Annotated in this window: 45 protein-coding genes and 1 pseudogene; 27 read left to right on the forward strand and 19 right to left on the reverse strand. The window is 56.1% G+C overall.

Going from position 1 to position 44,758, the window contains the following annotated elements; genetic code table 11:
- Positions 1-350: 350 nt before the first annotated feature.
- The 8 genes from ACW14G_RS12170 (at position 351) to ACW14G_RS12205 (ending at position 7,694) form a co-directional block, all read left to right on the forward strand.
- Complete coding sequence (locus ACW14G_RS12170) at positions 351-926, forward strand: fimbrial protein (RefSeq protein ID WP_167575628.1); 576 nt, start codon at positions 351-353, stop codon at positions 924-926.
- Positions 927-942: 16 nt separating this feature from the next.
- Positions 943-1,527 carry a fimbrial protein gene (locus tag ACW14G_RS12175; protein ID WP_223802785.1) on the forward strand — a complete coding sequence of 195 codons (585 nt, stop codon included), beginning with the start codon at positions 943-945 and terminating at the stop codon, positions 1,525-1,527.
- Positions 1,528-1,564: 37 nt separating this feature from the next.
- On the forward strand, positions 1,565-2,272 hold the full coding sequence (locus ACW14G_RS12180; RefSeq protein WP_223802784.1) for a fimbria/pilus periplasmic chaperone: 708 nt from the start codon (positions 1,565-1,567) through the stop codon (positions 2,270-2,272).
- Positions 2,273-2,296: 24 nt separating this feature from the next.
- The gene (locus tag ACW14G_RS12185) at positions 2,297-4,912 is read left to right on the forward strand and encodes a fimbrial biogenesis usher protein (protein ID WP_167575630.1); all 2,616 of its coding nucleotides are present in this window, start codon (positions 2,297-2,299) and stop codon (positions 4,910-4,912) included.
- Positions 4,913-4,976: 64 nt separating this feature from the next.
- Complete coding sequence (locus tag ACW14G_RS12190) at positions 4,977-5,942, forward strand: fimbrial protein (RefSeq protein ID WP_249023136.1); 966 nt, start codon at positions 4,977-4,979, stop codon at positions 5,940-5,942.
- 10 nt (positions 5,943-5,952) lie between these two features.
- Positions 5,953-6,486: a fimbrial protein gene (locus ACW14G_RS12195; RefSeq protein WP_455648605.1), complete on the forward strand. Its 534-nt coding sequence runs from the start codon at positions 5,953-5,955 to the stop codon at positions 6,484-6,486.
- Positions 6,486-7,004, forward strand: a complete 519-nt coding sequence (locus ACW14G_RS12200; protein WP_249023138.1) for a fimbrial protein — start codon at positions 6,486-6,488, stop codon at positions 7,002-7,004. The genes ACW14G_RS12195 and ACW14G_RS12200 overlap by 1 nt, the downstream gene beginning before the upstream one ends.
- A 12-nt stretch (positions 7,005-7,016) precedes the next feature.
- On the forward strand, positions 7,017-7,694 hold the full coding sequence (locus tag ACW14G_RS12205) for a fimbrial biogenesis chaperone (protein WP_249023139.1): 678 nt from the start codon (positions 7,017-7,019) through the stop codon (positions 7,692-7,694).
- A gap of 170 nt (positions 7,695-7,864) precedes the next feature.
- Here ACW14G_RS12205 and ACW14G_RS12210 read toward each other — a convergent pair whose 3' ends face one another.
- The gene (locus ACW14G_RS12210) at positions 7,865-8,551 is read right to left on the reverse strand and encodes a helix-turn-helix domain-containing protein (protein WP_167575634.1); all 687 of its coding nucleotides are present in this window, start codon (positions 8,549-8,551) and stop codon (positions 7,865-7,867) included.
- A 242-nt stretch (positions 8,552-8,793) separates the two neighbouring features.
- Here ACW14G_RS12210 and ACW14G_RS12215 point away from each other — a divergent pair, with 242 nt between their 5' ends.
- Positions 8,794-9,417 (forward strand): hypothetical protein, encoded by a 624-nt coding sequence (locus ACW14G_RS12215; protein WP_167575635.1) that lies wholly within the window; start codon positions 8,794-8,796, stop codon positions 9,415-9,417.
- Between the two features lie 16 nt (positions 9,418-9,433).
- Here the strand turns inward: ACW14G_RS12215 and ACW14G_RS12220 are convergent, their stop codons facing one another.
- Positions 9,434-10,390: an AraC family transcriptional regulator gene (locus ACW14G_RS12220; protein ID WP_167575636.1), complete on the reverse strand. Its 957-nt coding sequence runs from the start codon at positions 10,388-10,390 to the stop codon at positions 9,434-9,436.
- Between the two features lie 115 nt (positions 10,391-10,505).
- On the opposite strand from ACW14G_RS12220, the gene ACW14G_RS12225 reads away from it, so the two are divergent.
- Positions 10,506-11,702 carry an MFS transporter gene (locus ACW14G_RS12225; RefSeq protein ID WP_249023140.1) on the forward strand — a complete coding sequence of 399 codons (1,197 nt, stop codon included), beginning with the start codon at positions 10,506-10,508 and terminating at the stop codon, positions 11,700-11,702.
- Positions 11,703-11,748: 46 nt separating this feature from the next.
- On the opposite strand, the gene ACW14G_RS12230 is transcribed toward ACW14G_RS12225, so the two are convergent.
- The 4 genes from ACW14G_RS12230 to ACW14G_RS12245 all read right to left on the reverse strand — a co-directional run bounded on the left by ACW14G_RS12230 (position 11,749) and on the right by ACW14G_RS12245 (position 17,238).
- Complete coding sequence (locus ACW14G_RS12230) at positions 11,749-12,069, reverse strand: AzlD domain-containing protein (protein WP_249023141.1); 321 nt, start codon at positions 12,067-12,069, stop codon at positions 11,749-11,751.
- A 1-nt stretch (position 12,070) separates the two neighbouring features.
- The gene (locus ACW14G_RS12235) at positions 12,071-12,811 is read right to left on the reverse strand and encodes an AzlC family ABC transporter permease (protein WP_249023142.1); all 741 of its coding nucleotides are present in this window, start codon (positions 12,809-12,811) and stop codon (positions 12,071-12,073) included.
- Positions 12,812-12,940: 129 nt separating this feature from the next.
- Complete coding sequence (locus tag ACW14G_RS12240) at positions 12,941-16,018, reverse strand: beta-galactosidase (protein ID WP_419058296.1); 3,078 nt, start codon at positions 16,016-16,018, stop codon at positions 12,941-12,943.
- Positions 16,019-16,161: 143 nt separating this feature from the next.
- Positions 16,162-17,238 carry a LacI family DNA-binding transcriptional regulator gene (locus ACW14G_RS12245; protein WP_249023144.1) on the reverse strand — a complete coding sequence of 359 codons (1,077 nt, stop codon included), beginning with the start codon at positions 17,236-17,238 and terminating at the stop codon, positions 16,162-16,164.
- Positions 17,239-17,427: 189 nt separating this feature from the next.
- On the opposite strand from ACW14G_RS12245, the gene ACW14G_RS12250 reads away from it, so the two are divergent.
- Positions 17,428-17,865: a hypothetical protein gene (locus ACW14G_RS12250; protein WP_249023145.1), complete on the forward strand. Its 438-nt coding sequence runs from the start codon at positions 17,428-17,430 to the stop codon at positions 17,863-17,865.
- Between the two features lie 122 nt (positions 17,866-17,987).
- Positions 17,988-18,620: an ECs1377 family protein gene (locus ACW14G_RS12255; protein WP_167575643.1), complete on the forward strand. Its 633-nt coding sequence runs from the start codon at positions 17,988-17,990 to the stop codon at positions 18,618-18,620.
- On the opposite strand, the gene ACW14G_RS12260 is transcribed toward ACW14G_RS12255, so the two are convergent.
- The gene (locus ACW14G_RS12260) at positions 18,607-19,839 is read right to left on the reverse strand and encodes an MFS transporter (protein WP_249023146.1); all 1,233 of its coding nucleotides are present in this window, start codon (positions 19,837-19,839) and stop codon (positions 18,607-18,609) included. The genes ACW14G_RS12255 and ACW14G_RS12260 overlap by 14 nt on opposite strands.
- 503 nt (positions 19,840-20,342) lie before the next feature.
- Between ACW14G_RS12260 and ACW14G_RS12265 the strand changes: the two genes are divergently transcribed.
- Entirely contained in the window at positions 20,343-20,753 is a 411-nt protein-coding gene (locus tag ACW14G_RS12265; protein WP_249023147.1) for a hypothetical protein, read from the forward strand.
- Positions 20,754-20,781: 28 nt separating this feature from the next.
- Positions 20,782-21,009, forward strand: coding sequence for a hypothetical protein (locus tag ACW14G_RS12270; RefSeq protein WP_167575646.1), 228 nt, complete (start codon positions 20,782-20,784; stop codon positions 21,007-21,009).
- A 76-nt stretch (positions 21,010-21,085) separates the two neighbouring features.
- On the opposite strand, the gene ACW14G_RS12275 is transcribed toward ACW14G_RS12270, so the two are convergent.
- The 6 genes from ACW14G_RS12275 to hpxD all read right to left on the reverse strand — a co-directional run bounded on the left by ACW14G_RS12275 (position 21,086) and on the right by hpxD (position 27,434).
- Entirely contained in the window at positions 21,086-21,478 is a 393-nt protein-coding gene (locus ACW14G_RS12275) for a hypothetical protein (protein ID WP_167574670.1), read from the reverse strand.
- A 176-nt stretch (positions 21,479-21,654) separates the two neighbouring features.
- Positions 21,655-22,656 (reverse strand): porin, encoded by a 1,002-nt coding sequence (locus tag ACW14G_RS12280; RefSeq protein ID WP_249023148.1) that lies wholly within the window; start codon positions 22,654-22,656, stop codon positions 21,655-21,657.
- Between the two features lie 216 nt (positions 22,657-22,872).
- Positions 22,873-24,132, reverse strand: coding sequence for a YadA C-terminal domain-containing protein (locus ACW14G_RS12285; RefSeq protein ID WP_419058301.1), 1,260 nt, complete (start codon positions 24,130-24,132; stop codon positions 22,873-22,875).
- A 271-nt stretch (positions 24,133-24,403) separates the two neighbouring features.
- A complete protein-coding gene (locus tag ACW14G_RS12290) occupies positions 24,404-24,610 on the reverse strand; it encodes a hypothetical protein (RefSeq protein WP_249023150.1) in 207 nt (68 codons plus the stop codon).
- A gap of 801 nt (positions 24,611-25,411) precedes the next feature.
- A complete protein-coding gene (locus ACW14G_RS12295) occupies positions 25,412-26,383 on the reverse strand; it encodes a PDR/VanB family oxidoreductase (protein WP_249023151.1) in 972 nt (323 codons plus the stop codon).
- Positions 26,384-26,396: 13 nt separating this feature from the next.
- Positions 26,397-27,434 carry a molybdenum cofactor-independent xanthine hydroxylase subunit HpxD gene (gene hpxD / locus ACW14G_RS12300; protein WP_167575650.1) on the reverse strand — a complete coding sequence of 346 codons (1,038 nt, stop codon included), beginning with the start codon at positions 27,432-27,434 and terminating at the stop codon, positions 26,397-26,399.
- Positions 27,435-27,557: 123 nt separating this feature from the next.
- Here hpxD and hpxR point away from each other — a divergent pair, with 123 nt between their 5' ends.
- Entirely contained in the window at positions 27,558-28,466 is a 909-nt protein-coding gene (gene hpxR, locus ACW14G_RS12305; RefSeq protein WP_249023152.1) for a LysR family hpxDE operon transcriptional regulator HpxR, read from the forward strand.
- 17 nt (positions 28,467-28,483) lie between these two features.
- Here the strand turns inward: hpxR and hpxO are convergent, their stop codons facing one another.
- A complete protein-coding gene (hpxO, locus tag ACW14G_RS12310; protein WP_249023153.1) occupies positions 28,484-29,638 on the reverse strand; it encodes an FAD-dependent urate hydroxylase HpxO in 1,155 nt (384 codons plus the stop codon).
- A 345-nt stretch (positions 29,639-29,983) separates the two neighbouring features.
- Between hpxO and ACW14G_RS12315 the strand changes: the two genes are divergently transcribed.
- From ACW14G_RS12315 to uraH, 3 genes are read left to right on the forward strand one after another with little or no spacing between them, the layout of a single operon-like run.
- Positions 29,984-31,366, forward strand: coding sequence for a nucleobase:cation symporter-2 family protein (locus tag ACW14G_RS12315; RefSeq protein ID WP_419058023.1), 1,383 nt, complete (start codon positions 29,984-29,986; stop codon positions 31,364-31,366).
- On the forward strand, positions 31,344-31,844 hold the full coding sequence (gene uraD, locus ACW14G_RS12320; protein ID WP_249023155.1) for a 2-oxo-4-hydroxy-4-carboxy-5-ureidoimidazoline decarboxylase: 501 nt from the start codon (positions 31,344-31,346) through the stop codon (positions 31,842-31,844). Before ACW14G_RS12315 ends, uraD begins: the two co-directional genes overlap by 23 nt.
- Positions 31,841-32,167 carry a hydroxyisourate hydrolase gene (uraH, locus tag ACW14G_RS12325; RefSeq protein ID WP_249023156.1) on the forward strand — a complete coding sequence of 109 codons (327 nt, stop codon included), beginning with the start codon at positions 31,841-31,843 and terminating at the stop codon, positions 32,165-32,167. The genes uraD and uraH overlap by 4 nt, the downstream gene beginning before the upstream one ends.
- A gap of 45 nt (positions 32,168-32,212) precedes the next feature.
- On the opposite strand, the gene guaD is transcribed toward uraH, so the two are convergent.
- The gene (gene guaD / locus ACW14G_RS12330) at positions 32,213-33,532 is read right to left on the reverse strand and encodes a guanine deaminase (RefSeq protein ID WP_249023309.1); all 1,320 of its coding nucleotides are present in this window, start codon (positions 33,530-33,532) and stop codon (positions 32,213-32,215) included.
- 104 nt (positions 33,533-33,636) lie between these two features.
- Positions 33,637-35,124, reverse strand: coding sequence for an NCS1 family nucleobase:cation symporter-1 (locus tag ACW14G_RS12335; protein WP_167575656.1), 1,488 nt, complete (start codon positions 35,122-35,124; stop codon positions 33,637-33,639).
- A 144-nt stretch (positions 35,125-35,268) separates the two neighbouring features.
- On the opposite strand from ACW14G_RS12335, the gene ACW14G_RS12340 reads away from it, so the two are divergent.
- The 3 genes and pseudogenes from ACW14G_RS12340 (at position 35,269) to puuE (ending at position 37,674) form a co-directional block, all read left to right on the forward strand.
- Positions 35,269-35,985, forward strand: a complete 717-nt coding sequence (locus ACW14G_RS12340) for a GntR family transcriptional regulator (protein ID WP_167575657.1) — start codon at positions 35,269-35,271, stop codon at positions 35,983-35,985.
- Positions 35,985-36,857: pseudogene (gene hpxA / locus ACW14G_RS12345) on the forward strand (allantoin racemase). The gene ACW14G_RS12340 and the pseudogene hpxA overlap by 1 nt, the downstream one beginning before the upstream one ends.
- Positions 36,742-37,674: an allantoinase PuuE gene (gene puuE, locus ACW14G_RS12350; protein WP_223802757.1), complete on the forward strand. Its 933-nt coding sequence runs from the start codon at positions 36,742-36,744 to the stop codon at positions 37,672-37,674. The pseudogene hpxA and the gene puuE overlap by 116 nt, the downstream one beginning before the upstream one ends.
- A 40-nt stretch (positions 37,675-37,714) precedes the next feature.
- On the opposite strand, the gene hpxZ is transcribed toward puuE, so the two are convergent.
- Genes hpxZ through hpxX form a run of 3 tightly spaced genes read right to left on the reverse strand, consistent with a single transcriptional unit; the run spans position 37,715 to position 39,680 of the window.
- Positions 37,715-38,101, reverse strand: coding sequence for an oxalurate catabolism protein HpxZ (hpxZ, locus tag ACW14G_RS12355; RefSeq protein ID WP_065356721.1), 387 nt, complete (start codon positions 38,099-38,101; stop codon positions 37,715-37,717).
- On the reverse strand, positions 38,098-39,495 hold the full coding sequence (locus tag ACW14G_RS12360) for an AtzE family amidohydrolase (protein WP_249023157.1): 1,398 nt from the start codon (positions 39,493-39,495) through the stop codon (positions 38,098-38,100). Before ACW14G_RS12360 ends, hpxZ begins: the two co-directional genes overlap by 4 nt.
- Positions 39,492-39,680: an oxalurate catabolism protein HpxX gene (gene hpxX, locus ACW14G_RS12365; protein WP_223802755.1), complete on the reverse strand. Its 189-nt coding sequence runs from the start codon at positions 39,678-39,680 to the stop codon at positions 39,492-39,494. Before hpxX ends, ACW14G_RS12360 begins: the two co-directional genes overlap by 4 nt.
- Before the next feature lie 198 nt (positions 39,681-39,878).
- On the opposite strand from hpxX, the gene hpxU reads away from it, so the two are divergent.
- The 6 genes from hpxU to ACW14G_RS12395 all read left to right on the forward strand — a co-directional run.
- A complete protein-coding gene (gene hpxU / locus ACW14G_RS12370; RefSeq protein WP_167575661.1) occupies positions 39,879-40,718 on the forward strand; it encodes a MurR/RpiR family transcriptional regulator HpxU in 840 nt (279 codons plus the stop codon).
- 213 nt (positions 40,719-40,931) lie between these two features.
- Complete coding sequence (locus ACW14G_RS12375) at positions 40,932-41,717, forward strand: transporter substrate-binding domain-containing protein (protein WP_249023158.1); 786 nt, start codon at positions 40,932-40,934, stop codon at positions 41,715-41,717.
- Positions 41,718-41,726: 9 nt separating this feature from the next.
- The gene (locus tag ACW14G_RS12380; RefSeq protein ID WP_249023159.1) at positions 41,727-42,392 is read left to right on the forward strand and encodes an amino acid ABC transporter permease; all 666 of its coding nucleotides are present in this window, start codon (positions 41,727-41,729) and stop codon (positions 42,390-42,392) included.
- Entirely contained in the window at positions 42,392-43,048 is a 657-nt protein-coding gene (locus ACW14G_RS12385) for an amino acid ABC transporter permease (RefSeq protein ID WP_249023310.1), read from the forward strand. Before ACW14G_RS12380 ends, ACW14G_RS12385 begins: the two co-directional genes overlap by 1 nt.
- Positions 43,029-43,766 carry an amino acid ABC transporter ATP-binding protein gene (locus tag ACW14G_RS12390; RefSeq protein ID WP_167575664.1) on the forward strand — a complete coding sequence of 246 codons (738 nt, stop codon included), beginning with the start codon at positions 43,029-43,031 and terminating at the stop codon, positions 43,764-43,766. Before ACW14G_RS12385 ends, ACW14G_RS12390 begins: the two co-directional genes overlap by 20 nt.
- A gap of 15 nt (positions 43,767-43,781) precedes the next feature.
- Positions 43,782-44,758: pyridoxal-phosphate-dependent aminotransferase family protein (locus tag ACW14G_RS12395; RefSeq protein ID WP_455648606.1), on the forward strand; the 977-nt coding region annotated here is incomplete at its 3' end.

Below are 44,758 nucleotides of genomic sequence, written 5' to 3' on the forward strand. Positions count from 1 at the left end.
CCCTTATGGGTATAAAAACAAAAAATTAACATTTTTTAAAGAATTAATTTCCTTTAATAACAGCGTGATATAGCAATTGTTTCGTATGAAAGCTGTTGCGCGCAAAAAATAACTGTCCACTATCGGAAAAAAACGACGTTGTAAAACATTAATCGCATTGTGGATAATCGGCGGCGTCGGATCGGGATGGTCTGAAGACAAAATATTATTTTTAGCGATGGTATTGGTAAAAATAACCTCATTTTAAATAACGCAGCGAACCGTTTAATTAATATTTAATGGGAACGTTCCCTGTTTTTGTCTTAATTATCATGGAAATATTCGTTTGGACTGTTCAAGGACAATAAGCAATGAAAAATTTTACGGTTAAAGCACTGGCGCTGGCATTAACGATGGTTGGGGGCTCCGCAATGGCGGCATCAACGGATGTCAGCGAGCTCCTGGGCCCAACCACGGTGACCGGTGGCTCGGTACACTTTACCGGGTCGGTTGTGAATGCGGCCTGTGCGGTAGCGGAAGACTCGATCAATAAAACCGTGGATATGGGGCAGGTTCGCCTTGCCGCGTTTGGCGAAACCCCGGCTGCCGGTAACGTTGCCAACCAAAAAACCCCCTTCACCATCAAGCTGACGGATTGCGATACCAATGTGTCAACACAGGCGTCTGTGACCTTTAACGGCACGGCGGCGGCAGGGTATTCCAGTGTGCTGGATAACACCGCGGGCGCGGGTGGTGCGCAGGGCGTGGGTATCCAGATTTACGACACCGATGGTACCGCGCTGGATCTCGGCAAAGCCTCCAAAGCGGCGACACTCATCGACGGTGATAACACCATGAGCTTCTCCGCTGACTATATCGCGACGAACAGCACGCTGGCAGCAGGTAACGTGGACGCAACGGCGACCTTTAACGTTACCTACCAGTAATCGCGACAGGAATTAGATGCCATGGACGGCAGTGTCGATTGGGGAGGTTGCCATGAAAGTGATGTCGTCAGGCCTTGCGCTGGCGTTTCTCGCCTGTTTGCCGTCGCTGGCGCAGGCAGGCCATCACCACGTTGTCACCGTCCCCGGTGGCGATGTTCATTTTATCGGGGCGGTAGTGAAAGCGGCCTGTGTTGTGGATACCAACAGCGATGCGCAGACCGTGGAAATGGGGCAGGTGCGGTCCAGCATTTTTAACGGTGCGGGTAGCTGGGGTCATCCACAGCCGTTCAGCATTGTGCTTAAAGATTGCGATACCAACATCAGCAAGCAGGTTGGCGTCGCGTTCAACGGCGTGACGGATGCAAGGGATCCTGCGGTTCTGGCGGTGACCAGCGGTGCGGGCAGCGCCGGCAATGTCGGTATTGGCATTTTTGATAGCGCCGGGAATCTGATGATCCCTAACACTCAGCCCCAGCGATTTTCCACGTTGAAAGATGACACTAACGTGTTGAGTTTTATCGCCAAATATAGGGCCACGGCGGCCAATGTTACGCCCGGCGAGGCGGACGCGCAAACCTGGTTCACGCTGACCTACATGTAATTTCCCGCTGCGGCGGCCGTATTTTTATAGGTAAATCATGTTCATTATTTCTCGTACCCGTGCGCTGTTGACGGCGTTAACGCTTATCTCTCTGTCACCGCTCGCGCATGCGGCGGATTATGGCGGTATTGCTCTGGGCTCCACTCGCGTTATTTATCCGCAGGGCAGCGAGCAGATATCGTTGTCGGTCAATAATACCGACAGCAAGGGCGTGTTTTTAATTCAGTCGTGGGTTGAGAATGCCGATAGCCATAAAAGCAGCGACTTTGTCGTCACGCCGCCGTTATTTGTGATTAAACCGAAGAAAGAAAATACGCTCCGGGTGATGTTTATCGGCCAGGATAACGCGCTGCCTAAAGACAGAGAAAGCCTTTACTGGATGAACGTGAAGGCGATTCCGGCGGCGAGCAAAGATTCACAGAATAAAAATACCCTGCAAATTGCGGTTCTGAATCGCATTAAGCTGTTTATTCGTCCGGCGGGGCTGGCAATGAAGTCGGCGGACGCTCCGAACCACCTGCGTTTTCATCAGTCGGGCGCGCAACTGGTCGTCAAAAACCCGACGCCTTATTACATCACGCTGGTGCAGCTGATGGACGGAGCCGCCGAGCTGCCGGCCACCATGGTGCCGCCAATGGGGCAAAGCACGGTGTCTGTCCCTCATAACGCTCACGGTCAGATTACCTTCCAGACGGTGAATGACTATGGGGCAAATACACCAAAACAAAACGCAGTGATGGAATAATTACCGGGACAGGTCGGCAAAATAATGGCATTCCGTATTCGTATTACCCTACAAGCGTGGCTGGAATATAAACAACGCTACCTCGTTATTTTGCCGGTCGCGTTGGGCGTCATGCCGTCTATGGGCTACGCGGACAATTATTTCAACCCGGCTTTCCTTTCCGGTGACAGTTCGGCGGTGGCAGACCTGTCACGCTTTGAAAATAGCAACGGGCAGGCACCGGGTAAATATCGCGTCGATATCTCGGTGAACCAACAATTTGTCGCGAGCGAGGATGTCACTTTTCAAGCTGATAAAAAAAGCCAGGATGATACCGGGCTGACGCCCTGTTTCACCCTTACCCGGCTGGAAGCGATGGGATTGAATAAAAATGCGTTTCCGGCGTTGAAAGCGCTGCCGAAAGACAGCTGCGTACCGTTTGCCGATATTCCGGATGCCAGCACCCACTTTGATTTTGAGCACCAGAAACTTGATATCAGTATTCCGCAGGCCGGTATGAAGCAAAGCGCGCGCGGCTATATTCCGCCGGAGCAGTGGGATCAGGGGATTAACGCCCTGACGCTGAACTATGATTTCTCCGGTAGCAGCAGCGGCGGCACCAGCCATCAGGACAGCGACTATCTTAATCTGCAAAGCGGCCTGAATCTGGGCGCCTGGCGTCTGCGCGATTATTCGACGTGGAACTATAGCCATGGCGAGGGCAGCTCACAGAATTCATGGGAGCACATCAGCACCTATGTTGAACGGACGATTATCCCGCTAAAAGCCGAAATGACGCTGGGCGAGAGCTATACCCCTTCCGATGTGTTTGATTCACTGAGCTTTCGCGGCGCGCAGCTGGTCTCGGACGATAATATGCTACCCGACAGTCTGAAGGGCTTTGCACCGACGGTACGCGGCATCGCGCGCAGCAACGCCAAAGTCACCATCAAGCAGAACGGCTACGTCATTTATCAAACCTACGTCTCGCCCGGCGCCTTTGCGATTACCGATCTCTATCCCACCTCATCCAGCGGCGATCTGCTGGTGACCGTACAGGAAACCGACGGCAGCGAAAACAGCTATAGCGTGCCTTATTCGGCAGTGCCGCTGCTGCAGCGCGAAGGACGGATCAAATATGCCCTCACTGCGGGTAAATATCGCAGCAGCAACGATCAGCAGGAAGAGGTGAATTTTGCCCAGGGAACGTTAATTTGGGGGCTGCCAAAGGGCTTCACCGCCTACGGCGGCAGCCAGGCTAGCGATGATTATCGGGCATTTGCGCTGGGACTGGGGCTGAATATGGGCGATGTCGGGGCGCTATCGGTTGATGTGACCCAGGCGAACAGTACGCTGGTCGACGGCAGCCAGCATGAAGGGCAGTCCGTCCGTTTCCTGTATGCCAAGGCGCTAAACGGCCTGGGGACTAATTTCCAGCTGCTGGGCTATCGCTATTCGACGCAGGGTTTTTATACCCTCGATGAAACCACCTATCGGCATATGGAAGGCTATACCGGCGACGATAGCTGGCAGGATGACGATCATGATGGCCAGCAGGACAAGCCGGAGTGGACCGATTTTTACAATCTCTACTACACCAAAAAGGGCAAGGTTCAGCTCAACATCTCGCAGACGGTGGGGGAGCACGGCTCGTTGTTTGTCACCGGCTCTGAGCAAAGCTACTGGCATACCGACGAAACCGACAGGTTAATTCAGGTGGGCTACAACGGCACCTGGAACGATATTTCTTACGGTTTAACCTGGAACTATGACCGTTCGCCAGGCGAGAGCGAAGCCGACCAGGTCTACGCTTTTACGCTTTCATTACCGCTGGGCGAATGGTTATCCGGCGGCAATGCCGATATGTATCACGCCGCCAACACGCTGAATGCCTCCTATAACATGAGCACCGATCGTCACGGTAAAACGTCACAAACCGCCGGCGTCAACGGTACGCTGCTGGCTGAAAACAACCTCAGTTATAACGTCCAGGAAAGCTACGCGAACCACGGTACCGGCGACAGCGGTAACGCCAGCCTGAACTACCAGGGCACCTACGGCAACCTGAAAGCGGGATACAACTACAGCGACGGCTATCACCAGCGCAACTACGGGATGAGCGGCGGCGTGGTGGTTCATCGTGACGGTGTCACGTTAAGTCAACCGTTGGGAGACACCAATATTCTGGTGAAAGCGCCAGGCGCGGCGGGCGTTGAGCTGGAAAATACCACCGGGATTAAAACTGACTGGCGCGGCTACGCGGTGGTGCCCTACGCCACGACCTATCGGCAGAATCGCGTTGCGCTCGATACCAACTCAATGGGGAGCAACGTGGATATCGATGATGCGGTGGTCAACGTGGTGCCGACGCAGGGCGCGTTAGTGCGCGCTGATTTTAACGCTCACGTTGGGGCCCGCGCGCTGATTACGGTACTGAAAAATCAAAAACCGGTGCCGTTTGGCTCAACGGTCACGCTTGACGATAGCCAGCTCAGTAGCCTGGTGGGGGATGACGGGCAGGTCTATCTCTCCGGCTTGCCGTCGTCCGGGATGTTGACGGTGCAGTGGGGGGAAGATGCCGACAAACGTTGCTCCGCGCATTACCAGCTTTCTTCAGACCAGATGTCGGAATTTAACCGCCTGACGGCAACCTGCCGCTAGTTTTTGGGAAACCACCATGAAATACGTTTTAAAAATAGCGTTTTGCATAATGTGTGTTGTCGCGATGAATACGGCGTACGCCGGCTCGTCCGACAGCTGTACCAACGCCTCTGGCTCAACGCAGAACGAGAACTTTGACGTCTCGACGTCACTGAATGCCGATACTAACGTGGCGGGTAAAACCACGCAGGTTGTGCGTTCCGGCGATATTCATATGAATGCCGTGTGCCCGAAAACATTTGGTGAGACCAGCAACTACACCTATCGTTCTTATGTCTCGAATTATCCGGTGGTGGAGACATCAGGCAACTGGAAGTATCTGTCGCTGAACGACTATCTGGAAGGGGCGCTAAGGGTAACGGATGCCGTGGCGGGGGACGTCTATGCACCGACAAACTATGCGCGGATGGGGGAGGATAACTGCGTCTCCAACGGCTGTAATTTTCCGGTCTCCGACTCCAATATCACGCTGCAGATTAAAATTGCCAAACCGTTTGTTGGCAACGTCACCATCCCACAGACGCATCTGTTCAACGTCTATGTGAACCGGACTAACAGCTCGCCGTTTGGCACGCCGGTTTACACCATCTCATTTAGCGGCTCCATCACGGTGCCGCAAAGCTGTGAGGTGAACGGTAACCAGGTTATCACCATCAACTTTGGCAATATCGCCTCGGGCAACTTTAAAACCAAAGGGCAAAAACCGTCGGGCTTTACCCCGATTGCCGAGCAGGTACCGGTTAAGTGTGCGGGCGGCATCTCCGAGATGGCCAGTCTGAGTTTTCGCTTTCAGGGGCAGGCGGACAGCAACGAGCCGTCGGCCATCGCCACTGACAATAAAGATATCGCTGTGCAGTTCACTGATATTCTCGGCAACGTAATTACGCCCAACACCGGCACGATCCCTTTCCAACTGGATAACTATGCGGCGACGGTACCCTTCACCGTGTTCCCCATCAGCGCCACCGGCAACAAACCGCAGCAGGGGGTGTTCCATGCGCAAGCGTATATCGTGGTCGATTTTAACTAAGGTGGCGTGAATGATGAGCAAACGGAGTATTGGGCTGTTGGCGATGAGCATGATGATGTCCGTCGCCCACGCCTCAGATAATGGCGTCGAGATCGATATGAGCGGCACGGTGATTGCGTCGACCTGCGACGTGGAAACCGCAGATACGCTGCAGACGGTGTATATCGGCAATTTCGCCAGCACGCTGTTTTCGTCGGTCGGTGATGTTTCTCCGTCGGCGGACCTGCTGATTCGGTTGAACAACTGCAGCAGCGGCATCAGCGGCGCAACGGTGAAGTTTAGCGGTACGGCGGATAACGATAACAGCAAGCTGCTGGCGCTTTCTGATACCGCGGGTGCGGGGGGGATGGCCGCAGGCGTGGGCGTGGAGATCCTTGATGCGAATAAAAATAGCGTGGCGATCAACACCGACAGCGCTAGCCAGTCTTTGCAAGAAGGCGATAACAATACGCTGACCTTCTTCTTGCGCTACAAGGCGACGAAGATCCCGGTGACCGCGGGTAACGCGTCGTCAGTGATGTACTTTGACCTGAGTTATCAGTAATGAAAAATCGTACTCTTCTTGTCGGTATGCTGTTGCTACTCAGCAGCTTTGCCGCGCAGGCCCATGACGGGCAGGTCTATGTCAGCGGTACGATTCAGGCGAATACCTGCATTGTCGCACCGCAATCGCAGGCGCAAAGCGTGCCGTTGGGAGATATTCCCGGCAAACAATTCTCAGCAAAGGGCAGCGGCTCTCAACCCGTCGCCTTTGTGATTGACTTGCAAAAGTGCGGTGCTGCCGCCAGCGGGGTGGATTTTACCTTTACGGGGACGGCAGACGGAACCGATCGGGAACTGCTGGCACTGGATGGCGCCGAGGCCGCCAGCGGCATTGGTATCGAGCTGCAAAGCGCGGATCACAGCCGATTACCGCTGAATACGGCATCGGCAACCTATCCGATTGACCCGACGCTTGCGGATAACACCTTTCTCTTTTACGCCCGCTATTTGTCGACGGCGGATAATGTGACCAGCGGCGCGGCAAATGCCACGGCCACTTTCACGCTGACCTGGCAATAAGGCAGGATGCTGATGATCAACTGGATAGTATTATGCATAGCGGCTTTCACCTGTTGTTACGCACAAGCTGGCGTGGTCGTTGAGGGAACCCGCTTTATCTTCAATGCCGACAAATCGAGCATCACTTTTACGGTCAACAATACCTCGCAGCAGCGTTTTCTGCTGCTGTCAAAAGTGCTTGATGCGCAGGGCCAGGCTACCCGTGATGTGCCGTTTATGACCACGCCACCGCTGTTTCCTCTCGCGGCGGGGCACAGCAATATTATTCGAATTATACGTACTGGCGGAGACCTGCCGGACGATCGCGAAAGTCTGTTCTGGCTCAGCGTGGCCAGCATTCCGCAAACGCAGGGTAAGCCTTCGCCAAATTCACTTCAGGTGGCGATTCGTAGTCGTATGAAACTCTTCTTTCGCCCGCTGGGGCTGAAGGGACGCGAAGAGGACGCCTATCGTCAACTCACGTGGCAACGCGCCGGAATGCAGGTGCAGGTCAATAATCCGACACCGTATTACGTCACGCTTTTTCATCTTCAACTCAATGGTATTGCGGTGAATAACGTCGGGATGGTGGCACCCTTTAGCCGCGTAACGACATCCGGCTGCCCGGTTGACGGTCCCTGCAGGGTGCAATGGCAAACGATCAATGACTACGGACGAGTGATGCCCGCGCATCAACAGGCGCTGAACTAATCGTCTGGGGGGCGAACTGTTGTTGCTGACTGGAATAGCGATAGGGGGCGATGTCGATATGTTCGATAATGTTATTCAGATCAATGTATTCCTGGGCTTAACGTTCGCCGGCAAAACGTTAAAAACAGAAGCTCAAAGGATATTAACCGAAGGACTCGGTTTACTCATAATTAGAACGCGGTCGGTAATTTATCCATATAAACCAGAACGCCAGATTGCACTTCAATATAGTGACCTTTTTTTAATTCAGCGAGTACGTCCATTATTCGGCTGCGGGAGATGCGGGTTCGCCGCTGAATAAAAGAAGAGACTTTAATCTGTCGTCGAATGTCTTCCGGGTAAAGCCACAGCTCCATGAGCAGCGAGCGGATTTTACTGTAGGCATCGTTGCCGACCATTTCGCTGTCACGGGCGCTCATCACCATTACGCGCTGAGCGAGGATCCGCGCGATATCATGCCAGAGATTAAACTCATCACACTTCTCGACGAAGGTATCCAGCGGGATAATCCAGCCGGTACATTCGGTCTCGGCGCGAATATAGTGTTGCGGCCTGGCCGGCACATCGTAGTACAGACTGTAGCCGTCGATAAGCCCCACCACCGTTGGCGCGAACACCGTTGCCATATGCAAATCAACCTGAGCATGGCTAACGGAAAAGCAGCCGGTGGTGACCAACACAATAAAAGCAGTTTCTCTATCATTACTGAGCAACATTTTGGCAGAGGGATTTAAAGTAAATGCGCTACCAAACGGCGCCAGAATAGAATGCAGCGCCATAATTGCCTTTAGTGGTTTCGTTTTTTGACTAAACTCAAATGCATGCAATGAACGAGATGAATCATCTGATTGCGACATGACTTATTTCTCAGTGAATAATATGCGTAAAGTATAGCATGCGTCAGAAGAATGAGTGATTGATATTTTACGATAATTCTCGTTTTCCGTGAGTCCAGGACTAATCTTTTTGTGGTCGGTGAGAATATATATTTAAAATAAAAAATAGCGCAGTCCAATTATGGACTTTAATTACATTGAAATGACATTTCATAATCGTTAGTGTTTTAATTGTAAAGTGTATTTCCAGGGGAGGGAAGAATATGAAGGTAGTCAGTTACAGTGATGACGCTTTTCTGAATTTTGGTATTCAGCAACTTCTTAACACGCCTCAAAAAGAGACGCGTGTCTGTCGAATAGGACACGTCGCTCTGGATTTCATCGTTATTCTCAACGACCTGGATATCACCTTGTCAGTTCAGCGGTTAGCCCGGGATGCACATCTTTTTTCCTGTAAAAACATCATGGTACTGACAGAGGTTGTCTCGCCTCTGATTATCGGTTACCTGCTGCGTAGCGCGAGTGGGTTGGTGGTGTATAACATTAAGAATAACCACAGCGAAATGCTGATTGATATATATTCGCCGGGAGTGAATAGCGAAGCAGAGAAGTCGCTTTATTTTTCGCTTTCCGATAATGAACTGTTTATTCTACTGGCGTTGAGCATGGGAATAAAACCTGAACTATTGACGCGCATTACCGGTCGTTCAGAGAAAAGAATTAGCGCCATCAAACGAAATGTTATGAACAAGTTGGAAATAAGAAACGGTAAGGTTTTTTATTCGGTTATTAAGGCATTATTCATTCATGATGCAAATAATTCAAGCGACTCACGCGCGGCCATATTAACGGTAAAACACGAACAGCTATCCTCACGTGTATTATGATGGCCGGGCGTAGCAACTATACCTCTGGAGCAACCTCACTATTTTCGCGTAGTGCTCCCGGTGAATGCCCGACAACGCGTTTAAACGCCCGACTGAACGCGGCAACTGAGCCATAGCCGAGTTTGAGCGCCACGGTCTCAATCGCCTGTTGCTCCTGGCCGATATACTGTACCGCCAGCCGCATGCGCAGTTCGCCCAGGTATTTCGCCGGCGTGGTGCCGGTCGCGGAGAGGAATCGTTCAGCGAACACCGAGCGAGAAGTACCGGCTTCTTTGGCTAAGTCCGCCACACTCCAGTTGATGCCGGGCTGCTGATGCATCGCGTAGATGGCGCGGCTGAGGCGTGGATCGCGCAGCACCTGAATCCAACCGGTGGCTTTGCCGCAGCCTGCTTCCACCCAGCCACGGACAATCAGTGCTGCTACGACATCCGCGAGACGGGCAAGGATCCCGGCAAATCCGACCTGGCGGCCCTGTGCTTCACGCTCCATGGCGGAAAGCAAGGGGTGGATTTCCGGCCAGGTCGACATCAGGCGGCTCACCATCATCACTTCTGGCATCGCTTTCACCAGCGGCTGCATGCCGCCAAGATCGAAATCCATACATCCACTGAATATAACCACGTTGCCACCGTCGGGGCAGGGCTGGCAGTGAATATCGCACACTGAACTGCAAATCGGCTCGCTGGGAAAGTCGGCGAGTGGCGTCACGATAGCGTGATCATCCGACAGCAGGGCGTGAGCATCGCCGTTGGGAATAAACAGCGCATCGCCGCTCTGTAGCTCGAAGCGCGCGCCGCTCTCGGTTCTTAAGAGCGCAGGGCCCTGGCTGACAAAGTGAAACTGCGCTTTGCCTGATGCCCGACCGAAAGCCACGCCAAAGGGCGAGCTGGCTTCAATACGGCGATATTTAACGCCGGACAGGCGCATTCCGCGCAGCAGCTCGCTGATTAAATCGGGGGCATGGTGGCTCATGGGCGCAACTCCGGACGAATTATCAATAATTGGAGATTATATGTCATAGATCGTCCAGGCGGAACTTTCTATGCTTTGCGACATATATCACATTTTCATAACGGGAGAGTAACAGATGAATTCATGCGTCGCTGAAAGCGGGTCTTTAGCCCCGGCCAAACCCGCCTGGCGTGCCGTATGGTCGCTTGGGCTGGGGGTTTTTGGTTTGATTACCGCCGAGTTTTTACCGGCCAGCTTGCTTACACCAATGGCGGCAAGCCTCGGCGTGAGCGAGGGCGTTGCCGGGCAAACGGTGACGGCGACCGCGCTGGTGGCGTTGGTGACCGGGCTGCTGATTACGTCGGCCACCAAAAGCATCGACCGTCGTTGGGTGCTGATGTTCTTTACCCTGCTGCAAATTGTCTCCAGCCTGCTGGTGGCGTTTGCGCCGTCGCTGCACGTGTTGTTATTAGGGCGACTGCTGCTGGGCGTGGCGATTGGCGGCTTCTGGGCGATGTCGACGGCGACCACGATGCGGCTGGTGCCGGCGAGCGATGTGCCAAAAGCGTTGTCGATTATCTTTGCCGGTGTGTCGATAGCCACCGTCGTCGCCGCACCGCTCGGCAGCTTTCTCGGTAGTCTGATTGGCTGGCGTAACGTTTTTATTCTTTGCGTGGTGCCCGGCGCGTTGGCGCTGCTGTGGCAGCTATGGGTGTTGCCGTCCATGCGTCCGGACAGCGGCGCGAGCCTTGGCACGTTGTTTAAAGTGCTGCGTCGCCCTGGCATGGTGGGCGGGCTGCTGGCGACCATTTTCATTTTCAGCGGTCATTTTGCCTTCTTCACCTACCTGCGCCCGTTCCTTGAAACGGTTGGTCAGGCAAGCGTGGAAACCATTTCGCTGATTTTGCTGGGTTTTGGCGTGGCGAATTTTGTCGGCACGTCAATCGCCGGGCATCTGCTGGCGCGGAACCTGCGCCTGACGCTGGCGTTGGTGCCGTTGGCGATGGGGATTCTGGCGTTGATGATGGTGGCCTTCGGTCATCTGGCGCTGCTGGACGGCCTGCTGGTGAGCCTGTGGGGATTTGCCTTCGGCCTGGTGCCGGTAGGTTGGTCAACCTGGCTTGCCACCACGGTACCGGATGAAGCAGAAAGCGCCGGTGGCCTGCTGGTGGCCTCCATTCAACTGGCCATCAGCGCAGGCGCGGCAGGCGGCGGGTTGGTTTTCGATCTTAACGGCGCCAGCGGCGTCTTTACCGCCAGCGGTGTGCTGCTGGTGGTGGCGATGATGGTGGTGCTGGCAGGCGTACGGGTGAAAGCACCTGCTGCGGAGTAACGCGACCGTAACAGGCGTTCTGTTGTCAGCAGAACGCCATGTTACATCAGGTGAGAAGGAAGCTGAGCCCGGTAAAGGCCACCATTCCGGCAATCACCGTGGCAAACAGGCTGCGGCTGAGTATGCCGATAAGCGTCGCCGCTGCCGCGGCGAGCAGCGAAATGCTCACCCCGCCGGGCGTGAGCGCCGGTTTGCCGATAAGCTCTGCGGCGATAATCGCCGACATAATGGCGGCCGGGATAAAGCTGAGCCACTGCTGTAGCGCGGGCGGCATGCGAAAGCGAGATAGCAAAAGAACCGGCACGGTCCTCATCAGCGCGGTCACCACCGCCGAAGCAATAATGGCGAGCAGAATATTGCGTTCCATTTTATTGTTCTCCCTTCGCGAACAAACGCAGTCCCAGCGTGGCAAGCGTTGCGGAAACGGACGCGGCGACAATCACCACCACGCTGGTGTCAGTATGGCCGGCCATGAACAGCGTAATCAACACCGAGACGGCGATAGCAACGGTCTCCAGCAGCCGACGACGGCTGGCGAACCACAACATCAGCACCAGGCCGATAAACATAGAGACAAGGCTAAAGCTCAATCCTTCCATCAGCGCGGGCGGCAGCGCGGAGGCCAGACCGGCGCCTACGATACAGGCGAGGATCCAGTTCAGCCAGGCGGCGACGTTAATCCCCAGCATCCAGGCAAACGGGACTTTGCTGTGCGCGCCGCCGTACTGCACCGCCACGCCAAAGGTTTCGTCGGTCAGCAGTAGGCCGCTGAGGATTTTTTGGGTGGTGGTGTGCTCGCGAAAGAAGACGCTCATCGCCGAACTCATCAGCAGATAGCGCAGGTTGACCAGCAGAACGCTGATCACCACCGATGCCACCTCCGCGCCCGCGGCCCACAGCGAGTAGAATAAAAATTGTGCCGACCCGGCGTACAGCAGGCTGGCCAGTAGCGCCGTTTGCAGGGTCGTGAAACCCGAAAGTGTGCCGATAGCTCCGGCGGCAAAACCAATGCTCCAGTAGCCGGGAATCGTCGGAAAGCAGGCGACTACCCCGGCGCGAAACTGTGCTCTGACCTCGTGAGGCGCTGAGGCCGTTGTTTTCATCAACATCCATTCTTCCCGTAATATAAAGCGTGATAATCATAAGCGTTTGTAGGAATACGATTATCATATGGTGAGCTTTCGCGCACGCATAAAAAAATCCACGCGTCGGCGTGGATTTTTACGCTTACAGCCGGGCTAGCGACGCGCCCAGCGCAGACTGTAGTGATAATGCGGCTCTTGCAGCAGATACTCTGCGGAAACGCTCGGGCTCCAGGAGTCATCGCCGCCAACGCCCATATGGAAGCCATCAATATTCAGCCAGCTTCCGGCTTCTTCGACCAGCAGGTGCCGGTGTGAGGTGTTATGCAACTGAGACTGGCTATAGCGGCTGAGGTTGAACTGGAAATTACCGCGCCAGAGATTGGCGCCATATTCCAGACGTTGAGTACCGCAGCGCAGGCCGTTTTCGCTCGGGAAGACGTACGGCGTGTACATCTCAGCTAGCGGAAGCTGCCAGCGATCGTAGTGGGCCGACGCCTGACGATCGGGGTAGTTTTCATGCGGCCCCAGCCCCAACCAGCTGACCTGCGGCGCGACTTCCGCCAGCTGGCAGGTCAGGCCGATGCGCGCCGGAGACGGCGTGCCGCGGGCGACGTCAACATCAACGCTAATTTGTAGCTCGCCCTGATTATCAATAATGTAAGTTTTGCGGCTGATAAACAGCAACTTACCGTGCGCCAGCCAGTGATGCTCGGAGCTGAGTTGTACCGTCTGCGATTCTGTCAGCGTATCGGCGCTCAGGCTGACGGTATGGCACGCCATGGTGTAATAACCGGCCGCTTTCCAGCGCTCAACCCAGGCATTGGGATCGATACGCGTCACTTCGCTGACGCCAATGTCGTTATCCAGCGGCGCGCGGGTGAATTGATCCTGGAGCGGCGTCAGCAGAACGTTCTGGCCGTGGCTGACCCACTGCGTCAGCAGGCCGCTGGCACGATCGAACTGCCACTGCTGCTCGCCGTGGGCAATGAAATAATGAGTATCGCTTTGCGTCAGTACCGGAGTTTTGCCGCGGGTGACGACGGATTCCGCGTTAAGCAGACCCGGCAGTTGCCACTGCTCGCGGGCGCAGACGTGTCCGGCTTCACTCCAGCGGGTGGCGGCGTTCTGCCTAACTTCGACATTCAGCCATACCTCGCCGCTGCGGGCGATCGACGGCAGATCGAGGGCGATCGTCTGTTTCCCCTGTGGCGCAATAGTCAGCGGCACGCTGCCGCTGGCAAGCGATTCACCCTCGAGCTTCACCGTCCAGCACAGCTGCTCATTGTCGGTGGTACGGAACAGGTATTCGCTGGTGACTTCCAGCTGATTGTCGGCAAGCCAGCGGAACTGGAAAAACTGCTGGGCGTAACGCGCTTCATACAGCGACGGGTGCGGGGTGCGGTCGGCGAATACCAGGCCGTTCATACAGAACTGACGGTCGTTCGGCGTATCGCCAAAGTCACCGCCATAGGCGGAGAAGGTTTGACCGTTTTCATCGCGTTTGTTGAGCGACTGGTCGACCCAGTCCCAGATAAAGCCGCCCTGCAAACGGGGATACTGACGGAAAGCCTGCCAGTATTTATGGAAACCGCCAAGACTGTTGCCCATCGCATGCGCGTATTCGCAGAGGATCAGCGGACGGTTTTCATCCGTCATGCCGACCCATTTTTTGATGGACCATTTTGGCACCGCCGGGAACGGTTGATCCTGGTCGACGCGAGCATACATCGGGCAGATGATATCGGTGGCGGCGCTGTTTGCACCGCCGCCTTCATAGTGGACAGGGCGGGAGGGATCGTTGGATTTGATCCAGCGATACAACGCGTCGTGATTATCGCCATGCCCGGACTCGTTACCCAGCGACCAGATAATAATCGACGGGTGATTGCGGTCGCGCTGCACCATGCGGGTGACGCGCTCGCTCATCGCCGGCAGCCAGCGAGGGTCATCGCTGAGACGGCGCATCGGCACCATCCCGTGGGTTTCAATATTCGCTTCATCCACCACGTACAGGCCGTAGTAATCGCACAGCCGATACCATTGCGGATGATTAGGGTAGTGGGAACAGCGCACCGCGTTGAAGTTATTCTGCTTCATCAGCAGGATATCCTGACGCATGGTGTCGATGTCCATCACCTGGCCGTTATCCGGATGATGTTCATGGCGGTTAACGCCGCGAATCAGCAGCGGCTGACCGTTCACTTTCAGCAGCCCGCCGCTGATTTCAACCTTTCTGAAGCCGGTGTCGTAGGCTTCCGCCTCAACCAGCGTATCGCCGCGTTTGAGCAGCACCACGGTGCGATAAAGCGCGGGGACTTCCGCACTCCACAGCGCGGGCTGCGCCACCGGCAGGCGCAGCGTAGTACGATCGGCATAACCGCCACGCTCATCAATGATGTCGCTGCCGAGCGGCTGCTCTGCTTCGCCCACCAGACGATCGTCTTGCCACAACTGGACGGCGACGCGCGTATCGCGGGTGATATCGCCTTCAACCATCACGGTCGCTTCCAGCGTGCCGCGGCTGAATTCGTCGTTGAGCTGGGTAACCAGTTGGACGTCGCTCAGGCGAGTGGTCGGTTTATGCAGCAGCGTAACATCGCGGAAAATACCGCTCATCCGCCACATGTCCTGATCTTCGAGATAGGTGCCGTCGCTCCAGCGCAGCACCATCACCGCCAGGCGGTTCTCGCCGTCAACCAGCAGCTCACTAAGATCAAACTCTGACGGCAAGCGGCTGTCCTGCGCGTAGCCGACCCACTGGCCGTTACACCACAGGTGAAAGGCCGAGTTGACACCGTCGAGGATAATGCGCGTCTGCCCGTCGATCAGCCATTGTGGATTAACGTTAAATGTGAGCGAATAACATCCCGTAGGGTTATCCTGCGGTACAAACGGCGGATTAACCGGAATGGGATAGGTGACGTTGGTGTAAATGGGCGCATCGTAACCCAGCATCTGCCAGTTGGCAGGAACCGCAATGCTGTGGGCGTCCGCCAGGTCGTGCTGCAACCAGCTTTCCGGTACCGACTCCGGTTGCGTGAAGTAGCTGAACTGCCAGCGACCATTGAGAAGTTGCCGCGACGGTGATACGGCGTCCCGGCGGGCGTCATCGGCCTCACGCCAGCTGGAAAAGGGCGGATGGGCGGCCAGCGCGTTGAGCTGGGTGACGGCGGGATTTTCCCAGTCGCGGCGGGCGAGTACGGCGGCCAAAGAGAGAGGTTGAGGGCTCATAGTGGTGGTTCCTTGATGTATTTGCGATTCGCTCACAATTTTAATTACTATGTGAGGATACCCGCTGCATGTAAAGGATCATCGCGGGAGAGGGTGAAGGCAATCACAAATCATGGCCCCGTAGGCGGGGCGCAGGAGAGCGGTTATTGCAGGCGGGCAACCTGCCGGGCGAGGCGAGCCAGTTCCTCTGCAAGCTGCTGCGGGCTGAGCGAATCAGATGGCGGTTGGGCGGTGGTTTTGCGCACCACCAGACTGACCGGCAGTAATTCGGATACCGTCTCTTCTCCGTCGATCAGCGCCAGCAGACGCTCAATACTGACTTTCCCTAACGCCCTGAAATCCTGTTTGATGGTGGTGAGCGGCGGGGTGAAGCAGGCGCTATCTTCCGTATCATCGTAGCCGACCACCGAGACGGCCCCGGGGACCGACAAACCGTATTCGGAAAGTGCGCGTAGCGCGCCCAGCGCCATCTGATCGTTCGCCACCAGGATGGCCGTCGGGAGGGTTCCCTCGTTAAGCAGCCGCGTAACCTGCTGATAGCCCGATAGCGAGCTCCAGTCGCCAAACATCACCGCCACCGGCATCAACTGGTGTTCCGCCAGGCAAGACTGCCAGCCCTCCAAACGCAGCCGCGCCGAAATGGAGCTTAGCGGGCCGGACAGCAGGGCTATCTGCTGATGACCCCGTTCGAGCAGATGATCGACACCCAGCTTCGCGCCCATCTGCGGGTCAAAAACAATATGGTGCGTGGTGGTTGACGGCGAGACATCCAGAAACAGCACCGGGATAGCGCCGCACAGCCGAACGATTTCCTGGGTGTGTTCTTCTTCCATGGGAATATTGACCAGAATGCCGTCAACGCGCTGCGACAACAGCTGGCTGACGGCGGCTTTGCTGGCCTCCAGGCCAGACTGCTCGGTCATGGCGATCACCACGTTAAATTGCAGTTCGCCCGCCCGCGACTTGGCGGCGGCCACAATCTGCGACGGCGCATGCAGCGCCAGATTGCTGGTGGCAAACCCCAGCGTATGGCTCAGTTTACCTGCCAACTGCTGCGCCATGCGGTTGGGAATATAGTTCAGCGCATCCATCGCCGCTTCCACCTTGCGGCGCGTTTTTTCGGATACGTGAGCGGCCTGATTAATCACCCGGGAGACAGTCTGATACGAGACGTTAGCGTGCTCGGCTACGTCATAGAGGGTGACAGACTTCGCTTTCATGCCGGGATTCCTCGTCATTTATCATGGTGAAGATGACTGTCAGGCAGCCAAAAATCGTTGGCATATCATAGCATTTGTTCGCGGAAGGCGCACGGTGGCGGGGTTAACCTACCGACGCGCGATTTAATATTACCCGCTGTTTTGTCGCTTAAGGATTCTATCTTATGAGGGAAAAGTGGAACCTAAAAAATGGTCAAAGTCGTGTTATCCGTTGTGGTCTGTTTGCTGCTGAGCGGCTGCGCCACCATTGTCGGCGAGTCAACGCAGAGCCTGTATCTGGAAAGCGACCCGGTGGGGGCGCAGTTTGTTATCTCGGATAATCATGGGGTGGTGAGCGCGCGCGGCGTAACTCCGCAACGAGTCACGCTGCCTAAATCGGATAACCGCTATTTTGGCAAACTCACCTATAACGTGACTTTTCTGCACGCGGGTTATTATCCGACGCTGGTACCGCTGCAAACCCGAACCACCCACTGGTACACCTTCGGTAACCTCCTGTTCCTCGGCGTCCCCGGCTGGTTCCTCGTTGACCCCTTCAACGGCGGGATGTACGACATTTACCCGCAGCGCGTGAATGCGCTGATGCAGCCGTGCCCGCGCGGGCCGTGGCGCGATACGTGTGAATAGCATCAGGCGTCGTGATGGCCGTTGAAATCACGGATTATTGTTGTCAGATAGAGGCTTCCGGTGCTCGCGCGTCGCTGGTAAAGTGAGCGACGCATAATACGATAATCAGAAGGGTATCAACGGTGAGCGGGCGCATTGACTACCAGATTGAGAAATACCGCTTTACGGAGGCGACGGAAAGCGAACGCCTCACGAAACAGTGGGCCGATGTGATAGCGGAATGTCAGGCGAGCGGGGCGGGAGCGGAAGAGCGTCTGCGCATTGCCTTGCTGAATGTGGATTACGTCACCAGCTTCGAACTGCCTTTTCGGCTGCTGCTGACGCGCGCGCCGCAGCTGATCGCCAGCGTGCGCGATGAGCTCGCCCTGAATCAGAAAAGCGCGACCTTTAACGGAAAGCGTTTTGGCTGTGTCTATAGCCTGAAAAGCGATCTCACTGGCGTGCCGGAAGCGTTTCAATACCATCTCTCCACCCGCATTCGCCGCACCGACGGGGCGGGTAACGGCGAAACGCCCTATCGCGAAATCGCCCAGCAGGTGAAACATCCGCGGGAACGCCTGCGGCTTGCGCTGGAAAACAGGCTGGCGGTGACGGCGCTGGATGGGTTGTTCTGGTTTGGCCTGCAACGCATCGCCGCCGATGTACAGCGGCTGCGCAAAACGGGGATGCGGATCGCCACGTCGGAAACGGACGTTTTTGATACGCTAACCGGCACGACGCGACGCGTGCCGGTTTATCAGCTTACAGCGATCTGACCTGAGCGGTATTCTCCAGCCGCCTGATTGCCGGAACCAGGCTGGCGCAGACGGTGGCGGTCACCACCGCGATGCCGGCAACCAACAACACGTGGCTGTTGCCGTACTGCATTGCTAACGGCCCGGCAACCAGTTCACCGAAAGGGATGGCCACAAAAGAACCGACGGCGTCATAGGCATAAACGCGGGCGAGTTTTTCCGGCGGGATATGCGTTTGCAGTGAATGGGCCCAGGCAACGCCGAACCGGCCAAACGCGACGCCGGTAAGAAAGAACGCCGCCATCAGCCAGACGGCAGAGGCGGCCTGGCTGAGCAGCAAAATAGGGGCTGCGCAGAGCCCAACCAGCATGACGCCGATAAACAAATCACGGCGTGGCCGCCAGCGCAGGGCGATAAAGGTGCCCACGATTAACCCGACGCTTTCGGCCGCCACAATGATCCCCCAGTTCGCCCGGCCAAAGGAGGCGTCGGCTATCGCCGGACCAAGCACCATCACTATGCCGCTGAATGCCGCGTTGATAATCGTAAACTGAACCACGACTGACCACACCCAGGCACGACTGGCGAACTCTTTCCATCCCTCTTTTAAATCCTGCAGGATGTTACTTTGCGCGGCGCTGACCCTGGACGATGCCACGCGAATCATAAAGTACAGGGGGGCTGCGGCGGCAAAGCCCATGGCATCGATTGCCAGCCCCCAGCCGGGGCCGACCGAGCTGGCGAGGATCCCGCCAAGGGACGCGCCAATCACCGTGCCACTGTAAATACCGAGCTGCACCAGCGCGTTGGCTTCGCGAAGATTATTGCTGGGTACCGTCTGCGGGACCAGCGCCTGTGAAGCCGGTAAGGCGATACCGGCGGAGGCCCCGTTAAGCATGCCAAGCAGGGCAAGGCTTAATACCGTCGCAGAGCCATCCAGCACCAGCCAGGCCACGATGGCCTGCGAGAGGGCGGCGACGCTGGATGAGTAAACCAGCACGCGGCTACGCGAGTAGCGGTCGGCCAGGACGCCACCGAGCAACAGAAAGGCGACGTTGAGAATGGAACGAGAGGCAACCACCATCCCCAAATCAGAAACGGTTCCGCCGATATCGAGAACCGCGAAGGCTAGCGCAATCGGCGCCATACCGTTGCCGAGGACCGTCAGCAAGCGGGCGGTGAACAGATAGCGGAATGCGGGGAAGTGATAGGCGCGAACTTTTTTATTATACGTATTCATTATGGCAATGAGTTCAGGGTTAGAAAGCGTTTAACAGACGGCCTGCGAGCGTTGAAGACGCAAGAATCAATAGGGTTACGCATAATATCATGTAATTTCGGTACGGAAGTGCTGATTTATCATCAACCTGCCGAGCACCGCCAGCAAGCCATCGGCATCGTTTTCTCTCAAATGCGCCATCACTGACCGGTAACGAGCTAATCAGCAGCAAGGCCGTCTTGTTCAACGCTCACTGTTTATATCAATAATCTCTTTTAGCTTTCTTTTGTTCACTATTTATTGATCGGATTTTTCCGTATTTAAAGTATACATTTGTTTTTCTTGGTCATGAAAAATAAAAAACCTTAGTATTGCCAGGGTAGTCTCATGCCAGGCATTTTGCTGGTCAGGATGTTTATTAAAAAAATCATATTCGTTCTTAACTGCAAATATCCGTGCAAGTCGATATGCGCGCGGGTAAACGTTAATTGTTTATTTAATGTCATGGTTTTATAGGTGGAAGGATGGGGGTTATTAAAAAAGCCATGCTGGGAATATTCATTTTGATGAGTGCGCTCAGCTTGTTTCGGGAATTTCAAGACTTTGGTTTTAAGACCGGGTTGCTATTATCTGCGCTGTTCCTGTTGAGTACGACTTTCTTGTGGCAATGGGCTTCCGGCCGCCTGCCACAGCTTGGCAAGCTGCACGCGGTGATGGTGATGATGGCTCTGACGCTGGTGTTTTTAGGGACCATTGACTACGCCATGGCAGACAGTTTCAACGTGGATCTGCTGGAAGTCATTCGCACGACCATGGTGCATAGTCCATGGTTCTATGTGGCAACGTTTACAGGCGCAGGAATCAAAGTTTTCTTCTGGCATTGGCTATTTTCCGGTGTACGGCAAAAGAATGCAGAACACACCGCCGCAGGATAAGTGAATAATAACGATCGTGAAACATAGAATGAAATATCGCAATTACAATACGCGAACGGAAGCACTCCGGCAGTTGAAAGAGTTGGGCGAATGTATTCTGTTGTTCCCCTACAATGAGGGGGCCTTTCAACAGGAATCTACCAGTATAAAAGCCGCCTCGATTCGCCAGGGAATGAAGGTTGAACTCAAGTCCGCTTTGCTGGTCGTTGAGGGCGAGTTGCCGCAGAGAGTATTGCGCGTAAAGAAGGTGGCGTAACCCATCGTGCGGGCGATGCCGTAAACAGCTATCGCCTTATTCAGCGTAATAAAAAGGCTCCGCAGGAGCCTTTTTATTATTTAACGATCTGGGCGTTACGCACCACGCCTTTATCTTCGATAATACGCAGTTCGTGGCCGGCTTTTTTCCAGTCACCGTTAGACTGCTGGCGCCAGCCTTTCTCAACCAAAAACTCCTCCGCCGCAATGCCTTTCATCCCGAGGATAGTTTCAGCTTCGCCAACAATCTGCCCGTATTGCTGGCTGGCCGTCAGCTTAGGCTTCGCGGCAGCCTTTGGCGCCTGTTTGGCGTTCTGCGCTTTGGTTTTGTTAATGTCGCAGGAGACGCCGGCGTTCATTTCAGTACAGCCAGAACGTTCAAGTTGCTCGCGGTATTTGGCGTTAATGGCCTGTGCTGGCATCGCAGCCAACGCCGTCAGAGCAAGAACGGAAACCATGATTTTTTTCATTGCGATATAGCCTGTTTTATAAAAGATATTACGCGTCACTGCCCGCAATCAAAAAATCCCCCCTCACCCGGGGGGACAGTATAAGACATACTCAAAGTTAATGATCTAGACAGGTCAGTCTGATTGTCGGCGATAGCATGTCCACACTTCCCGCCGACGGTAGCGATCGTATGGCCTTAGAACTGGTAGGTCAGGCCAGCCACAACGGTGTTGTCGCCGTTATCAGCCAGATTGATCTGATAGCCGATATCCGCCACCATATTTTTGTTGAAGTAGTAATCTGAACCCAGTGCGACATACTCGGTGATATCACGATTGTTATTGTCGCGTGCGTGCACGTAGCCCACGTTCGGGCGCAGGCCAAAGTCGAACACATACGCGGCCATCGCTTCAAAGTGTTTCGCTTCGTGAGCGCCTTTCAGCAGATTGTGAGATTCGCCGCCCATGGTTGCAACGTATACGCGGTTCGCGTCATATTTCGCACCAACGCCCCAGAACTCAGCGTTGTTCCCGGTCCAGCCCGCCGTTTTCTGGTGGCCCGTGACCGCGCTGGTCGCGTAGGTGGCGATAGTCGAAATACCGGAATCAGCGATGTTGTCATAACCCAGAGAGAAACCGTAACCTGTACCATGCTGTTTAGCGGGGTCGCTATCGGTCGCGTCTGCGCCCTGGTATTGTGCGCCGAAGCTGACGCCGTCCGCTAAGCCGAAGGCGTTGCTGGTACGTAATGTAGCAACGCCACTAGTGCGACCAGTAAGGAATGAATCAGTGCCTTCATAGGAGTCGCCGCCGAATTCGGAAAGGTTGTCAGTATAAACCCCGACATCGTAAGCGATACCGTAGTTACGGCCATAGTCAAAGCTAACGTTGTGACCATAGTCCAGGCCAGCATACGCCAGGCGTGTGGATTCGCCATTCTGAGAACCTTCTGCTTTCGCAGCGTCAAGCTGACCTTCGAACTGGCCGTAGCCCGTTAATTCCTCGTTGATTTGGGTTTCACCTTTGAAGCCCAGACGCGCATAGGTACCATCCGCATTTTTGCCGTCCGTCCAGCTATGCGCGGCTTTAACCTTGCCGTACAGATCCAGCTTATTGCCGTCTTTATTATAGATTTCCGCTGCCTGCGCGGAAGTTACCCCTAAAGCCAATACGGCCAATGCCACTGCTGTTTTTTTCATTTCAAACTCACTTTCTAGTTGTGGTTGCTATCGTCATTACAGCTTTGTTAAGTAGATTTTCCTTCTACTTAAAAAAGCCCCCGTACCCGGGGGAAACATCTCTCTAACTACGAAAAAAGTGGCAAATACAACAATAACGATGAAGGCTGGGCTTTCGCCCTTATTGCGTGGTTCAGCGCAATAATGTTCCCCTGTGAGGGCAGGAGGAATGTACTCTTAATAAGAAAACAGCACGCCCGCGCCTGCGCCGACGTTGTCCGCGGTATCCCAGGACAGACCGGTTTTTACGGAAACGTTGGCTGACACGCGAGCGCTGATCCCGGCAGATACGGCGTTCTGGCCGTTAAAGGTCCCGACGCCCATGCCGAAGCCGACGGTGTGGCCCTGCGGCGCTTGCGGGATAGCGGTGAGGGCGAAAGCGCCAGCCAGACCTGCGCGGAACTCTTTACGGTCTTTGTTCTGCTGCTGCTCCAGCTTGTTGAAATTGGTGCGGTTGTTGGCTTCCAGGTCCGAAATGCGCTGCTCGTGGTTAGCCAGCGTTTTCTCGTCGTCGGCAAGACGCTGGTTGGTGTTTACCAGCGCTTGATGGTTAGCTTCCGCGTTGGCAAAGGCGACATCAGCGCGATTCTGAGCGGCTGCGCCGGTGGTCTGGGCCTGGTGCACGCTGGATGACAGGGTGGAGAAGTGCTGCTGTTCGGCCTTCACTTCGGTATCGATAGCGGATTTGTTGGCGGTGATGTTAGCTTCATCGGCGGCAATCGCCTTTTTGTTAGTATTAACATCGGTCTGACTTGCCTTACTGTTAACGGTAGTTGTTAACGCGGTAACGGCATCATCCTGGCGTTTCTGGTCATCGGTAAAGGTTTTCGTATCAACCTTATTACCGATGGCCTGGGTATTAGTATCAATGGCAGCTTTGTTGTCACTAATCAGGTTGTCATGCGTGCCAATGATTTGGGACTGAGCCTGGTCAATCTGCTGCTGTGCTGCCTTCTGGTTGGTCAACTCGGTATGTAGGGCATCATCACCTGCGGTACGATCTTTGATTTCCTGGGCTAAACCGTCGGCGCTAGTTTTGATGCTCTTGTTCACCACATCTATCTGGCCCTGCAATGCTGTATCGGCGGCAACGCGATTTTTGTATTCATCAACGACAGCGTCTTTCACTGTATCTATGCTGCGTTCAAGTCCTGTAATGGATGCCGCGGCGTTGCCTGCTTCACGCATCGCATCATCTGCTTTGGTAAAAGCGGCATCAGCACGTTGTTTAGCGTCGTCAGCTTTGGTAAAAGCATCATCTGCTTTCTGGCTGTTACCTGTAATCGCGTTCTCCACGGACTGGAACTGCTGGGTCACCGTTGTTGTGGTATTAGGGAGTATTACGCTATCGGAAGTGACAATTACTGCGTTAGCATGAGTGGATGTCAGTGCGGCCAACACCGCGACGGCGATAATACTTTTACTTACGGACTGCATAATGAGTTACCTGTCATTAACTGAATTTTTCGCCTGTTCTGGCGGTTTTATTTAGCGAGTGGCAGGGGCGTACAGCAGCCCTGAAGTGTAATAACCTCAGCCACGATGTTTTGTGATTTATTATTTTTCTGACAAAACATTATTTCACCGAAAACAGGCTGATATTGACCTGTTATCTGTGAGAGTGAATAAAAACGGGTTATTGTTTTTATTCACTGTTAAATATTTAGCGCTCGATCAATGGCGTCTCTGTTTGATGCTATCTCTTTGTTTATTCATGTGTTTCAATTCCACTGGCCTGATGTAGCATCAGCGCCTCGGTGATAATTTGTTGTTTACTTTTACGGGTTTGAAAAGCCACCTCACGAACGTATTCGCAAAGGTCATCAGCGATGCGTGCGCTGAGCATAGTCAAACTGGCATTTTGTACTTCGCCGCGACGTCTGCGTTTCGCGGGATATGTCCTGGTGTTGTTCATGAGATTCCTCATGTAATCCGATTCATTATTTTTCTTCGTAAAATATGCAGGGGGAAAAAAGACATGTCAATATTCGGAAAACGCCGCTTATTTTGTATTAAAAACGTTAAGGTAATTGGTGATTATTATTTGTATATTCGAATGAAAGCCGAAGATGTGGGTTGCGGAGAGAACATTTTTTTTGAAACGATGGACCATAAAGGGTGAGAGAGAATCGCCTGGAGGGCATTGGCTAACAGAAGGCGGGAACGTAATAAATTGACATAAATATCAAGCCTGGCAGCCTATTACGATTTTGTGCGGAGTAGTGATGTACTTCACATTTTATCAGGGGGATAGTCAGGGAATTTGAGTGATTATGCGGAGGGTGGCTGAAAGTATTCTTTCATAATCCGTTTACTAGTACAAAAGTATCCGCATTTCTCGCAACAGTTTCGTAAAGAAAGGTAAGATTGTGTGTCGTGAAAAGGGTCATAAAAATATGCGTAGTTTGATTGGGATCAATTAAGCATGAAGGTATACATTGCTTTAAATGAGAACAGGAACATGATTATCGTTTGTAAATCAATCATTAGCATGAGAAGTAGTGCGAATGTCGTTAAATTTATCGTATTTCCTGTTTTTATTTTGTATTGAAATTGTGGTTTTTGATTGCGTGATTGATTATTCATTTTAGATACCGTTTTTTAGCGAAGCAGAATCATATATCCACGTTATTGGGCCCTATAATTCGCGGCAGAAACTAAGCGATATTGTTGGAGAACAGGCATCATGACGTTTTACGCTTCATTATCTGCCTGACTACAAATCAATGCACAAGTTGGCCGACCGACTACGCGAGCAGCACAGGGCAATTTGCTGGCTACTGGCAGATTTCTCCGCCGCCGACTGCACAGAATCACGGTGGTCGACAATGCCCTCCACAACCGGCGTCAGGCAAGCGCCGCAGATCCCCATTTCGCAGGAAAGCGGAACCGCTACGCCGTTCTCCTGGAGCACCTGAGCGATGGTTTTATTCGCGGGCACCGGCCAGCGTTCGCCCGACGAGGCCAGCGTCACGTTAAAGGTTTCACCATCCTCCTCCGCGCTGATGGAGGGGGCCAGCGGTTGAAACGCTTCACTGTGAATTTGCGCTGGCGACCAGCCTTTTTCCACGGCGACCCTCCGCGCGGCGGCCATGAAACCTTCCGGCCCACAGAGATAGATTGGCTGACGGGGCTCGACCCCCTCCAGCGCTTGCGCCAGATGCTGGCGGGCGCTGTTCCCTTCCTGGGAGCAGTGAATCGCGAATTGTTCTGCGCCGAATTGCTGCCGCAGTTCGCGAACAAACGCGCCCTGGGCGCGATTTTTCAGATAATAGTGCAGCCTAAACGGCACCCCCTCCGCATTCAGACGTAACGCCATCGCATACAGCGGCGTGATGCCTATTCCGGCGGCCAGCAGCGTGACTGGCTCCAGCGCCTGAAGTGGAAACAGGTTGCGCGGAGGCGAAATCAGTAGCGTCTGTCCTGGGCGTAGCTGCTGGTGGATATAACGCGAGCCGCCGCGTGACGTATTTTCCTGCGCTACGCAAATCAGATAGCCGTCGTCGGCGCTTCCTGCGCCGGTGAGCGAATACTGGCGGATAATCCCGCAGGGCAGGTGCACGTCGATATGCGCACCGGGCTGCCAGGCGGGCAGCGGCTGGCCGTTTTCAGCGACTAGTCGGATCGCCAGATTCTGTTCTCCCTGACACCAGAGACCCTCAACGACCACCTTTAAGACATCATTCATTCTGGTTCTCCATTTAGACGAGGAAAAAGTCACCGAAGCCCATTTTCTTCAACCCACGGCGGTAGGCGATGGAGCTACGGTCGGCGGGAATATGCGCTTCGAGGGTTAAATCCAGCGGCAGTTTCTCAGGCCGCTGGCTCTCAACCATCAGCCGGTCCTCCTCAAACACGCGCAGGTTAAAGGCGTGCACGTCTTCCACCGGCACATGCAGGTCGAAGTTACGGGCGATGGGAGCAAACATGCGGGTGACGCGCGCGGAAACCGGCGAGGCGGCATTCATAATCACTAGCCTGGCATCACCGGGAAAATGAATCGTCAGGGTGGCGGTAAACGGCAGATGCATCTCGAAATGACGCAGCCAGCGGAAGCCTTCCGGGGCGCGAAAATCGGCGCTGGCGGGATAGTTGCCCACCGAGCTCCAGTAATCGGCGATGAAACCGAACGTCGTCTCCTGAGGGCTGTAGTCGGGCACCAGCTGATTTTCCGGGTCGGCGAAGGTGTTGGTATGGATCCAGGCGAAATGCGCGACATCGAGAAAGCCTTCCACCTGGCGGCCCGCAAAGCCGTTGACCTCAAAGGCCGGGCAGTTGATCTGCTGAAATCCCTCGTCATGCCAGTGCGGCATGACCGGCAACGGCTGTGGATTTTCCGGGTCGAAGGCCAGACAGGTCCAGATCAGCCCATAGCGTTCTTCCACCGCAAAATGGGTGAGATTGAGTTTTGCCGGTACCGGTTGGTCGGGGCTGGAAGGGATGCGGTTGCAGCGGCCATCTTCACCGAAGCGAAGGCCGTGGTACGGGCAGACGATCCCTTCTTCATCATGAAAGCCCAGCGTCAACGGCACGCCGCGATGGGGGCAGGCATCGCGTGCCACCACGACCTGGCCCTTTATACGATAGATAACCAACGGCTCATCAAGCAGGGTAGCTTTCACCGGGGCCGGGCCAATGTCGCAGGCGCGGGCGACCGGGTGCCAGCATTGCGCCAGGCGCAGCCAATCCTCAGGTTCAAAGCTGCAATGGGCGGGTGGGGCGATAGACGGTTGGTGCATGGCGTTCTCCGGCTCACAAAAATAACTGTTTAATTGTTGTGAGATTATTGTTGCCATATTAGGGTGTTGACATCCATCACCATTAATTCACTTAACCGTTGCAAAAAAGAGAACAGGTAAAGGATGAGTCCATTTTCACGATTTGCACTCTATTTTGTTGAAGTGGCGCGCTGCGGCAGCCTGCGGCGCGCGGCAGAAAAACTGCATATTTCCGCCTCCGCCATTAACCGACAAATCCTGCAGGCCGAAGAGACGTTCGGTACGCCGTTGTTTGAGCGCCTGCCGGAAGGGCTGCGCATGACCACTGCTGGCGAGCTGCTGTACGATAATCTGCTGCGTTGGCAAAAGGAGTTTCATCTCACGCGACAAAAGTTTGATGAGCTACAGGGGTTAAAGCGTGGCAGCGTCAGCGTGGGGATGGTGCAGGCGCTGGCCGAGGGGAGTTTTGCCGCCGCGCTGGCGGATATCATTACCGACTGGCCGTGGCTGGAGTTAAATTTGCAGGTCTCCGATAGCCACACCGTCAGCCAGAAGGTGCGCCAGGCAGATCTCGACTTTGGCCTGATTCTCGACCCGGAAGGTCAGGCCGGGCTAAGCGTACTGGCGTTTGCCGAGCTGGCGATGGGCGTCGTGATGCGCCCGGATCATCCGCTGGCGTGCGCCGAAAACGTATCTTTGGGCCAGCTCAGCGAAGAGCGACATATTGTGCCCGGCGCGCCGTTGATTGTGCATGAACGGGTGGCGATGCTCTATCGGCAGCACGATTTGTTTCCGGCCAACAGCATTGGCTGCAACGATATCCGGCTGATTAAATCGCTGGTACTGAAAGGCAGCGGCGTGACGATCCTCAGCCGGCTTGACGTGCTGGATGAGGTCAAACAAGGTCTGCTGGCGTTTGTTCCGCTGCGCAATAAGCAGCTGAGGCCGCTTACGCTGGCCTTATGTACCGCCCCTTCACGCCAGCTTTCGCGTCCGGCGCAAAGGGTGATTCAGAAGCTCACTGCGGTGATGGAGGCGATGCAGACAAGCTGAAGGAGCCGCTGGCCCGGTTAGCCTAACGGGCCGCCCTGAATGGTTTCGCACAGGCCGTTAATAATGCGCTCACCGGTTTCGCTTTTTAACTCCTCATACCAGGCCTGCGTTTGCAGCATATTTTTGCCGTGAGTGACGTCGCAGCGCTTACGCGCCTTCAACACCAGATCGCGCACCCGGTCGCAGCGCTGCGCTTCGTACTGACGCAGCGTGCTGACGATGTCGCGGCTGTGGCGGAACAGATCGCCGAGAACGACGGCGTCTTCCAGCGCCGCGCAGCCGCCCTGGCCGATATCCGGCGTGGTGCTGTGTCCGGCATCACCGAGCAGCGCCACTTTGCCGCGCACCAGCCGGTCAAACGGTTCGATATCATGAATTTCAATACGGTTGGTGGTCTGCGGATCCAGCGCGGCAATCAGCTTCTGCACCGGCGGTGCCCAACCGCTGAAGTAGCGGCGCAGATCGGCGCGCAGGGTACTGCGATCTTCGGCAAGCCCAGGCGGCAGCGGGACATCGAAGAAAAAGTAGAAGCGGCCAGCGGAAACCGGCATCAGCGAGACGCGTTTTCCCTCGCCAACAAAGGTGGTCCATTGATTGCCCGGCGCAATCTCCTCATCAATGTCGACCAGACCGTTCCAGTTCACATAGCCCGCGTAACGGCGTTCGGGGGTATAGCCCAGCACCCAGGGGCGCAGCGCCGAATGGCTCCCGTCAGCGGCAATCAGAAAGTCGCCTTCAGCCTGCGTGCCGTCGGTAAACCAGACGCGGACGCCGTCGTCATCTTCTTCGCAGCGGACAACGCGTTTGCCGAACTGCACGGCGTCGCGGCCCCAGAAGTCGAGCATTTCACGCTGCAATTCGGCGCGGGAAACCGGGCAGGGGCGGCCACCGGTGCGTGCCACCAGCGGCGCAAGGCTGAACTGGGTGAGGGTTTCACCGCGCAGATACTCCTTATAAGCCAGAAAATGCATCGGGCCGCCGTAGTTTTCAATAATCTCGCCCATCCCCAGATGCTGCATGCACTTCACGCCGTTCGGCCAGATGGAAATGGCCGCGCCGACCGGCTTAATTTCTTTTACCGCTTCAAAAACGTCACATTCGATTCCCGCATTTTTCAGCGCGACCGCCGCGCTCAGCCCGCCAATTCCACCGCCAATGATCAATGCTTTCATTTACATCTCCTTTACCTGTGTCGTGAAGGCATTCAGCAATTTGCGTACCACAATGGCGAAGACGCGGATTTGGCGGGTTTGCGGGGGAAGTGGGCAATGTCTTGCACATAATGGGTGCATATTGGCGTTTTTGTTGCCTTTTTGTGAATCAATAATTTCCATATTGGCTTAATGGAATCGAAAGTTTCACTACCTTGCCCTCGCTGGCTTCGGGAGATCATGGGGATGTATTTTTTATATCTCATTGTAAATAATGAAAAAGATTAAATGTTGCGAAAGTGTAATTGGTTTTGGCCTGTTTTATGCAGTAGCCACTGCACGCTTACTCGCAATGGATGAACGATCATGTCAGATGAAAAGAACGGGGGTTTACTGTACGGCCTTGAGCAGCGCATTCCGCCGCTTCCGGCCTTTTTCAGCGCGTTGCAGCACGTGCTTGCCGGTCTGGTGGGCATTATCACGCCGCCGTTGATTATCGGCGCGACCTTAGGATTGGGGGAATGGCTACCCTATTTGATCAGTATGTCTTTGCTGGCTTCGGGGATCGGCACCTTTTTGCAATCTAACCGGGTGTGGGGGATTGGCGCCGGAATGATCTGTATGCAAGGCACCAGCTTTGCGTTTCTCGGGGTCGCCATTGCCGGCGGTATGTGGGTAAAAGGGCAGGGCGGCACGCCGCAGGACATTATGGCCATGCTGTTTGGCGTCAACTTTGTTGCCGCGCTGGTGCCTTGCATTGTCAGTCGTTTTATCGAACCGCTGAAGCGTATTTTTACGCCGGTGATTACCGGCAGCGTGATTGCGCTGATTGGCATCAGCCTGATTAAAGTCAGCATTATTAACTGGTGCGGCGGCGAGCAGGCAAAAGCGTTTGGCAGCATGAGCAATATTACGCTGGGGGCGGTAACGCTGGCGACGATTGTGCTGCTGAGCTGCCTGAAAAACCGCTGGCTGCGCCTCTCTTCCGTGGTCATCGGCATTGCCGTTGGCTGCCTGGCCGCGGCGCTGAGCGGGATGTTCCAGCTGAAAGGCGTGGGCGAGGTCTGGTTCCGTCTGCCGCAGCTGTTCCCGTTCGGTTTCCAGTTCAACGGCGCGATTTTCTTACCGATTGCGCTGGTTTCGCTGGTCTGTATTCTGGAGGCTGTTGGTGACCTGACGGCAAACTGCCTGATCTCACAGCAGTCCATTGATGATGGCGCCTTCCGTTCGCGGCTGAAGGGCGGCATTCTGGCCGATGGGATTAGCTGCATGGTGGCGGCGATGCTGTGCGCGTTCCCCAATACCACGTTTGCGCAAAACAACGGCGTGATTCAGATGACCGGCGTCGCCAGCCGCTACGTTGGGCGTTACATTGGGGTTATCTTAATTCTGCTCGGCCTGTTCCCGCCGTTTGGCGAAATCCTGCGTCAGATTCCGGCACCGGTATTAGGTGGCGCGACGATGGTTATGTTCGGTTGCGTCGTGGCGGCGGGAATTCGCATTATTACCCAGAAGCCGCTGACCCGCCGCGATATGCTGATTGTTGGGCTGGCATTTGGTTTTGGTCTGGGGATTGAAGCGGTACCGGCGTTTCTGGCCCACTTCCCGCCGATGGTGGAGAACTTGTTTGGTTCTGCCGCTACCAGCGGCGGTCTGGTGGCGATTGTCCTCAATCTGATTATTCCTGAAGAGAAAGCCCCGCAGGAGAGCACCACAAGGAGCCGCGATGATCGCGCTGAATCACTTTAATCAATTAAGCGGCACGGAGGCCGCTTCACTGTTGGCGCCTTGCGTGGCCATTCCTGGCTGGGCCGCCACGCTGGCCGCCGGGCGACCCTGGCGCTCACGTGAGCAGCTATTCAATACCGCGCAGCAGTTGATGGAGAACTGGGGCGAAGCCGAACTGACGCAGGCCCTAAGAGCCCATCCGCGAATCGGCGAGAAACCCACGGGCGAACAGGCGCACGCGGCGCTGTCACGCCAGGAACAGGGGAATGTGGACGATCGCGATGCACAGCTCGCACAGGCGCTGAAAGCGGGCAACGCCCGCTACGAAGCGCGCTTCGGTCGGGTGTTTTTAATTCGCGCCAAAGGGCGCAGCGGGGAAGACATTTTAGCGGCGCTGACGCGGCGTTTGCAGAACAGCGAGCGCGATGAGGTGCAGGAAGCCTTAGCGCAGCTGCGTGAAATTACGTTATTAAGACTGGAAGGAGCGATTGGCGAATGAGTACCTTAAGCACGCATATTCTGGATGTCTCGACCGGCCAACCGGCGCAGGGCGTCAGGGTGACGCTGGCGCGGGATGGCGCCGCGATTGCCCATGGCGTGACCGATGAGCATGGACGTATTGGCGCACTCAACGACGGGCCGCTGACGGCGGGAAACTATCGGCTGACGGCGGAAATCGGCGACTGGTTCGCCGCCCGCGGGCGCGAGACGTTGTACCTGAGTGCGCAAATCGATTTTGTTATCCGCGAGGCGGCGGACGATCACTACCATCTGCCGTTTTTAATTGCCCCAGGCGGCTGGTCCACCTATCGCGGTAGCTGATGCTGAGCCTGTTTTCCCGGCGTCGCGGATGACGCCGGGAGCGGATTATTCTTCTTCTGCATTCCCCCACACGCGTTTGCCGTTGACCCATGTTTCACTGATATTGCGTTCATCCCCCAACGTCATCAGCACAAACAGCTGTTCATAGATATCTTTGCACCGTTCGCTGCGCAGCCGCTGTAGCGGCGTCACCGCCGGATCGATGACCACGAAATCGGCCTCTTTACCGGGATGAAAATTACCAATGTGATCATCCAGACGCAGGGCGCGCGCGCCGCCAAGCGTGGCATGGTAAAACGCTTCGCTGGCGCGCAGACGATAGCTTTGGAGCTGGCTGACTTTGTAGGCCTCACCCAGCGTTCGCAGCATGCTGAAGGTGGTACCTGCCCCCACATCGCTGCCGATACCCATGCGCACCTGGTGATGCCAGCAGGTTGGCAGGCGGAACAGGCCGCTGCCCAGAAATAGATTTGACGTCGGGCAAAATGCCACCGCCGAACCGGTATCGTGCAGACACTGCCACTCCGCGTCCGCGAGGTGAATGGCGTGGGCAAACACGCTGCGTGGGCCGGTTAACTGGTAGTGATGGTAGACGTCGAGGTAGTGCTCATGCTCCGGCCACAGGTTTTTGACCCAGGCGATTTCGTTGAGGTTTTCGCTGAGATGGGTGTGCAGCCAGGTGTCGGGAAACTCTTCGCGCAGTTGCCGCACCGCCGCCAGCAGCGCGGGCGTGGAGGTCGGCGCGAAGCGCGGCGTAATGGCATAGCCCAGGCGGCCACGCTGGTGCCAGCGTTGTATCAGCTCGCGGGTCTGCCGATAGCTCTGTTCCGCGCTTTCGCTGAGATACTCCGGCGAGTGGCGATCCATCATCACCTTTCCGGCCAGCAGACGCATATTCAGACGCAGCGCTTCGCTAAACAGCGCATCCACCGACTCCGGATGCAGGGTACAAAATACCAGCGCGGTAGTGGTGCCGTGGCTGAGCAGTTGGCTCACAAAAAAGCGGGCGATCTCTGCGGCATAGTCGGCATCGGCAAACTGACGTTCAACGGGAAAGGTATAGGTGGTCAGCCACTCAAGCAGCTGTTCGCCGAAAGCCCCGATCATTTCCGTTTGCGGATAGTGGACGTGGGCATCGACAAAGCCCGGCAGCAGCAGCTTACCGCGCAGGTCGCGATAGCCCGTTAGCGGATGCAGATATTGCTCGGCTTCCTGCCAGGGGAGCAGCGCGTGAATGCGGCCATCGCGCAGAAACAGCACACCATCGTCCAGATAGCGGGCGTGGCTGGCGATATCGTCCGCGCTGTCGGCGACAGCGGCGATATCAAAAAAGGCGCCGCGCAGGGCGACGGAGTAGTCAATCATCATAGCTGCCTTGTGGGTGCGCGAAGGGAGAGAGGAAATCAGCAAAATTAATGCCAGTTTGCGGGAAAGTACGCCGCGACAGGACGCCGCGGCGTACGCATCCATTACTCTTTCTGGGCGAGGGCGTTAAAGCCGGCCGGTGCGGCGACACGCTCGTCGCGGGCAATCCAGCGATAGGCCGCGCCGCTCAGGAAGACGCCGATAAACCAGCTAAAGTTTGCCACTTCGTGCAGCGCAGGAATAAAGCTGATGACCAGGCCGATGGCGACGGAAGGCACCAGCGCCGCAATCGCCTTCGGGTTAAAGCCGTTGCGGTACCAGTATTTGCCCTTCGGCGTATCGTCGAACAGATCGTTAACCGATACCTGGCCGCGTTTGATGAGGTAGAAGTCGACGATCAGAATGCCAAACAGTGGCCCGATAAACGCTCCCAGCACGTCGAGGGTGTAGTGAATCAGCTCCGGCGAGTTAAACAGATTCCACGGCGTCAGCAGGATGGAACCCACGGCGGCGATCATCCCGCCGGTACGGAAGCTGATTTTCTGCGGCGAGCAGTTCGAGAAATCAAACGCCGGCGAGACAAAGTTGGCCACGATGTTGATGCCGATGGTGGCCGTAATCATGGTCAGCAGGCCAATGGCCACCGCCAGGTCATTGCCGACGCGGCTGACGGTTTCAATCGGGTCGGTAATCATGCGGCCAAACAGCGACTGGGTGCCGGAGACAATCACTACCGTGACAATAGAAAACAGCAGGAAGTTAAACGGTAGACCCCAGCGGTTGCCGCGGCGAATCTCGCCCATGCTTTTACCGTAGCGCGAGAAATCACCAAAGTTGAGCAGCGGGCCGGAGAAGTAGGAGACCACCAGCGCAGTCGCGGTAATCATCTGCCAGGTTTGCTCCCCCGCGCTTAGCGATTTACTGGCCAGCGTAAAGGAGATACCGTCAAAACCGGTTTTGTATACAATCCAGCCGGCCAGCCCCAGCATCACCACGTAGACCGCCGGCCCCGCGATATCGATAAAGCGTTTGATGGCGTTCATCCCGTGCCAGAAGACCATCGCCTGCAGCAGCCACATGGTCGCGAAACAGAGCCAGCCCAGATGCGACAGGCCAAGGAAGCTGGCTTCGGTCAGCGCCGACAGCGACGGCCAGAACTTCAGCATCACCAGCATCAGCGCGTTGGCCGCCAGATAGGTCTGAATGCCATACCACGCGAAGGCGATAAGCCCGCGGATCACCGCCGGAATATTCGCGCCGAAAACACCGAACGCCTGGCGACAAATCACCGCATAAGGCACGCCCGCCATCTGGCTGGGTTTGGCGACCAGGTTGGCGCACAGCTGAACGATACAAATCCCCACTAACAGGCACAGCAGCACCTGCCAGCTCGCCAGCCCCAGCGTAAAGAAGCTCGCCGCGACCACGTAGCCCCCCATGCTGTGCACGTCCGACATCCAGAATGAAAAGATGTTGTACCAGCTCCAGTTCTGATCGCGCGTCGGCGCCAGATCCTCATTACAAAGCCGTGGGCTGTATCCAGCGTGGGGATCAGCGGCCTTAACCTGATGCGTATTTTGTGTATTTGGCATGAAACCTGCTCCTGTTAATCAAAACCCATTGAGATGAACTGCTGAGGCTGTTGCAGGAATTGGGCCAAAATGTTTAATCTTGTATGCAAGAAATGAAATTTATGTATACGATTCGATGTCGAAAAGTAAAAACCGGAGTGGTTAATGAACAACCCTTATCTCGCCCAGGCCGCGCCAGCTCTGCATGACAAAGACGAATCCATCTATCAGGCGCTGATGACCGCGATTGTCGAGCATCAACTGCCACCGGGGAGCAAACTGCCGGAAGAAGCGCTGGCTGAGGTGTTTGGCGTGAGTCGCACCGGGATCAGAAAAGTGCTGCAACGACTCGCCACTGTGCAAATGGTCACATTAGCGCCCAAACGTGGTGCGCAGGTGGCCAGCCCGACGGTTGAAGAGTCTCAGGAGATCTTCCGGACTCGCGCGCTGCTGGAGGTGGCTAATTTGCCGGATGTGCTGGCCCGCTGCCAGCCGCCGCATCTGGCCGCGCTGGAGGCCATTACTCGTCAGGAACAGCAGGCCCACGAGCGCTACGACGGCCCGGCGGCGATTCGCCACTCAGCCGAGTTCCACATTCATCTGCAGGCCATTTCCGGTAATCAGGTGCTGACCGGGATGGTGACCCATCTGAGCCAGCGCTCTTCATTAGTGATTGCCGCATGGGGATCGCCCTGGCGGCAGGGCTGTCGCTGTGACGACCATGAAAGGTTGATTGAACTGCTGCGGGATAAAGCCTTACAGCCCTTGAGTGATGCTCTGATGCACCATTTTGAACATATCGTCGCCAGCCTCTGCTTTGAGCGTTCTGGCGTCACCTTGCCTGATTTTGCCCGGTTATTTGCCGGTTATAAGGAGTCATGATGCCCGCCGTTCGTATACAAGTGATCAACCCCAACACCAGCCTCGCGATGACCGAGACCATCGGGGCCGCCGCCCGGGCGGTTGCCGCGCCGGGAACCGAGATTCTGGCGGTCTGCCCCAGCGCGGGCGTGCCGTCCATTGAGGGGCATTTTGATGAGGCGATTGCTGCCGTTGGCGTGCTGGAACAAATCAAAGCCGGTCGTCAGCAGGGGGTGGATGGCCACGTGATTGCCTGCTTCGGCGATCCGGGGCTTCTGGCGGCGCGCGAGCTGGCGCAGGGGCCGGTGGTGGGGATAGCCGAAGCGGCAATGCATATGGCGACGCTGGTGGCGACTCGCTTTTCCATCGTTACCACGCTGCCGCGCACCTTAATTATCGCCCGCCACCTGCTGCATCAATACGGTTTTCACGATCGCTGCGCCGCGTTGCACGCCATCGATCTCCCGGTGCTGGCGCTGGAGGACGGCAGCGGTCTGGCGCAGGAGAAAGTTCGCGCGCGCTGTATTCAGGCATTAAAGGAAGACGGCTGCGGCGCCATTGTGCTCGGCTGCGGCGGCATGGCGGATCTGGCGCAGGAGCTGACTCGCGAACTGCGGGTGCCGGTCATCGACGGGGTGAGCGCGGCGGTCAAAATGGTCGAATCGCTGGTGGCGCTGGGACTTTCGACCAGCAAGCACGGTGATTTAGCCTTCCCGGAAGCCAAGGCGCTGAGCGGGCAATTTCAGGCGTTAAATCCATTCTAATAAGAGGTAGCAGATGGCATTTCTGGCAGACGATTACCCGCGCGACCTGCGCGGCTACGCAGGACAACCGCCGCACGCGCGCTGGCCAAACAACGCGCGCATCGCCGTACAGTTTGTTCTCAACTATGAGGAAGGGTCGGAAAATCACGTGCTGCACGGCGATGCCGGTTCCGAACAGTTTCTCTCGGATATTATCGGCGCGGCCAGCTACCCGGACCGCCATATGTCGATGGATTCATTGTATGAATACGGTAGCCGGGCCGGGTTCTGGCGTATTCATAACGCGTTCAGCAAGCGCGGTTTACCGCTGACGGTGTTTGGCGTCGCCATGGCGCTGGCTCGTCAGCCTGATGTGGTTGAGGCAATAAAAGCAGCGAATTATGACGTGGTCAGCCACGGCTGGCGCTGGATCCACTATCAGAATATGTCCATCGAGCAGGAGCGGGAGCACCTGCATAAAGCGGTGCAGGTCTTAACCGATCTCTTCGGCAAGCCGCCTACCGGCTGGTATACCGGACGCGACAGCCCCAATACGCGCCAGCTGGTGGTGGAACACGGCGGCTTTGAGTATGACAGCGATTACTATGGCGACGATTTGCCGTTCTGGCACGAAGTGGAATGCAGCGACGGCACGCGCAAGCCGCATCTGATTGTGCCGTACACCCTGGATGCTAACGATATGCGCTTCGCCACCGCCCAGGGGTTCAATACTGCCGAGCAGTTTTATACCTACCTGAAAGATAGCTTCGATGTGCTGTATGAAGAGGGGGAAAGCGCGCCGAAAATGATGTCCATCGGTATGCATTGCCGTCTGTTGGGGCGTCCGGGACGTTTTCGCGCGTTGCAGCGTTTTCTCGATTATATCCAGCAGCACGACGGCGTGTGGGTGTGTACGCGTCAGCAGATTGCTGACCACTGGCGCAAAACGCACCCGTTTAATCCATAAAGTCTCGCCCCTCTCCTTGCCGGGAAGAGGGGCCAATCGGTTAGCTCATCAGGCTGACCTGCGCGGCGACAATACGCCAGCCGTCGGCAAAACGAATCCAGGTTTGCTGCTGACGGCCAATGCGATCGCTGCCTTCACGCGTGAATTCGGTGCTGCATACCGCGTAATCATTGCCAAACGTGGTGATGAGGGTATTGCGCAGCGTGCGCTGTAACCCCGCAGCGGGGCGAGCGGCGCGGAAAGCGCGGATTTCATCAATACCGTACAGGTTCTCGCCCGCCCCTAAACGGACCGTACGCGGGTCGTGCCAGAATAACGCATCCAGCACCGCCACATCGTTGCTCACCAGCGCCGCTTCGTAACGGTAAAACGCCGCGCTGACTTCGGCGTGGACCTGTGGTTGATTAATCTGTTCTGACATCATCATGCGGCTAGCTCCACGGCGCGGGACTCGGTGAGGCCCATCTCTTCCAGTACCCGCGCGACGCGCAGGCAGGCCTGTTCATTAAATGGCGCGGCAATCAGCTGCACCCCAATCGGCAGGCCGCCAGCGGTCCGCAGGGGCACGGTGACCACCGGTAGCCCGAGGAAGGAAATCGGCTGTGTCAGCATCCCCATACTGGCGCGAACAGGTAGCGCCTGGCCGTTGATTTCCATGGTTTGGTCACCAATCAGGGTTGCGCTGCATGGTGTGGCCGGGGCGATCAGCACGTCGGCATGGGCGAATAACGTCTTAAACATTTGCTGTGCGTGACGGCGGAAACGCTGCGCCTGAATATACCAGGCGGAGGGGATCATCGCCCCGGCCAGCAGACGCTCGCGGGAGTGTGGCTCAAAGCGCTCCGGCTGACGACGTAGCTCCGGAAGATACTGATTTCCGCCTTCGGATGCGCTAACAATAAACGCGGCAGAACGGGCCAGCTCGGCCTGGGCAAACAGCAGTTCGTCCTGCACATCGAGCGCGCGTGCGACCTGTTCGACGGCGGCACGCGCATCGTTATCGCACCAGGTGGCAAAATAGCCGCCCAGGATGGCGCAGCGTAAACCATCCAGCCCGCGCGACAGCAGGTTCATTGTGCGATCGCTGGCTTTGTCAGCCTGAAAACCGTCGGCAGGATCGCGCCCCTGTAGCGCATCGTAGACCGCCGAGAGATCGCCAACGCTACGGGCAAAGGGGCCAATATGATCGAGGCTGGCGACGAACGGGTGGCTGCCCGAACGCGATAAACGGCCAAAGGTCGGTTTTAAACCAAAGATTCCGCACAGCGAGGCTGGAACGCGTATGGAACCGTTGGTATCGCTGCCCAGGGAGAATGAGACCAGACCCGCCGCGACCGCTGCCGCCGAGCCGCCGGACGATCCTCCGGCGATCCGCGAGAGATCGTGCGGGTTGTGCGTGGAGCCGTAATGGCTATTTTCGGTAGTGAAACCGTAGGCGTAGGCATCCATGTTCAGCATCCCCGAGAGCAACGCTCCGGCGCTGTGTAGCTGGCGTACTGCCCAGCTATCGGCGGTGGCGGCAGGGCGATCGCTGAGCAATTCGGCCCCGGCAAGCGTTGTGTGTCCAGCGACATCGAACAGATTTTTTACCGCATAGGGAACCCCGGCCAACGCAGGGAGGGGTTTCGATTCTCGTCGTAAGGTGTCGATGTTGTCCGCTTCGGCGAGCATCCGTTTTTCACTGACATGGGTCCAGGCGTTAAGCTGTGGATTGCGCAGCGCAATCTTCTCCAGGGTGCTGCGGGCGATCTCCCTGGCGCTCAGTTCACCGCTCGCCAGCGCGCGTTGAATATCATGGATGGTCATCTCTGGCAGCTTCATGCTTTATACACTCCGGCAATTTCGATACGGTCATCGAGGGGAAAATCCAGCAGCGGCGAGGCCATGGCGGCAATGCGGCTAAATTGCACTCTAAGCTCCGCGCGCCGCGTGTCGTCCAGCTCCAGCGCCAGCAGCTGTTCCATTTGACTGAGATAAGCGTCCCAATCGGGTTGTGGTGTATTCATTATCGACTCCTCGAACATCGGTGGCGGCGCAATGCGCCTTCAAATAGCCCTTTTGTCCGCTGAGCGTTGCAAAAGCTGTTCCATGTCTGAACGTAAAGTTTCATGCCTGGACGATAGCGCGCACTTTTTGCCGAACTGGCATGCATTATGAAAGCAGTTAACGGTATAGTGCGATGAAACGAAAGTTACAGAGGTCTTATGCAACAGCTTGATGAACGACTGAAAGCGCAGTACGCGTCTTTATCGCCGCAGGAACAACGGGTGGCGGATTTTATTTTCGATCATTTTGATGACCTGATTAGCTATAACAGCGCCGAGCTGGCGCAGCTCAGCGGGGCTTCGAAGGCTACCGTTAGCCGTCTGTTCAAACGCCTGGGCTATGAGAAATACAAAGATATGCGCGATGAGCTGCGCACCCTGCGCCAGAGCGGGATGCCGCTGACCGATCACCGCGATGCGGTGCAGGGCAATACGCTGCTGGCGCGCCACTACAAACAAGAGATGGCCAACCTGACGCAGTGGGTTAACGCGCTGGATCCGCAGCAGTTCGCCGAGACGCTGCAGGCGATGGTGGCTGCCCGGCGGGTGGTGATTATCGGCATGCGTAACGCCTATCCGGCGGCGCTGCACCTGCGCCAGCAGCTCCTGCAGGCGCGAGGTCAAGTGCTGGTGCTGCCGCAGCCGGGGCAAAGTTTAAGCGAAGAGCTGGTCGATTTAAGCGCTGAAGATCTGGTGGTGGTGATGGCGTTCCGCCGTCGCCCGCGTATTATTCGCCCGCTGTTGCAGCAGCTACAGCAGCGCGGTATTCCGGTACTCTTGATGTGCGAACCCCAGGCGCACGGGCTGTTTCCGCTGGCGCGCTGGCAGCTTTGTGCGCCGCTGGACAGCGTCTCGGCGTACGATAGCTACGCCTCGGTCAATAGTCTGATCAACCTGCTCGCCAACGCCTTCCTGCACGAAATTCTCGATAAAGGGCGTCCGCGTATTCACGACATTGCTTCTCTTTATCAGGATCTGGACGAACTGGAGCAACGCTAATGGGGCGCCAGCGTGGTGCTTTGCATTTTTCTGGTGCAATTTCACAATAGGGAAACGCGCTGCCGTTTCCTTTCTACTGCTCACTTCTCTCGATATTCCGGTGATTAACGGCCACTTCGTGGCTGTCCTGCTGGCGAAACACATCTGGCACATTAGTTGCAAAAGTCATTCGTAAGAATCTTTTGTTTCATGCTAACGTAACGGGTAAACATCATGAAGAAACTGTTGATCGCACTGGCCGGGGCCGCTTGTCTGTTCACCAACCTGTCGGTGGCACACGCTGACCAACTGCAGGATATCGAAAAACGCGGCGTTATTCGTATTGCGGTGCCGCAGGATTTCCCGCCGTTTGGCTCCGTGGGCACCGACCTCCAGCCGCATGGCTATGACATCGATACGGCGCGCTATCTCGCCAAAGCGATGAAGCTCAAGCTACAGCTGGTGCCGGTCACCAGCGCCAACCGTGTACCGTATCTGCAGACCGATAAGGTCGATCTGGTGATTTCCAGCCTCGGGAAAAACGCCGAGCGCGAGAAGGTGATTGATTTTAGCCGTGCCTACGCGCCGTTCTTCCTTGGCGTGTTTGGTCCGAAAGGCGCTGAGCTGAAAGACCCGGCGGCGCTGAGCGGGAAAAGCGTTGGCGTGACCCGCGGCGCGGTGGAAGACATGGTGCTGAGCAGCGTGGCGCCGAAAGAGGCGCAGATTAAGCGTTATGAAGATAACAACACCACGCTGTCAGCGTATCTTTCCGGTCAGGTGCAGTATGTGGCGACCGGTAACCTGGTGGTCGCGGCTATCTCCCGGCAGAACGCCGATAAAGCGCCGGTACCCAGCTTCATGCTGAAGGATTCTCCATGCTTTATCGGGCTGAAAAAGAACGAACCGGCGTTGAAGGCGAAAGTGGATGCGTTAATTGAAGCGGCGATGAAGGACGGCACTCTGAACGGGCTGTCTGAGAAGTGGCTGAAAGCGCCGCTGCCTGCCAACCTTGGCGCATAAGGCCGGGGCATGACGGAGCAACTTGATTTCTCTGCGCTCTGGCCGCTGTGGCCGGAGCTGCTGGCGGGGCTGTGGGTGACCGTACAGCTGACGGTGCTGGCGACGACAGGCGGCCTGGCGATAGGCATCTTCGGCGCGGCCATCCGCAGCGGGTGTCCCACGTGGTACAGCCGGATATGGGGCGGGTATGTCGAACTGATTCGCAACACGCCGTTTGTGGTGCAGCTGTTTTTTATCGTCTTTGGCTTGCCGAATCTGGGGCTAAAGATGACGGCAGGCGAAGCCGCGCTGCTGGCGATGGTCGTCAACCTCGGCGCTTACAGCACCGAGATCGTCCGTGCCGGCATTCAGGTAACGCCAAAAGGGCAGTGGGAGGCCGGGCGCGTGCTGGGGCTCAGTCGGCTCCAGACCTTTATGCGGGTGATTTTACCGCCCGCGTTACAGCGCATTTATCCGGCGTTGGTCAGCCAATGCATCATCGTGATGCTGGGTTCATCGGTGGTATCGCAGGTCTCTTATGAGGAGCTGACGTTTGCCGCCAACCTGATTCAGTCACGTACCTTCTTGAGTTTTGAGGTCTATCTGGTGACGACGGGGATTTATTTGATGCTGTCGATAACGATGCGTCAGCTGCTGATGGCGGCAGGGCGGAAATGGCTGGGGGTGCAGGCATGATGAGCACCTTTACCGATTGGGACATCGTTCGCAACCTGCTGCTGGCCGCACGCTGGACGGTGCTGTTGTCGCTGGTGGCGTTTATCGGCGGCGCGCTGGTGACGCTGCCGCTCTTGTTGCTGCGTCTGACCGGTGGACGTCAGGTGAAACGGCTGATCCGCGGCTATATCGAACTTTTTCAAGGCACGCCGCTGCTGATGCAGCTGTTCCTCGCCTTTTTCGGCGTGGCGCTGTTCGGCATCGACGTCTCGGCGTGGACCGCAGCCTCGCTGGCGCTGACGTTCTACACCAGCGCGTTTCTGCTGGATATCGGCTTCGGCAGCATACGCGCTCTGCCAAAAGGCCAGTGGGAAGCGTCGCGCTGCCTGGGGTTGAGCTTTAGCCAGACGCTGTGTCGGGTGATCGCGCCGCAGGCGCTGCGCATCGCCATTGCCCCGACGGTGGGTTTCGCCGTGCAGGTGATTAAGGGCACGGCGCTGGCGTCGATTATCGGTTTTGTTGAGCTGACTAAAGCGGGCACTATGCTGACCAACGTGACCTATCAGCCGTTTAAGGTCTTTGCGCTGGTGGCGCTGGGCTACTTCATTTTGTGTTACCCGCTGTCGCGCTACAGCCGTTATCTGGAGAACAAATTCAATGCCTCTCATCACCATTAACCAGATGCAGAAGTATTACGGCGATAACCACGTGCTCAAAGGCGTCGATCTGGATATCGACATGGGCGAAGTTATCTCCATTATCGGGCGCAGCGGTTCGGGCAAAAGCACGCTGCTGCGCTGTATCAACGGCCTTGAAGGCTATCAGGACGGCAGTATTAAACTCGGCGGGATGACCATCACCGACCGCGACTCGCAGGCGCGGGAAATCAGCCGCTCCATCGGCATGGTGTTCCAGAACTTTAACCTGTTCCCGCATATGACGGCGCTGGAAAACGTGATGCTGGCGCCGCGTCGGGTGTTGAAGAAAAGCGCCGCCGAATGCCGTGAACTGGCCCAGCGGATGCTGGAAAAGGTCGGCCTTGGCGACCGGCTTGATTATTATCCGGCCAATTTGTCCGGCGGCCAGCAGCAGCGAGTGGCCATTGCCCGCGCGCTGGCGATGTCGCCGAAAGTTTTACTCTGTGACGAGATTACTTCAGCGCTGGACCCGGAGCTGGTGGGCGAAGTGCTCAAGGTGCTGGAGCAACTGGCGGCAGAGGGTATGACGCTGATTCTCGTGACCCATGAAATGAATTTTGCCCGCGAAGTGGGCGACCGCGTGGTGTTTATGCATCAGGGACGCGTCTGGGAACAGGGCGACAGCAAGACGCTGTTCGCCAACCCGCAGACGACCGAATTGAAGCAGTTTATCTCCTCCGTGCGCGGCCTTAATTAACTCAAGGACTTTCCGATGGATATCACTCAGTTTGCACAAATTAACCCGCCGTCTCGTCTGCTGATGGGGCCTGGGCCAATCAACGCCGACCCGCGCGTGCTGCGCGCCATGGCGAGCCAGCTTATTGGTCAATATGACCCGGCGATGACGCACTATATGAATGAAGTGATGGCGCTGTATCGCGGCGTCTTTCGGACCGAAAACCGCTGGACGATGCTGGTAGATGGTACGTCGCGTGCCGGGATTGAGGCGATTTTACTTTCCGCGATTCGCCCTGGCGACAAAGTGCTGGTGCCGGTGTTTGGCCGCTTTGGTCATCTGCTGTGCGAAATTGCCCGCCGCTGCCGCGCAGAAGTACACACCATTGACGTTCCATGGGGCGAAGTCTTTACCCCGGACCAGGTTGAAGACGCCATCAAGCGCGTGCGCCCGCGGCTACTGCTGACGGTGCAGGGGGATACCTCCACCACCATGCTGCAACCGCTGGCGGAGTTGGGTGAAATTTGCCGTCGTTACGATGTGCTGTTTTATACCGATGCCACCGCTTCGCTGGGCGGTAACCCGCTGGAAACCGATGCCTGGCAGTTGGATGCGGTGTCGGCAGGGATGCAAAAATGCCTCGGCGGCCCGTCAGGCACCTCGCCGATTACCCTCAGTGCGCGGATGGAAGAGGTGATTCGCCGCCGCAAATGCGTGGAAGCAGGTATTCGCACCGAGGCCCACCGCGACGGCGTCGATGAGATGGTCTACTCCAACTATTTCGACCTCGGCATGGTGATGGATTACTGGGGACCGGAGCGCCTGAACCACCATACCGAAGCCACCTCGGCGCTGTTTGCCGCGCGGGAATGTGCGCGGCTGATCCTTGAGGAAGGTCTCGAGAACGGCATCGCCCGCCATAAACTGCACGGCGATGCATTGCTCAAAGGGATTCAGGCGATGGGGCTTGAGACCTTCGGCGACCTGAAACACAAGATGAACAACGTGCTGGG

Source organism: Kluyvera sp. (assembly GCF_965301105.1).

Bases quoted from the DNA above. Each gene is read 5' to 3' on its own strand.
- ACW14G_RS12315 (WP_419058023.1), top strand. From the start codon at position 29,984: ATGTCAGATGAAAAGAACGGGGGTTTACTGTACGGCCTTGAGCAGCGC.
- ACW14G_RS12230 (WP_249023141.1), bottom strand. From the start codon at position 12,069: ATGGAACGCAATATTCTGCTCGCCATTATTGCTTCGGCGGTGGTGACC.
- uraH (WP_249023156.1), top strand. From the start codon at position 31,841: ATGAGTACCTTAAGCACGCATATTCTGGATGTCTCGACCGGCCAACCG.
- ACW14G_RS12195 (WP_455648605.1), top strand. From the start codon at position 5,953: ATGATGAGCAAACGGAGTATTGGGCTGTTGGCGATGAGCATGATGATG.
- ACW14G_RS12225 (WP_249023140.1), top strand. From the start codon at position 10,506: ATGAATTCATGCGTCGCTGAAAGCGGGTCTTTAGCCCCGGCCAAACCC.
- ACW14G_RS12390 (WP_167575664.1), top strand. From the start codon at position 43,029: ATGCCTCTCATCACCATTAACCAGATGCAGAAGTATTACGGCGATAAC.
- ACW14G_RS12285 (WP_419058301.1), bottom strand. From the start codon at position 24,132: ATGCAGTCCGTAAGTAAAAGTATTATCGCCGTCGCGGTGTTGGCCGCA.
- ACW14G_RS12240 (WP_419058296.1), bottom strand. From the start codon at position 16,018: ATGAGCCCTCAACCTCTCTCTTTGGCCGCCGTACTCGCCCGCCGCGAC.
- ACW14G_RS12235 (WP_249023142.1), bottom strand. From the start codon at position 12,811: ATGTTGATGAAAACAACGGCCTCAGCGCCTCACGAGGTCAGAGCACAG.
- ACW14G_RS12250 (WP_249023145.1), top strand. From the start codon at position 17,428: ATGGTCAAAGTCGTGTTATCCGTTGTGGTCTGTTTGCTGCTGAGCGGC.
- ACW14G_RS12295 (WP_249023151.1), bottom strand. From the start codon at position 26,383: ATGAATGATGTCTTAAAGGTGGTCGTTGAGGGTCTCTGGTGTCAGGGA.
- guaD (WP_249023309.1), bottom strand. From the start codon at position 33,532: ATGATTGACTACTCCGTCGCCCTGCGCGGCGCCTTTTTTGATATCGCC.
- ACW14G_RS12260 (WP_249023146.1), bottom strand. From the start codon at position 19,839: ATGAATACGTATAATAAAAAAGTTCGCGCCTATCACTTCCCCGCATTC.
- hpxU (WP_167575661.1), top strand. From the start codon at position 39,879: ATGCAACAGCTTGATGAACGACTGAAAGCGCAGTACGCGTCTTTATCG.
- hpxO (WP_249023153.1), bottom strand. From the start codon at position 29,638: ATGAAAGCATTGATCATTGGCGGTGGAATTGGCGGGCTGAGCGCGGCG.
- ACW14G_RS12215 (WP_167575635.1), top strand. From the start codon at position 8,794: ATGAAGGTAGTCAGTTACAGTGATGACGCTTTTCTGAATTTTGGTATT.
- ACW14G_RS12375 (WP_249023158.1), top strand. From the start codon at position 40,932: ATGAAGAAACTGTTGATCGCACTGGCCGGGGCCGCTTGTCTGTTCACC.
- hpxX (WP_223802755.1), bottom strand. From the start codon at position 39,680: ATGAATACACCACAACCCGATTGGGACGCTTATCTCAGTCAAATGGAA.
- hpxD (WP_167575650.1), bottom strand. From the start codon at position 27,434: ATGCACCAACCGTCTATCGCCCCACCCGCCCATTGCAGCTTTGAACCT.
- ACW14G_RS12205 (WP_249023139.1), top strand. From the start codon at position 7,017: ATGATCAACTGGATAGTATTATGCATAGCGGCTTTCACCTGTTGTTAC.
- ACW14G_RS12170 (WP_167575628.1), top strand. From the start codon at position 351: ATGAAAAATTTTACGGTTAAAGCACTGGCGCTGGCATTAACGATGGTT.
- ACW14G_RS12270 (WP_167575646.1), top strand. From the start codon at position 20,782: ATGAAATATCGCAATTACAATACGCGAACGGAAGCACTCCGGCAGTTG.
- ACW14G_RS12385 (WP_249023310.1), top strand. From the start codon at position 42,392: ATGAGCACCTTTACCGATTGGGACATCGTTCGCAACCTGCTGCTGGCC.
- ACW14G_RS12380 (WP_249023159.1), top strand. From the start codon at position 41,727: ATGACGGAGCAACTTGATTTCTCTGCGCTCTGGCCGCTGTGGCCGGAG.
- ACW14G_RS12245 (WP_249023144.1), bottom strand. From the start codon at position 17,238: ATGAAAGCGAAGTCTGTCACCCTCTATGACGTAGCCGAGCACGCTAAC.
- ACW14G_RS12190 (WP_249023136.1), top strand. From the start codon at position 4,977: ATGAATACGGCGTACGCCGGCTCGTCCGACAGCTGTACCAACGCCTCT.
- ACW14G_RS12200 (WP_249023138.1), top strand. From the start codon at position 6,486: ATGAAAAATCGTACTCTTCTTGTCGGTATGCTGTTGCTACTCAGCAGC.
- ACW14G_RS12335 (WP_167575656.1), bottom strand. From the start codon at position 35,124: ATGCCAAATACACAAAATACGCATCAGGTTAAGGCCGCTGATCCCCAC.
- ACW14G_RS12290 (WP_249023150.1), bottom strand. From the start codon at position 24,610: ATGAACAACACCAGGACATATCCCGCGAAACGCAGACGTCGCGGCGAA.
- ACW14G_RS12175 (WP_223802785.1), top strand. From the start codon at position 943: ATGCCATGGACGGCAGTGTCGATTGGGGAGGTTGCCATGAAAGTGATG.
- ACW14G_RS12275 (WP_167574670.1), bottom strand. From the start codon at position 21,478: ATGAAAAAAATCATGGTTTCCGTTCTTGCTCTGACGGCGTTGGCTGCG.
- ACW14G_RS12360 (WP_249023157.1), bottom strand. From the start codon at position 39,495: ATGAAGCTGCCAGAGATGACCATCCATGATATTCAACGCGCGCTGGCG.
- ACW14G_RS12340 (WP_167575657.1), top strand. From the start codon at position 35,269: ATGAACAACCCTTATCTCGCCCAGGCCGCGCCAGCTCTGCATGACAAA.
- ACW14G_RS12180 (WP_223802784.1), top strand. From the start codon at position 1,565: ATGTTCATTATTTCTCGTACCCGTGCGCTGTTGACGGCGTTAACGCTT.
- hpxZ (WP_065356721.1), bottom strand. From the start codon at position 38,101: ATGATGATGTCAGAACAGATTAATCAACCACAGGTCCACGCCGAAGTC.
- ACW14G_RS12265 (WP_249023147.1), top strand. From the start codon at position 20,343: ATGGGGGTTATTAAAAAAGCCATGCTGGGAATATTCATTTTGATGAGT.
- puuE (WP_223802757.1), top strand. From the start codon at position 36,742: ATGGCATTTCTGGCAGACGATTACCCGCGCGACCTGCGCGGCTACGCA.
- ACW14G_RS12185 (WP_167575630.1), top strand. From the start codon at position 2,297: ATGGCATTCCGTATTCGTATTACCCTACAAGCGTGGCTGGAATATAAA.
- ACW14G_RS12280 (WP_249023148.1), bottom strand. From the start codon at position 22,656: ATGAAAAAAACAGCAGTGGCATTGGCCGTATTGGCTTTAGGGGTAACT.
- uraD (WP_249023155.1), top strand. From the start codon at position 31,344: ATGATCGCGCTGAATCACTTTAATCAATTAAGCGGCACGGAGGCCGCT.
- ACW14G_RS12220 (WP_167575636.1), bottom strand. From the start codon at position 10,390: ATGAGCCACCATGCCCCCGATTTAATCAGCGAGCTGCTGCGCGGAATG.
- hpxR (WP_249023152.1), top strand. From the start codon at position 27,558: ATGAGTCCATTTTCACGATTTGCACTCTATTTTGTTGAAGTGGCGCGC.
- ACW14G_RS12210 (WP_167575634.1), bottom strand. From the start codon at position 8,551: ATGTCGCAATCAGATGATTCATCTCGTTCATTGCATGCATTTGAGTTT.